We start from the raw sequence: 44053 nt of genomic DNA, 5'->3' as shown, positions 1-44053 counted from the left end.
ATCTACACCCGCCAGGAGCGCAACGGCGTCCTGCTCGGCACCTACGAGAAGGCCTGCAAGCCATGGTCGCCGGTCAACACGCCGTGGGATTTCGGCCATGAGCTCCTGCAGCCCGACATCGACCGCATCGCTCCGTCGCTGGAGATCGGCTTCAAGCATTTTCCCGGCATCGAGAAGGCCGGCATCAAGCAGATCATCAATGGCCCCTTCACCTTCGCGCTCGATGGCAATCCGCTGGTCGGCCCGGTGCAGGGCCTGACCAATTTCTGGTGCGCCTGCGCCGTCATGGCCGGGTTCAGCCAGGGCGGCGGCGTCGGCCTCGCGCTCTCCAACTGGATGGTGCATGGCGATCCTGGCTTCGACGTCTGGGGCATGGACGTCGCCCGCTTCGGCGAATGGGCGAGCCTGCGCTACACCAACGCCAAGGTGCGCGAGAATTATTCGCGCCGCTTCTCGATCCGCTTCCCCAACGAGGAGCTTCCCGCTGCCCGTCCGGCGCAGACGACGCCGCTCTACGACACCATGCTCGCCAACAACGCCGTGATGGGCGACTCCTGGGGCCTGGAGACGCCGCTCTGGTTCGCGCCGAAGGGCACGGAGCCCAAGGACATCGTCTCCTTCCACCGCTCCAACGATTTCGGCCCGATCGGCGAGGAAGTACGCGCCACGCGCGACAGGGTCGGCGTCACCGAGATCGCCAACTTCGCCAAATACGAGGTCTCGGGTCCGGGCGCCGAGGATTTCCTCAACCGGCTGATGACCAACCGCATGCCGAAGGTCGGCCGCATCGTGCTCACCCCGATGGTCAACGAATTCGGCAAGCTGATCGGCGACTTCACCATCGCCAAGACCGGCGAGGACCGCTTCATGATCTGGGGTTCGTCGGCCGCGCAGAAATACCATATGCGCTGGTTCGAGAAACACCTGCCGAAGGACGGCCCAAGGGCGTCAGAGGTGCGCATCCACCGCTTCGACCAGACGCTGGTCGGCCTGTCGATCGCCGGGCCGAAGTCGCGCGACCTGTTGCAGAAGCTGGTCGATGTCGATGTCTCGACCAAGGCCTTCCGCTTCATGGACTTCCGCGAGATGGCGGTCGGCGGCGCGCCCTGCATGGTCAACCGCATCACCTATACCGGCGACCTCGGCTACGAGATCTGGATGGCGCCCGCCTATCAACGCCTGGTCTACAAGGCGATCAAGGAAGCGGGCGCGGAATTCGGCCTGGTCGATTTCGGCATGCGCGCGTTGCTGTCCATGCGCCTGGAAAAGAACTTCCCGACCTGGTTCCGCGAATTGCGCCCGATCTACGGACCGTTCGAAGGCTCGATGGACCGCTTCATCAAGCTCGAGAAGAACGACTTCATCGGTCGCGAGGCGTCAGCGAAGGAGCATGCCGAGGGTCCGAAGCTGCGCAGGGTCTCCTTCATCGTCGACGCGGCGGATGCCGACGTGATGGGCGACGAGCCGATCTGGGCCAAGGTCGGCAAGGACTACGGCACAGTCGAGAAGCCGCATGGCTATGGCGCGCCGCGCTTCGACACATCCGGCAGGGAAGTGCGTGGCTCGAAAGCCGCGGAAGGTGCTTCCGCCGTGCGCGGCATCGTCGACGGAGACTGGCGCGTCGTCGGCTGGGTCACGTCGGGCGGCTATGCGCATTACGTCCAGAAGTCGATGGCGCAGGGCTATGTCCCCGCGGCCCTTGCCGAGGACGAGAGCGCCGGCCTGTTCGAGATCGAAATCCTCGGCCACCGCCGCCCGGCCCGCATCAATGTCGAGCCGCCTTTCGACCCGAGCGGCGAGAAGATGCGGACCTGAAGCCTACGAATTGTTGGATTGCGTCGGTTGCTATGGCATGGTCCGAGCCCGCTACCGGCGCATCAGCATGAGAAGACCACCCCCTTGCGGCAGCTAGAGAAATGGACCGATTGGCTGTGCGATGAACGGGTCGGTCCATTCAGCGCCGCGGTCGCCTCGGTCCTCCTCTACTGCCTGACCCAGATCGTCGTGATGGCCCTGTTGTCCCATGTTGCGGGCACGGGTGTCGGCGTCGACGATTCCGAGCAATTGATGGAAATGCGGTTCCTGGCTGCCGGCTACGGCAGTTCGCAGCCGCCTTTGTACACCTGGCTGGCGATGCTCGCGGCCTCGCTGGTCGGAACCAGCGTCCTTGCCCTCAAGATCGTCAAATACGCCCTGCTGGCCGCAGGGCTGGCTGCCTATTTCACCGCCATACGCCGCCTCGGCTACTCGAACCGCGCCGCTGCGGCTGGCATGTTCGGGCTGCTTCTGTTTCCCCAGATCTTCTGGGAGATGCAGCACGCCCTCACCCACTCGGTCGCCATATTCTGTTTCACCTCGGTGCTGCTTCTGGCGCTGGCCGAGGTTGAGAAGCGGCGATCGGCCATCGCCTATGCGTTGTTGGGCCTGGCGGCGGCGGCCGCGATGCTGTCGAAATACAACATCGTCATCTTCCTTGCCGCCTTGTTCCTGGCGGCTCTTTCGGTTCGCGAAACGCGCGCAGCGATCCTCGACCGCCGTTTCCTGATCAGCGTGGCGGTGGCGGTCCTGGCCTGCCTGCCGACGCTTTATTGGAGCCTCACGCATCTGGAGGATCTGCTCTCGCATCAAGGGGGCCTGGGCGTGGCCGAAGGCGGCAGCGTTGCGAAAACGGCATTTCTCGGCATCCGCAGACTGGTCAACGCGATCGTCAATTTCGCTGGACTGCCGGTCGCGATCTTCGCCGTCGCCTACGCCCTGGCGATAAGAAGACGGACGGAGCCGCCTCAGCCGGTAAGGTGGCCGGAAAAGCTGTTGTGGCGGGCGATCGTCCTTGGTCTTGTGGTCACGGTCACAGTCGTGTTGGCGGCTGGCATCACGCAGTTTCGCGACCGCTGGATGCTACCGATCTTCATTCTCTTGCCCGCGGTCCTTGCCATGCGCTTCGATGCCATGGGCCAGAGGGGCCGAAAGACCCAAGCCACCATCGTCTTCGTCGGCGCAGTGCTTACCATCCTCGTGCTGCCGCTGAGCTGGTACATGCACCTGCATGGCGGCGACAGCCGCGGCGGTATCGTGCGCACGGATTACCGGTCGCTCTACGATCAGATCAATGCCGACGGGCCGGTCAAGACCGTGGTCTCGAGCTGGTTCTGGGTCGGCAATCTGCGCCTGATCGATGCCGGTCTCATCGCGCTCGACGACGAGACGCCGGACTTCGCCAGATCGATCCGCGAACCGGCGGTGCTTGTCCTGACCGATGACAGGGAATCGTCCTCGGACGTCTTCGAAGAGCTGGCGAGGGCCCGCTACGCGATGGACACCGTCCATCGCACTATTGAAGTGCCGCAGGCACTCGGCTTCCCGCCGCGCAAGGTCACAATCACCAAACTGCACAAGAAGGCCGCGCAGTAAGTTTCAGGGGAACGAATGGACACGCAACGCTTCGGCCGCCACCGCAAGATCATGCCCTTCGAACCAGGCTCGGTCGAAGCGCTGCGCGAGGCCTCGCGCGAGAAGGCGGCGTCACTCAACCAGCATGTGCTGGGCTATGGCGAGACAGCTGAGGCGGAATGGGTCGCGGCAGGCATCGCAGCGCCCGATCTGCCCGCCCTGCGCAGATACCGGCTGGACCGCATTCGCGCCGAGCTGAAGCGCCGCGACTATGCCGGCGCCCTGCTCTACGACCCGGTCAACATCCGCTATGCGACGGACTCGACCAACATGCAGCTCTGGGTCGCGCACAACCCGACACGCCATTGTTTCGTCGCCACCGAAGGGCCGGTGGTGCTGTTCGACTATTTCTCCTGCGAGCATCTGTCCGACCATTCGGGTGTCGTCGACGAGGTGCGCCCGGCCGTATCGTGGATGTATCTCTACAGCGGCGAGCTGACCGATGAGAAGGTCCGGCGCTGGGGCGCGGGCATCGCCGACCTCGTTGCCGAGCATGGCGGCGGCAACCGCCGCGTCGCCGTCGACCACATCAATCCCGAAGGCGTGGAAGAACTCGCCCGCCGCGGCATCGCGACAGGCAACGGCGAGGCGGTGATGGAGAATGCGCGCCTCATCAAATCGCCGGACGAGATCCTCGCCATGCGCCGCTCGATCGTCGCCTGCGAGGCGGTGATGGGCGAGATGCAAGTGGCGCTGAAGCCGGGCATCTCCGAAAACGAGTTATGGGCGGAGCTGCATCGCGGCAACATCGCGCGCGGCGGCGAATGGATCGAAACGCGTCTTTTGTCCTCGGGACCGCGCACCAATCCCTGGTTTCAGGAATGCTCCTCGCGCATCGTCGAGGATGGCGACCTCGTCGCCTTCGATACGGACCTGATCGGTCCTTACGGTTTCTGCGCCGATCTTTCGCGCACATGGCTCTGCGGCGACAGGCAGCCGTCGAACGAGCAGCGCGATCTGTTCCGCATCGCCGCCGGCCAGATCGCCCACAACACGGATCTGATGCGGCCGGGCATCTCCTTCCGCGACCTTGTCGAGCGCTCGGCGGTGCCGCCGGACGACTGCTATCCGACACGCTACGGCGTGCTCTATCACGGGGTCGGCCTGGCGGACGAATATCCGACGCTGCCGCATGCCGGCGACTGGACCGCCGACACGCCGGACGGCGTGCTCGAATCCGGCATGGTGCTGTGCGTCGAAAGCTATATCGGCAGGCTTGGCGGACGCGAAGGCGTCAAGATCGAGGAGCAGATCCTGATCACCGAGAGCGGGAATGAGAAGCTGTCAGCCTACCCGCTGGACGAGCGGCTGCTCTGATCCGCTTTCGACGGCCGCGACGGCGTCGCGCATCGCGGCAACGATTTTTTCCGGCGTCGTTCTGGCGGTGATGTAGGGCAGCCCCTTGCGCCGCGCCGTCCAGCCGACCACCTTCACGCCTTTCGCCGCCGGCTCGAAACGCCGCGCCAGCGCCCAGCTTTCGCAGTCGATGGCCGCGATATCGGCCCTGCCTTCCGCGACCGCCACGATCGACGACCGGTGGCCGCCGCTTTCGCTGCGTGAGGCGAAGATGTCCAGGCTTTTGTCCATGGTTTGCAGGTCGCGCGTCAGCCCGATCAGCCCGGACATCGAGTCCGGATTGTTGAAGGTGAAGCGCTTGCCACGAATGAGATCGAGCGGGACGACAGCCTTGCCATCCGCCGGCGAGACGACTGACGGTCCGCCGTCCGCGGCCATCACCAACGCGCTGGAATAAAGCTCGCCCTGCCCGCCCTCGAACGCATCGTAGCTTGGTTGGGCAATCACCTGCACATGCGGGGCGAGGCCGAGTTCCATTGGCCCCCAGCATGTTTGCCCGAAGAGCAGCGCCGGGCTCAGCCAGAGCTGGAGAAAATCGAACTCGTCCGAGGGCAGCGTCGCCGGATCGGGCGCGATCGGCTTGCCGGCGTCATCGCGAATGCCGCCAGGCACCGGCGGCAGTTCGCGATTGCTGCGCACGACCGCCTCCGGCGCATCGATGCCCTTTTGCCGGAAGGCATCGCGGAGCCGCGCCCATTGCGCGTCGACTTCGCCACGCGCCTCGGGCCAGTCATACATCGGCAGGGCCGCAACGTACTTGCTCATGTCGAATGGCTTTCAAAGACAGGCGATCTTCGGCGCCTGCGTTCCGCCGCGAAAAAAGCGGTCGCGGAAAGTCGAAACTACTCTTTCGGCGGCTCCGCCGGAACCGGCGCCGTGCCGAGCCCATTGACGTTGCGCGCCCTGACCCGCGGCTTGAAGGCGCGACCGGGCTCCGGCGCGCGCCGCAGCACCGGGTGGACGATCGGCTCCTTGGCCTTGAAGGCGTGGGCTTTCAGCATCGCGAAATAGTTCGGATAGGCATAACCGTTGTTCATCCGCAGCCACTCTTCGCGGCGCTCGCGAAACAGCTTCGGCAACCTGTACCAGGCAATGGTAGGGCTCTTGTGATGAACGAAATGCAGGTTGTTGTTCAGGAACAGGAAGGAGAGCGGCGAACGCTCCACGATCACGGTGCGCCCTTCCGGATGCTCCGACCACTGGTGCTCGGCATAGGTGCGGATCGAGATCAGCGACTGGCCGAGCCACACCGGCACCAGGATATAGAGCCACAGCGGAATGCCGAAGCCAAACGTGACGATCGGCACCACAACCGCGAGACCGATGGCATGCAGCAGCCAAGCCTTGCGGATCGCCTTGTCGCCGGCGAGGATCTGCTTGGCGTCGTCGATGAAGAAACCGACCGAGGACAACCAGGGACCGAGAACGAAGCGGCCGATCATGGTGTTGTTGATCTTGAGCAGAAGCTTCATTGTCGGCGGCAGCTCGTCATGCATCCAAAGCGCCTGGTAATAGCTCTCAGGATCGTCGAGCGGATCGGTCAGGCGCTCGTCCGCATGATGGCGAAGGTGGATGGTCTTGAAGCGGCGGAACGGCCACACCATGCCGATCGGCAGGAAGACGCAGGCTTCATTGATCCTGGCGTTGCGGGTCGGATGACCGTGCAGCGCTTCGTGCATGATCGACGATTGCAGAGCCAGGATAAACGGCAGGACGGCAAGCGCCAAAAGCGGATGGGATGGCCACAGAAGCAAGCCGATGGCGAGCCACGCGCCGTAGCAGAAGAGTGTGAGGAAGACTGTCGGCCATTCGACCGCCGGTGCGGTGCTACGTCTCTTGTTCATGCCGGTATTCATGCTTCTTGCCATGCTATCGACCACTGCCCTCCAGTCGCCGGAACCAACTCGATTCCTGACAACATTGTGTCAGGAGCCTGCCGTTACATCAACGCGACAATGCGCACAAACTGTTGCGAATGCGCATTTCTGGCTGCATATGTTATACATTGTAAACAAATATGGGGATTCATTTCCGCCTGAGCCACGCTCCGGCGCAAATTTTTCCTCTCCGAAGCAGGAGCAGCGTGGTGGACAAGCGCGATCTGTCGACGACCTTTCGAGAGCGCCTGAAATTGCTCTTGACACGGTCCGACCTGAACCAGTCGGCCTTCGCGACAGCGGTCGGGATCGACCGTTCGGCGCTGTCGCAACTGCTGTCCGGCGCCTCGACCCGCCTGCCCCGCGCCGAGACCCTCCTCAACATCGCCGCCGAGTTCAAGGTGTCGCTCGACTGGCTGCTTGGCCTGAGCCAGGACGAAGGCGTCACCGGCGAAATAAGAGAAAGCCTGGAGATCGAGGAGGCGCCCGACGGCTTCGATCGCACGCTTTTGGCCAAATGGCATGCCGAGGCCGCCGGCACGAAGATCCGCTACGTGCCCGCCGGCATTCCCGACCTTCTGCGCACCGAGGCACTGGTGGAATACGAGGCCGGCATCACCAACAAGAGCCGTGAGGCGCAAGCCGGCGAGACGCAGTACCGCATCGACTACACAAGGCGGCCGGAGACCGATATGGAGGTCTGCATGCCGCGCCATACGCTGGAGATTTTCGCGCGCGGTCTCGGTGTCTGGGACCGTTTCCCGGAGGCCGAACGGCGCAAGCAACTGCTGCACATGGCAACGCTGCTCGACGACCTTTACCCGACTTTCCGGCTGTTTCTCTATGACGGCCGCATGCGCTATTCGATCCCCTATACGATCTTCGGACCCTATCGCGCCGCTATCTATGTCGGCGACATGTACCTGGTGTTGAACGCCACCCAGCCGGTCCGTACGCTCACCAGCCATTTCGACAACCTGATCCGGGCTGCCGACATCAACGCGCATGAGGCGGCGAGTTTTGCGCAGAAGCTGGCCGCGATGTCCTTCCCGTCAGGCTCTGTCTAATCGGACCATCGGCGCCATCTTGGCGATCGGCTTTAGGCCGGCCGCCGCTCATCGTTTCGGGAAACCCATGCAAGCACCGCGTCACATCGTTGTTCCTCCTCAGTCGGGCCGTTCCATGCGCGTCAGGCGCGGCGATCTGATCCGCATCGTCGATCCCAAGGGCCAGCAGGTTTCGGACCTCTGGGCCTTCTCGACCGAAGGCAGGCTCGACTGGCTGAGCACCTCGCAGACCCGCGACATCACCGAGCGGCTGTTTCCGAAACCCGGCGACCATTTCTACAGCGCCGCGGGCAAGATCGTGCTGACGCTGATCGAGGACGCCTCGCCCGGACCGCACGACATGCTCTACCCGGCCTGCGACAGCGCGCTCTACGAACGGGCCGGCCTGCCCAACCACCCGAACTGCCGCGACAATCTGATGAAGGCGCTCGGCGCGGAAGGCATCGAACTGCCCTTCGCGCCCGACCCGGTCGATCTCTTCCAGAACTCCATGCCGCAGCCTGACGGGACTTTGGTGGTCGAGGCATCGATCAATCCGCCGGGCGGCTACGTGACGCTGCGCGCCGAACAGGACCTCCTGCTTGTCGTCACCGCCTGCTCGGTCGATCATCACCCGACCAACGGCGATGCCTGCACCGAGATCGAGGTCGAGATCACTCCGGCTTCGTAAGGGCTTCGCGGCCGCAAGCTCGTTGACTGGACATAAAGACTTCTTTATATCGTTATTTGAATTCGAACACGAAAGCCAAAGTCATGACCGCGACCAACCCGATTGACGCCCTGCTTGCCGAAAAGGGCGTGCTCCTGGCCGACGGCGCCACCGGCACCAATCTGTTCGCGATGGGTCTCGAGGCCGGCGAGGCGCCCGAACTGCTCAATGAGACTTCGCCCGAGACCATCGCCAGCCTGCATCGGAATTTCGTCGACGCCGGCGCCGATATCATCCTGACCAATTCCTTCGGCGGCACTCGCCACAGGCTGAAGCTGCATCATGCGCAGGATCGCGTTCACGAGCTGAACAAGCGCGCCGCCGAGATTGCCCGCTCCGTCGCCGACAAGGCCGGCCGCAAGGTGATCGTCGCCGGCTCCGTCGGCCCGACCGGCGAATTGCTGGTGCCGCTCGGCGCCATGACCTATGACGACGCCGTCGAGGCCTTCGCCGAACAGATCGAGGGCTTGAAGGCCGGCGGCGCCGAAGTCGCCTGGATCGAGACGATGTCGGCGCCGGACGAGATCCGCGCCGCGGCGCAAGCCGCCATCCGTGTCGGCCTGCCCTATACCTATACCGGTTCCTTCGACACGGCCGGCCGCACCATGATGGGCCTGCTGCCGAAGGATATCCACGCCGTCGCCGATGGCCTGTCGCAGGCCCCTCTCGGCGTCGGCGCCAATTGCGGCGTCGGTGCTTCCGATATCCTGGCTTCATTGCTCGACATGACCGAGGCGAAGCCGGACGCGACCGTGATCGTCAAGGGCAATTGCGGCATTCCGGAATTCCGCGGCGCGGAGATATATTATTCCGGCACGCCGGAGCTGATGTCCGATTATGTGCGGCTGGCGGTCGATGCCGGCGCCAGGATTGTCGGCGGCTGCTGCGGCACCTCGTTCGCGCACCTTGCCGCCATGCGCAAGGCGCTGGACGCGCACACCAAGTCGACCCGCCCGACCGTCGAGACGATCGTCGAGCGCATCGGCCCGATGCGCAACAAGGTGGCGACGGCAAACACCGCCGAGACCAGCGAAGCCCGCCGCGAGCGCCGGCGCAGCCGCGCCTGATACGGTTTCTACTTGCTGTTTTCGGCGTAGTGCGACAGCACGGTATTGAGATCGGTGCCGGCACTGCCCTGATTGTCGGCGCCCATCGTCATCAGGGCGCCCGATGCGCCGGGGTCGCTGATCTGTTCCAGCATCACGCGAAAACGGTCGTTGTTGAGGGCCGAAAGCGCTGTGTTGCGCGCCGCGTCGACATCGTTCCTGATGCGCGCGGATTCCGCTGAAGGAGCGGACGGTCCGCGCACCGGGGCATTGACCGCCGTCGAGTTCGCGTTCCCGATTGTCGTGATATGCACTGCTGATTCCTCAAATCTCTATCAGCATTGACTAACAGAAGCTCGTTGCGGCGAGGTTCCGGAAAAGCAGCGCAGTTTAACGATCGCAAAGAAGGCCGGCGGGATTTTCTCCCGCCGGGCCTTCCTTCAATCCGCAATGGCCTACTTGTTGCCGTCCAGCGATGCGGCCAGGCGCACCAGCGACAGGAACTCCGCCCTGTAGCCGAACGGATCGGCGCCGCGCGCGGCATTGGCGATCTCCGCGATCCGGTCGTAGCCGAAATTCGCCGTCTGATCCTCGTCGCGCAGCTTCTGCCCGAAAGCCGCGACCGCGACCGAGAAACGCTGGTCGGCGCCGGCCGCGTCGAAGGACGAGACCTCGTTGGCGGCGGTCACCGGCGTGGTGATGAGCTTCGAGACATTCTCGTTAGGCAGCTTATAGCGTATCTTGACGAAGGCATATTCGTCGGCATTGGCGATGCCGCCATTGTCGACCTTGGCCTGGCCGTAGCGCAGCGGGTCGACCTGCTCGCCGCCGCTGCCTTTCGGGGTGATCTCGTAGACAGCCGTCACCGAATGGCCCGAGCCGATATCGCCGGCATCGACGCGGTCATTGTTGAAATCCTCGCGCTTCAAAGCCCGGGTCTCATAACCGACGAGACGGTATTCCGACACCTTGGCCGGGTTGAACTCGACCTGGATCTTGACGTCCTTGGCGATGGTGAACAGCGTCGACGAGGCATCCTCGACCAGCACCTTCTCGGCTTCGGCCAGCGTGTCGATATAGGCTGCCGTGCCGTTGCCGTTCTGGGCGATGGTCTGCATCATCTGGTCGTTCAAATTGCCGCGGCCGAAGCCGAACACCGACAGGAACACGCCGGTCTTGCGCTCCTTCTCGATCAGCCGTTTGAGGTCGTCGTCATCGGTCTGGCCGACATTGAAATCGCCGTCTGTGGCCAGCATCACCCGGTTGACGCCGTCCTTGACGAAGGATTGCTGGGCAAGCTTGTAGGCCTCGCGGATGCCTTCCTCGCCGGCCGTCGAGCCGCCGGGCGCCAGATTCTCGATGGCAGCAAGGATCTTCTGCTTTTCGGCCGCCTTGGTCGGCATCAGCACCGTGCCGGCATTGCCGGCATAGGTGACGATCGAAACGGTGTCGTCGGGCTTCAGCTTGCTCACCAGCAAGCGGAAGGCGGATTTGAGCAGCGGCAGCTTGTCCGGCTCGTCCATCGACCCCGACACGTCGATCAGGAAGACCAGATTGGCCTTCGGCTGCTCGGCCGGCTTCACGTCGAAACCCTTGATCGCGACATGCATGAGCTTGGTGTGCTCGTTCCACGGCGTCGGCATGACGGTGACGGTCGAGTTGAACGGCGTTGAAGCCGATTCGGGGCCCTTCCAGTCATAGGGGAAGTAGTTGATCATCTCCTCGACGCGGACCGTGTCCGGGTCGGGCAGAGCGCCTTCCTTCAGCGAGCGCCGCACGAAGGAATAGGAGGCCGTGTCGACATCGATCGAGAAGGTCGAGACCGGATCCTGCGCAGTCTCATGCACCGGATTGGTCTTGAAGGTCTCGATGCGATCGCGGTTTTCCTCCTGCGGCTGCAGCTGGTCGGCCGGCATGGGCGCGGGCTGCACCATCAGCTTGGAATCGGCGAGGGCGGGCGGAGACGCTGGAACGGCGGCCGCGCCGCCTGCCGGCCTCTTGTCGACCCGCTCAACCTCGTCGACGCTTGGCGGCGGTGTCATGGACATGATTACCCTGTTGGACGACCCGCCCTTGCCGCTGGCCGCGAGCTGGCCGCTCTCCGCCGGCGCGGGCTGCAGGGCGCGCTTGCTCTCCGGCGCAGCCTCCTGCTTGAGCAGGCCGTCGACCTCTGTCGCCGGCTTCGGCGCCACCACTTGTGAATTGGCCCGAGTCTCGGCGTCGGCGTCTGTCTTCTTCTCCTTGGCCGGCGCCGCTGCCAGCGGCTCGTTGATCGCGGGCTGTTCCGGCGCAGGCTTCTGCGCCGCCCGCTTGTCGGCCAAGGTCTCGGTGACCGTGCCGTTGCCGCCCACGACGGGCGGCTGGTCCTTCAGCATCTCGAAAGCGGCATAGCCGGCGATAGGCAGCGCGGCCAGCGCGGCGATGGCCGGCGTGGCGATGAGTTTCCGTCGCATGATGTCTCTCCAGAGCATTCTTGCTCGCTCCGTGAGACGAAGGCCTGCGGACGTTCCTTGGCGAACAGGCGAAATTTTTTCGTCGAGGTCGAAAGCCTGCATCGCGGCGGCGAACGCGCGCGCCTTGGCCTCGCCATCCGGCGCCGGTATCGCGATATCGCGCAGCCTTTCGAGTTCGTTGTCGTCGACCATGGTCACACTTCCCCGGCTGAGCGCATCAGCAGCTTCAGCCGTTTCTTCGCTTCATGGATGTGCCAGGACACCGTCGTCTCCGAGATCGCCATCACCTCGGCGGCCGCCGCGTGGTTGAGACCTTCGCCATAGACCAGCAGCACTGCGTCGCGTTGCTTGTCGGGCAGCATCCGCACCGCCGCCCACAGCGCCTCGGCCGGATCGTCGATCTCCGCCGACGCGTCGCCCGCGATCAGCGCATAGGCGCCGTAGGCATCGGTCTTGGCGGTGTCGCGGGCGCGCTTGCGCATCATGTCGCGCGAAGCGTTCAGCGTCATGGCATAGAGCCATGTCGTGAAGGCGCCGCTGCCCTGATAGTCGCGGATCGCGCGGCCGAGCCGTACGCAGACGTCCTGGGCGATGTCCTCGGCGTCGGCCTTGCGGCCGCACCAGCGATAGGCGGCGCGATAGACGAAGCCGTAATGCCTTTCGAGCAATCTGCCGAAAGCACCCCTGTCTCCGCCCCTCGCCCGCCCGATCAGTTCGGCATCGGAGGCTTCGCCGTCGTCCAGCATCATCGCCATCATTTGCCTGTTGGACGAAGGCTAATGGCCCAATCCTTGGGGCGATGGAAAGATTTTTTTGCACAAACATTCCTTCACCCCGTTTACGGGGAGAAGGTGTCACGAAGTGACGGATGAGGGGCAGCGCGGCCATAGATCAGAAGATCGCTTACCCCAATGTCTCTTTGAAAAACGTCGTCAGCCGCTTCCAATGGCGCTCGGCACCCGCCTCGTCATAGACGCTGTGGTCCTTGACGCACCAGCCATGGCCGACGCCGACATAATTCTCGATGACATGATCGACTTCGGCGACCCTGAGCGCTTCCGCCAGCCGCGCCGACTGCTCCGGCGGGAAGCTGCGGTCGACGCCGGCAACCCCCACATAGACGCGCGCCTCGATCGAGGCCGCCTTGCGGTGCGGGCTGTCGGGCGCGTCGCTGGCGAGATTGCCGCCATGGAAGCTTGCCGCGGCAACGATCCGGTCCGGATAGCTCGCCGCTGCGTTCAGCGCCCGCGCGCCGCCCATGCAGTAGCCGACGACGCCAATCGGTCCGGCGATCCCCTCGGCGGCCAGAGCATCGAGGAAGGCGGCATTGTCGCGGATGGTCATTTCCTGCGTGGTGCCGGTCACCAGCGCCATCAGCTTGGTCTTGGTTTCCTCCGCCGTGAAGGCGGTCTTGGCGTCGAACGGACCGTAGGGCGCGTTGCGGTAAAAAAGATCGGGCACCAGCACGGCATAGCCGTGACCGGCGAGCCGCTCGGCCATCTCGTCAAGCGCCGGGCGCGGCCCGAAGGCGTCCATATAAAGGATGACGCCGGCGCTGGCCTTGGTTGACGGTCGAAAAAGGCCAGCCTTTGCCTTGCCGTCCCTGGTTTCGAACTCGATCTGCTTTCCAGTCATGATGCTCTCCGTTGCCTGTCGCGCGTTAGATATCGGCACGCGCCGTTCCGGCAAGCCATTCCCGGACCAGGCCGTTCAAGATTTCGTGCGGCCAGCCTGCCTCCTAGAGCCGCGCGAAGGCCGCCATATGAAAGGCCTGCACCTCCGGCGGATAGCGATAGCTTGTGCCATAGGGGCAGGCGTTGCGGTCGAGGCAGCCGCCCATCCGGCAGGGCTCGCCGCGGGAGCCGCGAACATGGTCGAGACAGGCTTCATGGGCAAAGCCCTGCCCGGAATAGGCGTCCACCGGACAGGATTTCAGGCAGGGTTTTGCGACACATGTGTCGCAGAGATGAATCGCTGCATGAGGTTCGGGAAGAGAAATCTCGTCCTCGAACAGCAATGCGCCGCGATAGGCATGCCATAGCCCATATTGCGGGTGCATCAGAACGCCGAGCGGCGACGGTTTCAGCCCTTCGGCCCGCATCGCCCATTGCTGGAATGGCAGATAGGGCCGGTCGGAGGGCGACACCGCGCGGGCGCCGCAGCCTTGCGCGACCGCGCCGATCACCGCGCGCGACCAGGTGTCGAGCGGATTGGCGATGTCCCTCTCCTGCTGTCCCAGCCAGCGTTGAAAATGCGGCCATGGCGCCGCGCCCGCCTGCCCGACGAGCAGCGCAGATTTGGCGGATGCGCCTGATGGACCGGTTGGCGCAGCCTCCCCATCAGTGAAACGGAAGCCGCCACGGAGGATCAAGCCGTCGGCCGCGAGCGCGGTCGCGATCTGCCCGACCAGGTCGCGCGCAAAAATCATCCCTTCCGGTCCGGGTCGGAGAATGCGCTCCGCCAGACTTCCTTGTGAATGATGTTGGCGACTTTAGCCCCGCCTGACTCGGGCTCCTTTCACGTGAAGGCGTCGGCCATCGAGCCCTTCTTCTTGGCGATGAAATCCTTCAGCGCCTCGTCGATGGCCGGATCGAGATGCGGCGCCTCGTAGCTCTCCAGCCAGCGGCGGGCGAGCTCGTTGGCGCGCTGCGGGGCGGTCTTCTCGCCTTCGGCCAGCCATTGCTCGTAGGAATTGTTGTCGGCGATGTTGGAGCGGTAGAATGCCGTCTGGAAATTCGCCTGCGTGTGGTCGCAGCCGAGATAATGGCTGCCCGGACCGACCTGGCGGATGGCGTCCATCGCCTGGCCGTTTTCCGACAGGTCGACGCCTTCGGCAAACTTCTGCTGCATGCCGAGCTGGTCGATATCCATCATGAATTTTTCGTAGCAGGAGGCGAGACCACCCTCGAGCCAGCCGGCCGAATGCAGCACGAAATTGGTGCCGGCAAGGATCGTCGAGTTGAGCGTGTTGGCGCTCTCATAGGCTGCCTGCGCGTCCGGAACCTTCGAGGCGCAGAGCGAGCCGCCGGTGCGGAACGGCAAACCGAGCCGGCGTGCAAGCTGCGCCGCGCCATAGGAGACTAGCGACGGCTCCGGCGTGCCAAAGGTCGGCGCGCCCGACTGCATCGAGATCGACGAGGCGAAGGTGCCGAACAGCACCGGCGCGCCGGGCCTGATCAGCTGGGTGAACGAAGCGCCGGCGAGCACCTCGGCGAGCACCTGCGTCAGCGTGCCGGCAACCGTCACCGGGCTCATCGCGCCGGCCAGGATGAAGGGCGTGACGATGCAGGCCTGGTTGTGGCGCGAATAGACTTTCAGGGCGCCGAGCATGGTCTCGTCGAACACCATCGGCGAGTTGGCGTTGATCAGGCTTGTCAGCACCGTGTTGTTCTCGACGAAGTCGTCGCCGAACACGAGCTTGGCCATCGCCACCGTGTCCTCGGCCCGCTCCGGCGCCGTCACCGAGCCCATGAACGGTTTGTCCGAGTAACGGATGTGCGCGTAGATCATGTCGAGATGGCGCTTGTTGACCGGCACGTCGACTGGCTCGCACACCGTGCCCCCCGAATGGTGGATCGATGGCGCCATATAGGCGAGCTTCACGAAATTCTGGAAATCCTCGATGGTCGCGTAGCGGCGGTTGCCGTCGAGGTCGCGCACGAAGGGCGGGCCGTAGACCGGCGCGAACACCGTCGCATTGCCACCGATCTGCACCGAGCGCTCCGGGTTGCGCGCATGCTGGGTGTAGATCGAAGGCGCGGTCTTCAGCAGCGAGCGGCAGAGGCCCTTGGGGAAGTGCACGCGCTCGCCCTTGACGTCGGCGCCCGCTTCTTTCCACAGCGCCAGCGCTTCGGCGTCGTCGCGAAAGATGATGCCGATTTCTTCCAGCACCGTGTCGGTGTTCTTCTCGATCAACGCCAGGCCTTCCTCCTTGAGGACCTCGTACACGTTGATCTTGCGCTTGATGTAGGTGAGCTGCGTGCCCGGACCGCCGCCCGAACGGGCAGCCCGGCGTGCCGCCGCGCCGCCGCTGGCGCCGCGTCCGCGCCGTCCGCCCGACGCTTCCTGCTCGACTGCCGCGTTATCGCTCATGATCGTTCTTCCTATAAATCTGGCCTGAACTGGCCTGCGGCCCATCGCTGCCGCTTCTTGCCCGGATCGTAGCCATGCACCCTATTGGAAACGGCCAGCCAGCGCCAACGCCTGTCGCAAAATCGACAAGAAAAGCGCCAATTTTTCAGTCGCTTTCCTTTTGCGGGAAGTCGCAAATCAGCTATGGATGCCCTGCCCTCGCGGGTTAGGTATTGGCGCATCGATTTTTAGGCTGCCGCAGTCATTCCGAGCAGCAAGGAGCCCGAGAGAAATGTCCGACGACGAGATCATCCTTTCCGAGCTTTCCGACGACGAGCTCGTGCAGCAGATGCACGACGATCTTTATGATGGGCTGAAGGAAGAGATCGAGGAAGGCACGCGAATCCTGCTCGAGCGCGGCTGGGCGCCCTACAAGGTGCTGACCGAGGCACTGGTCGAAGGCATGCGTATCGTCGGCGAGGATTTCCGCGACGGCATCCTGTTCGTGCCGGAAGTGCTGCTCTCGGCCAACGCCATGAAGGCCGGCATGTTCATCCTGCGTCCGCTGCTCGCCGCCACCGGCGCGCCGAAACAGGGCAAGATGGTGATCGGCACCGTCAAGGGCGACATCCACGACATCGGCAAGAACCTCGTCGGCATGATGATGGAGGGTGCCGGCTTCGATGTCATCGATCTCGGCATCAACAACGCCGTCGAGAAATACCTGGACGCGATCGAGCAGCACCAGCCCGACATCATCGGCATGTCGGCCCTGCTCACCACCACCATGCCCTATATGAAGGTCGTCATCGATACGATGAAGGAAAAGGGTATCCGCGACGATTATGTCGTGCTGGTCGGCGGCGCGCCGCTCAATGAGGAATTCGGCAAGGCCGTCGGCGCCGACGCCTATTGCCGCGATGCCGCGGTGGCCGTCGAGACCGCCAAGGACTACATGAAGCGCAAGCACAACGTTCGCGCTTCCGCCTGACCCAAGGCATCAGGATGGATCGACAAGAAAAGCCGCGCCTTGCAGCGCGGCTTTTTTGTTCCCAGATGATGGGAGAGGCTGCCGATCAGTTGACAGTGTCTTTGACCGCCCTTGCCGTCGATTTGACGTCCTTGCCGACGCCCCGGATGGTGTTCGCGCAGGCCGTGAGGGCAAGCGCGCAGGCCAGGATGGCCATCGGCGCGATGCGTAGCAGTTTCATGGACGGTGTCTCCCTCGACAGATATTAAGCCCCGCAGCGAAAGCCGGCCCGACTTGGTCAAGACGCAAAAAACGAAATCGAATCAAACGGACAGGCTGCTCGTCATCGCCTGCGGGATGATTGCGCGCGAAGTTTTGGCCGTCAAGCAACAGCTAAAGCTCGACCATCTCGAGTTGACCTGCCTGCCGGCCGAGTTCCATTTCTATCCGGACCGCATCGCTCCGGCGATGGACAAGGCGATCGAGAAGGCCAAGACGGAAGGCTACAGCCGTATTTTCGTCGGCTATGCCGATTGCGGCACCGGCGGCCTGCTCGATCGCGTCATCGAGAAGCACGGCGTCGAGCGCATGGCCGGGCCGCATTGCTTTGCCTTCTACCAGGGCATGGACGCCTACGCGAAGATCGCCGACGACGACATGATGTCGTTTTATATGACCGACTTCCTCTGCCGCCAGTTCGAGGCTTTCTTCATCAAGCCGCTCGGCCTCGACAGGCATCCCGAACTGATCAAGGACTATTTCGGTAATTACGAGAAGCTGATCTATCTCGCCCAGACCGACGATCCGGAGCTCGACAAGGTCGCCGAGAAAGCCGCCGTCATGCTCGGCCTCGCCTATGAGCGCCGGCCGACGGGATATGGCGATTTGACAAGCGAACTGGCGCGGGCGGCACAGGGCGCCTGAAGGTCGGTCTTCACGCCTCCGCTTCCAGCGCCCTCAACACATCGGCAAAACTCGTTCTGCATACGAAGCCGAGCCGCTCTCGCGCCCGAGACGGATCGTAGACGCGGTCGATCGAGGAGAACATCGTCCAGCCCTTCCTCGCATAGAGCCTCGAACAGTCCGGGAAATAGCGCGCGACGACCGTCGGCGCATCGGCGATCAACTCGACGCAATCCTGCGGCCGGAACGGCGTCGGCGCCGAGATGATAAAGACGTCGAAGCCAAGGCTCGGCGCTTTCTCCAGGGCCGCCACATGGGCCTCGGCCGCGTCCTCCACCGTCAGCCGCCGGAACAGCAATTCGTTGGCCTTGGTGTTGGCATCGGACTGTTCGATGGCATGTGCCATGTCGTCCGCCTCGGGAAAGAAGCGCGCGGTGCGCAGCACCACCACCGGCAGCCCATGCTCGATGTGATAGAGGCGACAGAGATGCTCGGCGGAAAGCTTCGTCACGCCATAGATGTTGCGCGGCTCCGGCGACACCTCTTCGGTCAGCCAGGCCGCCTTGCGCGCGCCACCCCGGAAACCGGCGCGGATCGCCTGCGAGATCATCAGCGAGGTCGTCGAGGTGAAGACGAAGCGCTGCACGCCGCAGGCCACGGCCGCGTCGAGCAGGTTGAGCGTGCCTTGCACATTCGTGGCGACGAAGGCGCTAGTCTCATGATGCTCGATGTTCGGCTTGTGCAGCGCCCCACTGTGAATAATGGCCTCGATGCTGTTCTCGCGGACGGTCTTCAGGACAAGATCGCGATCCGCGATCGAGCCGACGACTTGGGTGCGCGCCGAGGGAACCGGATCAAGTCCGACGACGTGATGGCCGAGCGCTTCGAGCCTCGGCTTAAGCGCGCTGCCCAGCCAGCCGGACGATCCCGTGAGCAAGATTCGCATCGATCAAACCGCCATTTTTCGAGCACACGCTGTTAAGCACGGATGACAGGCGATCGCGAACCGGTAAGTTGTGCGCCAGCAATAGAAAGAGCTTTGTTCCAGCCATTGATTTGAGGAAACACGTTCATGATGCCTCGCCTGTTCCTTGCCGCCCTCGGTCTCGTCGCCCTCACTTTGCCGGCCCTTGCCGATGGCGAAGTGCAGAAGCTGATCACGGCTGCCGACAAGGCGCGATTGGACAAATATGGCGAGACGCGCAAGGCGGCCCTCGAAGAGGCAAAGGCCGGCGATCCGGCCGAGGTCAAGCAACTGGATGAACTGTTAGCCAAGCCTCTCGTCGCCTTCTCAGACAAGGATCTCACCGGCAACTGGAAGTGCCGCACCATCAAGGCGGGCGGCATCAGCCCGCTCGTCATCTATGGCTGGTTCAAGTGCAAGGTGACCGACGACGGCTCCGGCTGGCGGCTTGCGAAGATCAGCGGCTCGCAGCGCACCGCCGGCCGTTTCTTCGACGATGGCGACAAGCGCGCCATCTATCTCGGCTCGTTCTCGGTCAATGACGACAAGGCCAAGCCCTATGGCAGCGGCCCCGAAAGCGACCAGGTCGGCTATGCCTTCCGCAACAGCGCCACCGAATGGCGGATCGAATTCCCCGCGCCCTATTACGAATCGAAGCTCGACATCATGGAATTGAAGCGCTGAGCCGGCCCTTCGACGCCGGCTGAAACGCCTCCGGCACACCAGGGATTAACCCGGTCCGCATAGCATGCGCCCGATCTTCAGAGCGGGTGCTTGCCATGGCAGCGTCGGAATCGATTACGCGACCGATCGTGGTCGTCACCGAAGGTGGCCCGCATATCTGGGCCATCGTCAATGCGCTTGCCGATCGCGTCGGCCCCGTCAGCGTCATCCTCGAATCCCCTGAATCCAAAAAGCGCCTGCTCATGGGCCGCGCCCGGCGCCAGGGCTGGATCTCGGCCATCGGCCAGCTCGGCACCATGGTGCTGACCAGGCTTGGCAAGCGCTTCCTGGCTCGCCATGCCGAGCGACTGATCGCCGAGGAGAAGCTCGCAACCGAGCCGAGGCAAGGCCAGGCGATCATCCATGTCCCTTCAGCCAACGGGCCGGAATGCCTGAAGGGGATCGTGAGCATCGATCCTGGCGTTGTGCTGCTTGCCGGCTGCAGGCTGCTGTCGAAGGATACGCTGGCCAAGATGCCTTGCCCGGTGCTCAACTATCACGCTGGCATCGCGCCAAAATATCGCGGCATGAATGGCGGCTACTGGGCGCTGGCCTCCGGCGATCGAGGGAATTTCGGCACCACAGTGCATCTGGTCGATGCCGGCGTCGACACCGGCGGCGTGCTGAAGCAGGCGCGCGGCAAGCCCAGGACCGGCGACACGATCGCCAGCTACGCGCTGCGGCAGGCAGCATTTTCCCGCGATATCTGCGTCGAGGCGGTCGGCAATGCGCTGGCCGGCAGACTGGAAACGATCGATCCTGGCCTGCCGTCGAAGCAGTGGTACCACCCGACGATCTGGTTCTACCTCTGGACCGGCCTGACCAAGCGCGTCTGGTAACATTGTCAGCTCGGCGATTTGTATGCTATTGTCATACAGAAAGCGAGATTACGATGTCGAACATGGCTCCTCTTAGCGTCCGCGTCACTCTGGACGAACGCGAAATACTCGAAGCCGCCGCAAGTCAGGCTAACACCAATCTTAGCGACTTCATCCGCCGTAAGGCTGTTGAAGCTGCCGAAATGGAGGTGTTGGATGGACGTATCGTGACGATCCCCGCAGCCGACTGGGAGCGGTTCGAGGCTTGGGCGAAATCGGCGCCGAAAAAGCTGCCTGGTCTGCAAAGGCTCGCAGCGTCACGGCCCGTATGGCAGGACTGACCTCGCCTCGACCGCTAGCGGTTGATGACAACAGAGATGCTTTCGACTGCGGCCGTGAGTCGCTCAACAATTGGCTTCGTCGCCATGCCTGGCGCAACCAGCTGGATGGGGCATCGCGCACCAGCGTCATCTGCGATTTGGCGAGCGGCGCGATTGCTGCCTATGTTGCGCTGAGCGCCGGCCAGATCGAGCGGACCTATCTGCCGAAGTCGGCACAGCGTAATCGCCCCGATCCCATTCCGATTGTGTTGCTCGGCCAGCTGGCCGTGGACATCCGCTTTCAAGGTCGCGGATGCGGACGCTCACTGCTCCTCTTCGCATTTAGGACCGCGGTTCGGTTTTCCACTGAGATCGGCTGTTTTGGCGTCCTTACCCACCCACTTGATGAGTCCGTGAGAAACTTCTGCCGCGGCTTCGATTTCGTAGACCTGCCATTCGATCCGAAACGAAGCATGATCGTGCGTATCGCCGACTTAGGGGAAAGCGGCTTCGGCTACGAATAAGGCAAGTTTCGAGAGCAAGCGGTGCAGCACACCGGGGGATGCTCGACCAAAGAACTTCTCCCTTCCGTTTGGGCCATCGCCAGCGTCGCTTTTGAAGGCGCGCGCGTCGTCCCATAACAAGCGGCCCAACGGCGCATGCGGCAATGCTCGACAACCTCGAGGAGTGAGAATTCATGGCCGATCTGATCGTCGTCTATTGGCGCGACATCCCCGCCCAGGTCATCGTCAAGAAGGGCCGGCAGAACGCCAAGCGCGAGCTGCCGCTGCGTTTCACCGAGGCGATCGACATGTGCGCCATGCGCACCGGCGCCGGCGGCACCGACGACTATCTGGCGGAATGGCGCAAGGCCGACCCGATCCCGGTCGGCGACGACATCGAGGCCGAGGTCGAGAAGGCCTATCAGGAACTCGACGCGAAATATGACCGCGAGCGGCTAGTCGCTCTGGTCAAGGCTGGCGGGAAAGAAAATGTCTGACAAGCAGCCGGCGGTTACCCAGGCCACCTTGGTCAAGAAGGCAGCGCCGAAATCCGACTACAAGCCTGCCGACGTGTCGCCGCAGCGGCGCGTCCAGCGCACTTTCGCCGTGCGCCTGTGGTCCATCCGGCATTCGCGATTGCTCGAATGGTTCTACAGCCGGTTCGCCGACATTTTCCTGCTCTTGCATCCTTTGTGGAAGGGCATCGGCTACGGCCGCGTCGAAGCCCCGGTGAAATTCGTCGAGAAGCGGGTCAAGGGCTTCATGTTCGACTGCCGCATGTGCGGCCAGTGCGTGCTCTCCTCCACCGGCATGTCGTGCCCGATGAATTGCCCCAAGCAGCTGCGCAACGGGCCTTGCGGCGGCGTGCGCGCCAACGGCAATTGCGAGGTCGAGCCGGACATGCCTTGCGTCTGGGTCAAGGCCTGGGAAGGCTCGCGCAACATGGTGCATGGCGACAATATCCTCACCGTGCAGAAGCCGGTCGATCAGTCGCTGCGCGAAACCTCGGCGTGGCTGCGGGTGACCGCGCAGGCCGCCGCCGCGCGTGAAACGACCCCGAACCCCGGAGCTTCGGCATGACCGCCCGCCAGGTCGATGAGAACCCGGCCGGCATCCACCTGCCGCTTGAGCCCCTGCCCGGCCACACATCGCGCGGCCGGCTGGAGCGCGTGCTGCGCCGCGGTGAGTTTGCTGTAACGACCGAGCTCAATCCACCCGACAGCGCCGATCCGGAAGACGTCTACAACCGCGCCAAGATTTTTGATGGCTGGGTCGATGCCATCAATGCCGTCGATGCCTCGGGCGCCAACTGTCACATGTCGTCCGTCGGCATCTGCGCGCTGCTCACCCGCATGGGCTATGCGCCGATCATGCAGATCGCCTGCCGCGACAAGAACCGCATCGCCATCCAGGGCGACGTGCTGGGCGGCGCGGCCATGGGCGTCGCCAACATGCTGTGCCTCACCGGCGACGGCGTGCAGGCCGGCGACCAGCCCGGCGCCAAGCCGGTGTTCGACCTCGATTCCATGTCGCTGCTCGAAACCATCCGCATCATGCGCGACAATGGCAAGTTCCTGTCCGGCCGCAAGCTGACGACGCCGCCGCAGGTTTTCCTCGGTGCAGCCGTCAACCCCTTCGCGCCGCCCTACGACTTCCGCCCGATCCATCTCGGCAAGAAGATCGCCGCCGGCGCGCAGTTCGCGCAGACGCAGTACTGCTTCGACGTGCCGATGTTCAGAACCTTCATGCAGAAGGCGCGCGACCTCGGCCACACTGAAAAGCTCTTCCTGCTTTGCGGCGTCGGACCGCTCGCTTCCGCCAAGACGGCGAAGTGGATCCGCTCCAACGTGCCGGGCATCCACATCCCCGACGCGGTGATCAAGCGGCTGGAAGGCGCGCAGGACCAGAAGAAGGAAGGCAAGCAGCTCTGCATCGACATCATCAACGAGGTGAAAGAAATCCCCGGCGTCGCCGGCATCCATGTGATGGCCTACCGCCAGGAGGAATATGTTGCCGAGATCGTCGATGAATCCGGCGTGCTGAAAGGCCGCCAGCCCTGGAAGCGGGAGCGCCGACGCGACGACCAACTGGTCGCCGACCGACTCGACCACCTGCTGCACGACGAGATTACCGAAACCCAAGTGGATATGGTGAAGACCGCGCATTGACAGCGTGGCAGTCACCATCCGCTTGAACGAGATCAGATAACGATATAAAGAACTCTTTATATCCCGACGGAGAGATTTCATGACCCGCACCATCGTCGCCTCGGCGACCCGAGAGATCGTCATCGGCTTCGATCAGCCCTTCTGCGTGATCGGTGAACGCATCAACCCGACCGGCCGCAAGAAGCTCGCCGCCGAAATGGTGGCCGGAAACTTCGAGACCGTCATCAAGGACGCGCTGGAGCAGGCCGCCTGCGGCGCCACCATGCTCGACGTCAATGCCGGCGTCACCGCCGTCGACCCCAATGCGACCGAGCCGGCGCTTCTGGTGCAGACGCTGGAGATCGTGCAAGGCCTGGTCGACCTGCCGCTGTCGATCGATAGCTCGGTGACCGCCGCGATCGAGGCCGCGCTGAAGGTCGCCAAGGGCCGTCCGCTGGTCAACTCCGTCACCGGCGAGGAAGAAAAGCTCGAGGCCATCCTGCCGCTGATCAAGAAATACAACGTCCCCGTCGTCGCCATCTCCAACGACGAGACCGGCATCTCGATGGACCCGGACGTCCGCTTCGCCGTCGCCAAGAAGATCGTCCAGCGCTGCGCCGATTTCGGCATTCCCGCCCATGACGTCGTCGTCGACCCGCTGGTGATGCCGATCGGCGCGCTGGGCGATGCCGGACGCCAGGTGTTCGCGCTGCTGCGCCGGCTGCGCGAAGAGCTCAAGGTCAATACCACTTGCGGCCTCTCCAACATCTCCTTCGGCCTGCCGCACCGCCACGGCATCAACGCCGCCTTCATCCCGATGGTGATCGGCGCCGGCATGACCAGCGCCATCATGAACCCGGTCCGTCCGCAGGAAATGGAAGCCGTGCGCGGCGCCAATGTGCTCAACGGCACCGACGAGAACTGCACCAACTGGATCCGCACTTACAAGGATTATAAGCCGGTCGAAGGCGGTCAAGCCGTTGCGGCTCCAACGGCCGTCAATGCGCCGGGCGAAGGCAGCGGCAATGGCGGCCGTCGCCGCGGCGGCCGTGAAGCCCGCATGGCCAGGGGATAAGCGCGCAATCGTGAGCCGCACCGCAAACAAGGCTGATCCGATCGCATCGTGGATGCGGCCGGACAGCTCTGCTTTGCGTTCAGGCCATGCCCAATATGGCGTCGAACAGCGCCATTCCCGCCCACGATCCGAAGAGGCCTGTTACGCCGCCGACGATGAAATCATCGTCATAGGCAGGCCAGAACGCGTGCAGCAGCAGTGTGCCGACGATCGCGCCGAGGATGCCAGTGGCGAGGTATTGCGGATTGCGCAGCCACGAGCCCTTGATCACGCGCACCATGGTGAACGCGGTGAAGACGGCGGAAAGCAGAAGATCCGACATGGTTGGCCCCTGGACCAGCAGACTCTCCACCCAACAGTAAAACGATCCGTTAAACGGCATCGACAATTGCCATCGAGACGCGTGCCAGCATGAACCCTCCGCCCAACATCACCGATCCGCTCGTGCTGTTCATGCCGTCGGGCAAGCGCGGCCGGTTCCCCGTTGGAACGCCCGTGCTCGATGCGGCGCGCCAGCTCGGCGTCTATGTCGAAAGCGTGTGCGGCGGCCGCGCCACTTGCGGGCGCTGCCAGATCGAGGTGCAGGAAGGCAATTTCGCCAAGCACAAGATCGTCTCGTCCAACGACCACATCTCGTCCAAGGGCGCCAAGGAAGAGCGCTACGAGCGCGTGCGCGGCCTGCCTGAGCGGCGCCGCCTCTCCTGCTCGGCGCAGATCCTCGGCGACCTCGTCATCGACGTGCCGCAGGACACGGTCATCAACGCCCAGACCATCCGAAAGGACGCCGACACCAGGGTGATCGCCCGCGATACGGCGATCCGCATGTGCTATGTCGAGATCGAGGAGCCTGACATGCACAAGCCGCTCGGCGACCTCGACCGGCTCAAGATCGCCCTGATGAAGGACTGGGGCTTCAAGAACCTCGAATTCGATTTCTATCTGCTGCCGCAGGTGCAGGGCATCCTGCGCAAGGGCAACTGGACCGCGACGGCCGCCATCCACAAGGACGCCGACAGCGACATCGCGCGTGTCATCGCGTTGTGGCCCGGCCTCAAGAACGAAGCCTATGGCCTTGCCTGCGACATCGGCTCGACCACCATAGCCATGCATCTGGTGTCGCTGCTGTCGGGCCGCGTCGCCGCATCTTCCGGCACGTCCAATCCGCAGATCCGCTTCGGCGAGGATCTGATGAGCCGCGTCTCTTACGTGATGATGAATCCGGACGGTCGCGAAGGCATGACGGTCGCCGTGCGCGAAGCGGTTTCCGGCCTCGTCGACAAGGTCTGCGCCGAAGGCAATGTCCAGCGCGCCGACATCCTGGATTCCGTCTTCGTCGGCAATCCGATCATGCATCACTTGTTCCTCGGCATCGATCCGACCGAGTTGGGCGGCGCGCCTTTCGCGCTTGCCGTCTCCGGCGCGGTGCGCATCAAGGCCTCCGACATCGGCCTGAAGCTCAACCAGGGCGCGCGCCTCTATATGCTGCCTTGCATTGCCGGCCATGTCGGCGCCGACGCCGCCGCCGTCACCCTGTCGGAAGGCCCGCACCGCCAGGACGAGATGATGCTGATCGTCGACGTCGGCACCAATGCCGAGATCGTGCTCGGCAACTCGACGCGTGTGGTCGCGGCCTCCTCGCCCACCGGCCCGGCCTTCGAGGGCGCCGAAATCTCCGGCGGCCAGCGCGCCGCGCCCGGCGCCATCGAGCGCGTTCGCATCGACCCGGACACGCTTGAACCGAAATATCGCGTCATCGGCTCGGAGCTGTGGTCGGACGAGCCGGGCTTCCTCGACAGCGTGCAGGCGACCGGCGTCACCGGCATCTGCGGCTCCGGCATCATCGAGATCGTGGCGGAAATGTACCTTGCCGGCATCATCTCCGAAGATGGCGTCGTCGACGGATCGCTGGCCGCGCGCTCGCCGCGCATCGTTCCCAACGGCCGCACCTTCTCTTATGTGCTGAAGGAAGGCGAACCCAGGATCACCATCACCCAGAACGACGTGCGCGCCATCCAGCTTGCCAAGGCAGCACTCTATGCCGGCACCAAGCTGTTGATGGAAAAGCAGCACACCGAGCACGTCGACCGCATCCATTTCGCCGGCGCATTCGGTTCGTTCATCGATCCGAAATACGCCATGGTGCTCGGCCTCATCCCCGACTGCGACCTCGACAAGGTCTCGGCCGTCGGCAACGCCGCCGGCGCCGGCGCGCGCATGGCGCTGCTCAATCGCGGCTACCGTCGCGAGATCGAGGAGACGGTGAGCCGGATCGAGAAGATCGAGACGGCGCTGGAGCCGAAATTCCAGGAGCACTTCGTCTACGCCATGGCGCTGCCGAACAAGGTCGACCCCTTCCCGAAGCTGGCGGCCGCGGTGAAGCTGCCGCCGCGCAAGGCGATGAGCGAGGACGGCACCGCCGGCGACGCTACCCCACGCCGGCGTTCACGCGAGGAGCGCGCGGCGCGACGCGGCCGCGACTAACGTTTTCAGCTTATTCCGCGGCCCCTGCGGCCGCGGCAGTGCTTGCCTTCACGGCGCCCTTGGGACGTCGCGGGTGCAGCAGCCCGATCAATGGCTTTTCGACGATCAGATAAAGCACTGCCGAGAGCGCCAGCGTGATGGCCAGGATCGTTGCCGGCTGCAAGACGGCCGGGAGGCCCGCCCTCAAGACGACACCCGTCGCCAGGACGCCGGCCACGACATGCCATAGATAGATCGAATAGGACGCATCGCCGAGAAAGCTGGGCAAGGCCGCGGGCTTGAACAGCCGCGCCCGCTCGGCAAACACCGCGCCAGCCACGATCAGCGTGGCCGGAAGCCCCCAGCGCAAGGCGCGAGCCATGTCGGCATCGAACAGCGGACTGGCCGCAAGGAGCAGAAATCCTAAGACAGCCATCGCCAGCGCCACTCCGAGCGGCAGCCTGGCGCCCTGGAGCCACAAGCGCCCCACGATGATGCCGGCCGCGAACTCGAGCACGACAGGATCGGTGAAGGCATGCGCATATCCCGCGGGCAAGACGAAATGCAGCGCGACGATGGCCACAAGGGCGCCCACGAGAACGCCGAACCGCCAGCGCTCCCCGAGGAACAGGACCAGGGTGAAAACGAGATAGAACATCATCTCATAGCAAAGCGTCCAACCCTGTATGACGATGGGATGCAGCGCCCCCTCCTGCAGGACAGGCAGGAAGAACAGCGAGCCGACGAAATTCGCCATACTGAAGAAATGGCCATAGAAGAATTGCGGCTTGATCAGGATGCCTGCCGCGGTCAGCAGCGTGACGATCCAGTAGAGAGGCACGATGCGGGTGATCCGGCGACCCATGAAACGCCAAGGATCGGCCGGCCTGCCGGCCGTCGTCACCCACATGATGAAACCGCTGATGACGAAGAAAACGTCGACGCCGGCTGCTCCGACATGGAACGGACCGCCGAACTGTTCGCTGACATGGAAGCAGACCACCGCGCAGGCGGCGAGGCCCCGCAGATATTGAATACTGTGGATGCTCGTCACGATGCTCTGGTCCAGATCGCGCTATGCTGCAGTGCATACAGTCGATATCGCATCGCACAATAACAAAGCAGCCGAGCGCTGCTGTCAACCCGCGGATAGCTTCTATCCGGATGGAAGCCGGAATGCCCGCCGGTCCAATTCGTTTGTATGCAAATGTTTCCGGATTCGCGCTATCCGGAAACCGAAACGCTGTTTTCGCGAAATCGATCCGATACATGCGTGAGCGATTTAACCGACATCGAACGGCGGCTGCGGACAATCTCGGCCGCCGCTGCTCTTCAAGGGAGATGAAAATGTCGATGTACGACAACCTCAGCCGTTTCGGGGTGACCATCAGGCTGGCTCACGCCAGGAACAAGGCGATCCGTGCGCTGAACAGCCTGCCTGCGCATGTCCAGAAGGATATCGGCTGGCCGGCTTCGCCGCCGAGCGACCCGCAGGCAGCCCTTCATGCGCTGCTTCTGGGCACACCGCGCTGATGACCTTCGCCGACAAATGCAGGCTGCTCGGCAAGCGCCGTGGCCGCGACGCGGCCTCGGCGAACGTCGACAACAAATTGCGCGCGGCGCTGCTGTCGAAGCGGCGCTAGAGCAATTCCAGGAAACGTGCGCAGCGGTTAGGCTCGGCAATTCGCCGTAGCCTTCCGCCCGAAATCGCGCAAACAAAGAACTGGCACCATCGGATCACGCCGATGTGCCAGCGTGAATCCTTGACATTTTTAACTGAGGTACAATCTTCGCAGAGCGGGGGGAATTCTCTTAGTCGGCTCTGCCGAAGTGCGTGTATCTGCATGCCCAGTTTGAAAAGCCATCTCGTTTCGTTCGTTCTCAGGCACAGCCGCAAGAAGGCGTTTTCCAGTCCCGAGAACCTGCAGCGCTGGATCGCCTACGCCCGCAAGACAGAGGATTATCATCCGCCGGCCTTGCTCAGGGCACGGCTGGACATCGCCGAGACCGAGATCGACGGCTTTCCCGTCTATGAGATCGCGCCGAAGGCGGGCGAAAGCCGGCGCATCCTCTACATGCATGGCGGCGCCTATGTCTTTCAGATCACCTCCTACCATTGGGGGCTGATCGCCGAAATGGCCGAGCGTCTCGGCTTCGGCATCACCGTGCCGGTCTACCCCATCGCGCCGGAGCACGATTTCCATGACATGTTCGGCATGGTCGGCGACGTCTACCGGCGCATGCTCGAAGAGACTGAGGCGCAAGACATCGTCTTCATGGGCGATTCCGCCGGCGGCAACATGGCCGTCGTGCTGACCATGATAGCCGCCGAGGAGGGCCTGCCGGCACCGTCGCGCCATGTGCTGATCTCGCCCGGCCTCGACGTTTCGCTTGCAAATCCGGAAGTCTTCGAAGCCGAGCGGCAGGATCCGTGGCTGGGTATTGCGGGTGGACTGGAAGCGGTGCGGCTCTACAGCGCCGGTTTCGATCGCACCGACTGGCACATCAGCCCGCTTTACGGCGACCTGTCGGTGCTGCCTAAGACGCTGCTGCTGACCGGTTCACGCGACATGCTGACACCAGACAATCTCATCTTCGCCGAACGCGCCCGCGCTGCCGGCGTCGAGGTCGACCTGGTCTACGAGGAAGGCATGTTCCACGTCTGGCCGCTGATCGAGATGCCCGAGGCGCGCCGCGCGCGCGACAGCATCGTTGCATTCCTCGATAATGTTCCAGCAGCGCGCCAGGCTCGTGCGCGACGCAGGACGAAAGCCGCTTTCCCGGGGCGCCCGGCGCCGGCGGCCGAATAGCTCAGAACTTGCCGGTTTCCCGGAACAGTTCGAACGTCGCGCGGATATGGTCGGCGACGGCCTTCACCGGCGCGCTTGCGTCGGGCGCCACCACCATGGCGAGATTGTAGGTGCCGATCTCGGGCATGCCGTCCTTGGCGCCCAGCGAGACCATCTCGTCGCCGAGGAAGGACTTCGGCAGCGGCGCCACTGCAAGGTCGGCCATGATGGCGGCGCGCTGGCCGGCCGTGTGGGCGCTCATATAGGCGATGCGGTAGTTGCGGCCCTCGCGGCCAAGCGCTTCCAACGCCCCTGCCCGCCATGCGCAGCCTTCTTCCCACAGCGACACCGGCAGCGGCTCGCGCAGATGCGCGCAGCCGCCCTTGGCGCCTGCCCACACGATCGGTTCGGTCAAAAGCACCTCGGCGCCGATCGCGCTGGTCTTGTAGGAATTGGTGAGCAGCGTGATGTCGAGCGCGCGGTCGTCCATGCGGCGGCGCAGATTGATGCTCTGGTCGATGGTGACGTCGACGGCGATCGAGGGATGCGACTGGGCAAAACGCTTCAGCACGTGCGGCAGCACGCGCTCGCCATAGTCGTCCGGGGAACCGAGCCGCACCACGCCGACGATGTCGGGGATGATGAATTTCGACACCACCTCGCGGTTGATCGACAACAGCCGGCGCGCATAGCCGAGCAGCATCTCGCCATCGGTGGTCAGCGTCACCGAACGCGCGTCGCGCGCGAAGACGGAACGGCCGAGGATGTCCTCCAGCTTCTTGATCTGCATGGAGACGGCCGATGGCGTGCGGAACACCGCATTGGCGGCGGTGGTGAAGCTGCCGGTCTCGGCGATCGCCACGAAAGTGCGCAGCACATCGAGGTCAAGCAGCGGCAAGGGATGATTGAGCGGGGCGTTCATGGCAGGCTGCCTTCAATTTTTCTGATGCAATCCATCATTCCATTTCGTTTGATTGAACATCACTCCAGGCGCATAGTCAACTCGATCGATGCAGGATGCTGCCAAAAGCAGCCATGAAACGACCCTGACACAGTCCTGCAATCGACGTGAAATGAAGCTGAAACAGACCTGGCTTAACGCAGTGACGGGCGCCTCCCTGCCCGCATAGAGGAGAAAGAAATGTCTATCCTGTCATCCATCGGTCGGCTTGCGACCGAATTCAGCGCGGCCCGTGCCCGCTACCAGACCGAACGCGCCATCCATGCGCTGCCGATCGAACTGCAGAAGGATATCGGCTGGCCGGAAGCCGCCGATGCCAAGACCGGCTTGCGCTTCGGCGTCGGAAGTTGGGCCGGAGCGAAGTAATCAAGTGTGTATGGAGTTCTGAAGGCCTGCCGCGTCAGCTCGGCAGGCCTTTTGCTTGTTTTTAGCGCCTTTGTTTGCACTCAAACGACTTTTCCAGCCATGCGATCACAGCATGACGCATATGAACCACCCGCATAGCGGGTTAACAAGCCGATCAAACCCTTATAAATAATAGGAAATCTTGGGCAGCTTGCCCAAAAATGTCGCAAATGATGTCGCTTTTCATATCAAGCGGTTCGTTTTTGCGATTTAGTTTCTGCTGAAGTGAGCCTATATCCACGCCAGCAAACGAGCTGCCCCACTCCATCAAGCGAAGGCGACCCGTCTGAGCAACCCAATGGAGATGACAATGAAGCTTTTTGCCCGCCTGTTTGCCCGCCGCGAAATGAACCTGACCACCGCTTTGGAGCGTCAGCGCCTCGCCAAGACCATGCCCGGCCAGACCGGCGCCGTGGCTGCTGCCCGTCTCGGCTTCATTGCCTGAGACAATCCGGCATACCGAATTCGACGCCGCCCGGCTCCGCCGAGGCGGCGTTTTCATTTGGTCATTTGCCGCTGTCGTCGGTGTCCTCACGCCCTTCGGTTGCATGAATTGCCCATTTGCGACCCGTGTCGCAAATTTAATCTTCACTTAGCCGCCTACCCGATTGACAGGAATGGTTTTTCCTGTTGTCGCTATGCTGTTCGCGACATCCTGTTCGCGTCATGGCTGCGTGAGGTTTCCCCGTGAATGCCGTAAAGCATCCGATCAAGAGATCGTTTGTATTCTTCCTCATTCCCGATTTCACCATGATCGCCTTCGCGACGGCGCTCGATCCGCTGCGCTCGGCCAACCGGATGCTCGGCTACGAAGCCTATCGGTGGCGGCTGGCCAGCATAGACGGCAAGCCGGTGCGCGCCTCGAACGGCGTCGAATGCGCGGTCAACACCTCGCTCGAGGAAGAGCGCAAGAAGATGGCCGGGCCGGATCGGCCGAACATGGCGATCGTCTGCAGCGGCATCAATGTCGAGCGCTACCAGAACAAGTCGGCCTTCGCCTGGCTGCGCGAGGAGTATAATCGCGGCGTCGCCGTCGGCGGCCTCTGCACCGGCGCGCATATCCTGGCCGCCGCCGGCCTGTTGTCCAACAAGCGCTGCGCCATCCATTGGGAGAACCTGCCGGGCTTTTCCGAGGCATTCCCGAAGGCCAACGTCTTTGCCGACCTCTTCGAGGTCGACCAGAACGTCTACACCTGCGCCGGCGGCACCGCCGCGCTCGACATGATGTTGAAGCTGATCGGCGACGATTTCGACGAGAGCCTCGTCAACCGCGTCTGCGAGCAGGTGCTGACCGACCGCGTGCGCAGCCCGACCGACCGCCAGCGCCTGCCGCTGCGCGCCCGCCTCGGCGTCCAGAACTCCAAGGTGCTGACCATCATCGAGCTGATGGAGGCCAACCTTTCCGAGCCGCTGTCGCTGATCGAGATCGCTGACCATGTCGATCTTTCCCGGCGGCAGATCGAGCGCCTGTTCCGCACCGAGATGGGCCGCTCCCCTGCCCGCTACTATCTGGAGATCCGGCTCGACCGCGCCCGGCACCTGCTGATCCAGTCGTCGATGCCGGTAGTCGAAGTGGCGGTCGCCTGCGGCTTTGTCTCCGCCTCGCATTTCTCCAAATGCTACCGCGAGCTCTACGCCCGTTCGCCCCAGCAGGAGCGTGTCGACCGCAAGCAACTCTTGGCTGCTTGATCCGAAGGTTCCGGATCAAGTCCCGACCGACTGCCCTTGCGCCGTCCGCATCGCCTCGACGCGGATGTCTTCGGTGAGTTGCGCCTTGAGCTCCGAGAATTCCGGACTGGTCTTCAGCGTGTAATGGCGCGGATGCGGCAGGTCGACCGGCACGTCCGACTTGATGCGGCCGGGCCGGGCACTCATCACGATCACCCGCGACGCCATGAAGATCGCCTCCTCGATGTCATGGGTGACGAACAGCACCGTCTTCTTGCGCCGCTCCCAGATGCCGAGCAGCAATTCCTGCATCAGACCGCGCGTCTGGTTGTCCAGCGCGCCGAACGGCTCGTCAAGCAGCAGGATTTCGGGATCGTTGGCCAGCGCCCGCGCGATCGCCGTGCGCTGCTGCATGCCGCCCGACAGCTGTTTCGGCCAATGGTTCTCGAAACCCTTCAGCCCGACGAGATCGACATAGGAAGCGACGATCTCGTTGCGTTCGCGCTCGGGCCTGCCTTGCTCGCGCAGGCCGAAGCCGATGTTCTCGGCGACCGTCAGCCAGGGAAACAGCGTATAGGACTGGAACACCATGCCGCGGTCCGGTCCCGGCCTTGTGACCGCCTTGCCGTCGAGCAGCACACGGCCGGTGCTCGGCGCCTCCAGCCCGGCGACGATCCTGAGCAGGGTAGATTTCCCACAACCGGACGGCCCCAGGATGGTGATGAAATCATTGGCCGCGACCGCGAGGTCGACCGGCTGCAGCGCCCGCACCGGCTCTCCGCCCCCGACCCCGGCAAAGGTCCGCGAAACGCCCTCGATGAGAAGCTTGCTCACGCCAGACTCCATGGATAGAGCCAGCGGTTGAGCGCCTTGAAGGCGAAGTCGGACAAAAGCCCGATCAGCCCGATGACAATGATGCCGAAGATGATCTGCCCCGTCGCCAGCCGCGACTGGCTGTTGATGATCATGTAGCCGATGCCCGAAGACGAGCCGATCAGCTCGGCGACGATCACATAGGTCCAGGCCCAGCCGAGCACCAGCCGCAGCGTCTCGGCGATTTCCGGTGCATTGGCCGGCATGATGACGCGCCTGACGATGCCATTGTCCGTCGCGCCCAGCGTATAAGCGGCCTCGACCAGATCCCGCCTCGTGCCGCCGACCTTGACCGCGATGATCAGAATGATCTGGAACACCGAGCCGACGAAGATAACCAGAAGCTTCTCCAGTTCGCCGATGCCGGCCCACAGAATGAGCAGCGGGATGAAGGCGGACGCCGGCAGGTAGCGGGCGAAGGAGACGAACGGTTCGAGGAAGGCTTCGACCGGTTTCCAGGCGCCCATGGCGATGCCAATCGGCACCGCGACGATAGAGGCCAGCACAAAGCCGCCGAAGACGCGCCAGATGGTGATCAGGATGTCGAGCCAGAAACGATCCTCGGTGAGCAGCCGCCAGCCATCCTTCAGCATCGACAGCGGATCGGCGAGGAAGATCCGGTTCACATGGCCGCCGAGCGTGATCCATGCCCAGAAGGCCACGAACAGCACGAAGAAGGCGATGCCGAGCACGGTACGCGTGCCCGGCGCAACGGGGTGCAAGGGACGCAGCATCAGGCCCTGTCCTTGAAGAGGAAGAACGGCGGCTTGTCGCCGCCGTCGATCGAAAAATGCGCGATCAGTTGGCGACCGCGCTGGTGTCGGCAAGCGTCGTCACATCTGGCGCTTCCTTGATCAACCCCATCTGCAGCAGGAGCTCTGCCGCGGTCTTGGAAAAATCCTGGAAATCCTTGGTGAAGAACTGCTTGTTCTCCGCCTTGTCGGCCCATTTCAGGTACTTGCCCGAATCCTCGAACTCCTTGGCCGACTGCTTCACGTCGGCGCCCATGATCTCATAGGATTTCTGCGGGTCCTTCTTGATCATGTCGAGCGCGTCGAAATAGCTGTCGGCGAGCGCCTTGGCTGCGTCGGGATTGGTCTTGAGGAAGTCCGGTGTGCAGCCGACCGTATCCATCACCATCGGGTAGTCGAGCGTGGTGGCCAGGATATGGCCCTGGTCGGCCTTGTCGCGCACGGCGGAGATGAAGGGCTCGTAAGTGACCGCGGCATCGTTCTGGCCGGCGAGAAAGGCCTGCGCCGCCGCATCCGGCTCCAGATTGACCACCGTCACGTCCTTGGTCGACATGCCGTTCTTGTTGAGCACCCAGGCGAGCAGGAAGTAAGGCGACGTGCCGGGCGCGGAGGAAGCGACGTTCTTGCCCTTGAGATCGGCGACGGTCTTGATGTCGTTGCGCACGACGATGCCGTCGGCGCCATAGGATTTGTCGAGCTGGAAGATCTGCTTGGTGGTGACGCCGCTGGCGTTCCACACCATCCAGGTCTCGACCGTGGTCGCCGCGCATTGCAGGTCGCCGCTGGCGATGGCCAGCGGGCGACTCGCCTGCGGCACTTTCTTGAGCGTGACGTCGAGCCCGTGCTTTTCGAAGAGCCCCGCCTGCTTGGCCAAAGTCAGCGGCGCGAAGCCGGTCCAGCCGCTGATGCCGATGGTGAGCGACGTAGCGGCCATGGCCGGCGCGCTGAGCACCGCGACCGCCGTCAGCGCCGCCGCGAAGATGGAGGTTCTGTTCATTGTGGTTCCCCTTTTTTGTGGTGAGCGCAAATTGTCTCACAGACGCCAAAAGGCTTGTCAATGAAGCAGAAGCCGCACTCGACCTTGGTCCAAGCTGGAGCATGGTCCCGAAAAGTGGATTCGGTTTTCGGAAGAGATCATGCTCCAACGATCAGGATGACGATTCGTCATTCTGATCTAATGCCGGGCGGCGCGCCTGGAGCGGCTTCTCGATCCGTCACGGCATGCCCCAGCCACGATTGCGCCACATCTTCTCGCCCGCCATGCAGTCGGCGGCCGGCGCGTCGTCGGCGAGCACGACCGGCGGATGCGCGGCCTCTTCCGCCGCCCATCGCGGCGAGGCGGGACCGGCAAGCTCGAGCACCAGCTTGCGGCGGATCGCTTCGGGGAACTGCGTCCAGTCATTGACCGGGATCATGAAGGCGCCCGGTCCGCCGATGACGCAGTCGCTGTAATAGCGGTCGAGATTTTCCACATCGAAGGCGCCGCTGAACCCGCCGCGCGTCATCAGCGGCAAGCCGTTGATGGTGATGCCTTGCTTGACCACCGCGTCGCGCGTGAGGTCGACCGGCGCGCCCTGGTTGTTGGGTCCATCGCCCGAGACGTCGATGACGCGCTTCGTGCCTTCAAAACCACTCTCGGCGAACAGGTCGCTGCCGAAGCTCAGCGCGCCGGAGATCGAGGTCCGCCGGGCGCTGTCCGGCGGCCGCGCATTGAGTTGCGCCACCACCTTCTCGGCATCGGCGCGGTTGGCGATCACCGTCCACGGCACGATCACGCGCTGCCAGGTGGTACCCGCCCATTCCACATAGGTGACGGCGATCTTGCCATAGGCGCCGTCGGCGATGGCCTTCAGCACATTGTCATGGGTCAGCGCCGCCGCGTAGCCGTGGCGCTGGATCTCCAGCTCGGCCGGCGACATCGAAAGCGAAACATCGACCGCCAGCACCAATTCGACATCGACCGGTTCTGCGGGAGAAGCTGGCGGCGTCAGCCAGAGCGCCAGCGCCAGCGCGGCACTGCCTGAAAAGATATGCCTTGCGCGGGCATAAGCAGACATGGAGCAAGGTTAGGCGAAAATCGCCGCGCGCAAAAGCCGGGAATCCCGGGCATCGGATTCTGCCGGCGGCGGAACCTTCCTAAAAATATCGCGCGAGGTTCGAACGGATACGCTCCAGCACCGTATCGCCGGAAAGGTCGGGCGCGAATTTCGCGCCGGTGATCGCCTCGTAGGCCTGGATATAGACCGCCGAGGCCTGGTTGACGATCTCGTCCGGAATGTTGGGGATCGTATCCTTGTAGGGATCGCAGCGCGCCGACACCCATGACCGGATGAAATCCTTGTCGAAACTCTGCGGCCGCCCGCCTTCTTCGAACGCCTCGTCGTAGCTCGCCGCAATCCAGTAGCGGCTGCTGTCGGGCGTGTGGATTTCGTCCGCAAGCACGATCGCGCCGTCCGGCGCCGTGCCGAACTCATATTTGGTGTCGGCCAGGATCAGGCCGCGTTCGGCTGCGCGCTGCTGGCCGCGAGCGAACAGCTGAAGCGCATAGCGCGATACGGTGTCCCACTGCGCCTGCGTGAGCAGCCGCTCTGCGATGATCTCGGCTTCCGATAACGGCTCGTCATGGCCGCCATGGGCGGCCTTGCTGGTCGGCGTGATGATCGCTTCCGGCAATTTTTCGTTGTCGCGCAGCCAGTCCGGAAAACTGTGGCCGTAGAAACTCCGCTCGCCCTTTCTGTACTTGGTCAGGATCGAGGTGCTGGTGGTTCCCGCCAGATAGCCGCGCACCACGATCTCGACCGGCAGCATGTCGAGCCGGGTGCCGACGACGACGTTGGGATCGGGATACTCCAGCACATGGTTGGGACAGATGTCGGCGGTTTCCTCGAACCAGTAGCGCGCCGTCTGGGTGAGCACTTCTCCCTTGAACGGGATCGAGGCCAGGATCGTGTCGAATGCGCTCAGACGATCGGTGGCGATGATGATGCGGCGCCCGTCCGGCAGATCGTAGTTTTCGCGCACCTTGCCATTGTAGCGGTTGGGCAGCTCGGGAATGAAGGCGTCGGACAGGATGCGCATGGGCGTGTTGCTTTCGCGGGCTTCTGATGCGGCCACATAAGCCGCTGGCCCCCTGCACATCAAGCCGGATGCTGCGGAGCGGGCTTCTTATTGCCGGCAGCGCGAAACGCTCTCCAGTTCGGCCTGAAAGACGGCGGAATCCAGATCAGGATACCGGCTGTGGCCGCGGGCACAATGACGGCAAAACGCAGGATCGAAAGCACGATGCCGCAGAAACCGACGATCCGCGTGGCGGTCTCCGCGCCGAAGCGTGGCGCAAGCAGATGCCTGGCGATCGCTCCGCCATCGAGTGGATAGGCCGGAAGGAGGTTGAGAATAGCCAGAACCACGTTCACCAGGGCGCCAAGCCAAAGCGTCCACTCAAGAAGCGTGTCCGGTCTCGGCGGCGGCCAACTGAAAAGACCGTCTGGCTCGGCCGGCAACAAGGGCCGGGCAAAAAGGTAATAGGCAGTTGCCAAACCCGCAGCCATGACGATGTTCACCAGCGGCCCGGCGAAGGAGATCCACGCCCAGCCGTAAGGCGAAGCCGCGCCGGGCTTGAACCAGGCAATTCCACCGAAGAGGTATAGATCTATCCGTTGGGTGCCGATGCCTTGTCGCCGCGCTGCCCAGACATGGGCGAGTTCATGCAGAAACACCGACAGGAACAAAAGCCCGGCAAACATGACCGTATGAGTCAGCGCGCTGCTGGGATGCCTCGACCATTCATGCAGGAACGGCAAGGCGGCGGGAATGGCAAAGGTCCAGCTGACACGAACGGGAATGTTCCCCTTCATCGTGAAGACGAATGCGTCGTTCTTCCTGTCCCAGCCGAACCGTTGCAAGCTTGCCTACTCCGTCCGGCGCAACGCTATGCGAGAATCCCGGCATACAAAAGAGAAAAGCCCGGTCGAAGCCGGGCTTTCGCATTCGTGCTTCAACGTCCACGATCTCAACTGCGCGGCTTGAGGTTCTCCGGGTCGTAGAGCGGTTTGTAGCCGACGCCGGCGACCTCGACCGGATAGGTCTCACCGAAATACTCGACCTGCAGCTTGCGGCCCTCCTGGGCGAAAGCCCAGGGCAGGTAAGCGAGTGCGATGTTCTTGCCGATCGTCGGGCCGTAGGCGACCGACGTGGTGAAGGAGCGGCGGCCGAGTTCGTCGACCAGTGTCTCGCCGGTCGTTGGATCCTGCACCGGCATGATGCCGACCGGATAGCGCGCAACGCCCTTGGCGTCCTTGTTCTCGGTCATCACCAGCGTGCACAGCATCGCCGGCTGGTGCTCGCGGGCGCGATACTCCAGGTGCTTGGCCTTGCCGCAGAAGTCGTTCTCCTTGACCTTCGGGCGGGCAAGGTCGGCCTCGAGCAGATTGTACTCGGTGAGCAGATCGGCGTTCTGCAGCCGCAGGCTCTTTTCCATACGGCGCGTGTTGGCGTAGGTCTCGACGCCGAAAGGCATGACGCCGGTCGAGCGCAGCGCGTCCCAGACGGCGAGACCATCTTCGTAGCGCATATGCAGTTCCCAGCCCTGCTCGCCGACATAGGAGATGCGGAAGGCGGTGACGTCCTTGCCGCCGATCCTGATCGGCTTGATCGCCGCGAACGGGAAATTCTCGAGCGAGAGGCCGTCCGGATTCTCGACCACCTTCTGCAGGGTCGCCCGTGCGTTCGGCCCCCAGATGCCGATGGTGACGTATTTTTCCGTCACATCGGTGACGGTGGCGTCGAAGCCTTTGTCCTGCGCGGTGCGCTGCATGTAGCGGAAGTCGCGCGGACCGGCATCGGCGCCGTCGATCACCCGGCAGCGGTCCGCCATGCGGATGACCGTGAAGTCCGCGCGCACCATGCCTTCCTCGTCGAGGAAGTGCGTGTAGATGCCCTTGCCGATATTGTTGTCGCCGCCGATCTTGGCCGCGCACAGCCATTCCAGCAGCGCGACATGGTCGGGACCTTCGACGTCGTACATCGAGAAATGCGAGAGGTTGACGATGCCGCAATCCTCGCTCATCGCCAGATGCTCGGCGTTGGAGACACGCCAGAAATGGCGATTGTCCCATTCGTTTTCGCGCACCGGCACGCGGTTGCCATACTTCTCCAGCAGATGCTCGTTGGCGGCGTAGCCATGCGCGCGCTCCCAGCCGCCCAGTTCCATGAAATAGCCGCCGAGCTCCTTCTCGCGCTCCCAGAACGGCGAGCGGCGGATGTTGCGGCCCTTGGAGAAGGGTTCGCGCGGATGCACCGCCGGATTGTAGACCTTCATCGCCGTCTCGGTGCAGCGATCCCAGATGAACTGTTCCTGCGTCTGGTGCGGATAGAAGCGCGAATAGTCGATCGCATGATGGTCGACCTCGGTCCTGCCGTCGGTCATCCAGTCGGCGATCAGCTTGCCCATGCCCGGGCCGTCCTTGACCCAGATGGCGACTGCGTACCACAGGCCCCTCACCTTCTGGCTTTCGCCCATCGACGGGCCGCCATCGGTGGTCACCTGCAGCAACCCGTTGAAGGAATGGCCCTCATTGTAACCGAGCTCGCCAAGAATCGGCGTCAGTTCCATGGCGCGCTCCAGCGGCGCCATGATCTGCTCCATGTCGAGGTCGCGCTGCGACGGCGACAGCCGCGCCTGGTCCTTTTCGAGAAGGTCGCGCGGATGGCACAGACGCGGATTGGTTTCCTCGTAATAGCCCCACTCGATCTGGCCGCCCTCGGCGGTCTTCGGATCGCCGGTGTCGCGCATATAGGCCGAGTTGCCCTGGTCGCGCAGCAGCGGCCAGCCGATCTCCTTGCCGGTTCCGGCGAACTCGTTGTAGGGGCCGAAGAAGGTGAGCGGATGGTCGATCGGCATCACCGGCAGGTCCTCGCCGACCAGCGCGGCGGTGAGCCGGCCCCAGATGCCGGTGCAGACCACAACATAATCGGCCTCGATCGTGCCGCGCTCGGTCACCACGCCCTTGATGCGGCCGTTCTCGACGATCAGCGACTTCGCCGAAGTGTTCGCGAAAGCCTGAAGCTTGCCGGAAGCGACGCCCTGATCGACAAGCTTGCCGGCGACCGTCTGAGAGCGCGGGATGACGAGACCGGCATCCGGGTCCCACAGGCCGCCTTGCACCAGATGCTCCTCGATCAGCGGGAATTTTTCCTTGATCTCGGCCGGCTCGATCAGCCGCGCGCGGGTGCCGAAGGATTTGGCCGAGGCGATCTTGCGCTTGATCTCGTCCATGCGGGCATCGTCGCCGACGCGCGCTACTTCGAGGCCGCCGACGCGCGCGTAATGGCCCATCTTCTCGTAGAAATCGATGGAGTAGAGCGTCGTCCAGCACGAGAGGAAATCGTGGCTGGTCGTGTAGCAGAAGTCCGAGGCGTGCGCCGTCGAGCCGATATCGGTCGGGATGCCCGACTTGTCGATGCCGACGATGTCGTCCCAGCCGCGCTCGATCAGGTGATGTGCGACCGATGCGCCGACGATACCGCCCAAGCCGACGATGACGACCTTCGCCTTTTTCGGAAACTCTGCCATTGCCCGCGACTCCAAAGGTATAGACGGGCGCGTTTGCGCACCCTTCGAATGGCGCACAATATGCAGAGGACGCGGATTGAGCTACCGCCTGTTTGCGACACGTCGCAGGTGCGGCGCGACCCTGCGCGCCGGCGGGCCGTCAACGGCTATCTTCGTTCAGGCGAAGGCCCAGATGTCCTCGGCCTGGAAGCCGACCTGGTAGCCGGCGGTCTTCAGCTTGACCACGACCTGGCCGATCTCGGCGGCCGGCAGCGCGCCGACCTCGACCTTGACCATGCCGGGACGGTAGCGTTTGAGGTCGAGCTGCTCGAACACCATCCAGTCGGCGCCTTCGCAGTCGACCAGGAAGGCGTCGATGTGATCGATGCCGTTGCGGTCGAGCAGCGTCTGCAACGTCTCCGACGGCACCTCGATGTCCTTCAGATGCGGCGCGAACTTGTTGAAGTTGGCATCCGCCTCGCCCCAGGCGTTCTTGCCCGACATCAGATTGGTGTCGGTGACCGACGAACAGCCGATGAACTCGATCGGCAGCGTGCCGGCCTCGAGCGCGGCGGCATCGAAAGTGTGCACGGTGATCGTGCCCTTGGTCCTCGTCACCGCAACCGACTCGATGACGAAGCGTTCGGCATCCGGGTAATTGGCGCGCAGCCGCTTCTGGTTATACGGGATCGGTTCCACCAGCATGGCGCGGGCGCCGCGAATGCGGTGCAGCCACGGCGTCACGTCGTCGAACAGCGCGCCGTCGCAGGCGCCGACATTGACCATCTGGAACGGCCGGCCGCCGAAGCGGGCCTGCAACGCCGCCTTGGCGAGAAATTTCGTGCCGTGGAGCGAGGGGCTGCGGTCGAGAAGTCCGGCGGGCAGGCCGAGCGACAGGAAGATGCGCGCCAGGTTGGAAAGCGAGCTCATGACTTGTCTCCGGAAATGACCTGCGGCGCGGCGCGTCGGCCGCTTTGGCTTGCCGATGCCCACAGCGCCATGAGCGGCGCGACAAGCAGGAGGAAGGGCGGCAGAAGGTTGGGGAAATAGATGCGGGTGTCGTGGATCGGGAAGACGGCGAACTTCGCCAGCACGCCAAGCACCAGCGCCGCCAGCAGGATGCCGGCGCGGCGGTCGAGCCGGAAGCCGGCACGCTCGAGCCCGAACCAGCCAGCCAGCGCCAGCACCGAAACGCCGACCCAGTTGTTGACGCTGACGGCGCGCACCACCGATGCCGCGAAGGCCTTCAGATAAGCGGCCACCGAGAGTGGCGGCTCGAACCCGTCCATATTGTAGTGCTGCTCGATGCTGGAAAACCAAAGATGCGGCCACCAGCCCGGATGCTGCGCCCAGTGCGAGATGGCGAAATAGGCGGCGAAGGAGGCGGCAAAGCCGGCCAACGCGCCCCACGCCCTCTCGCGGAAAGCGACGAGCAGCACCGCGAAAATGGCGAGGAAGACGATGTTGTCGGGCCTGGCCATGAATGCCAGGAAAAGCAGGACCGCCGTCGCCGCCTCGCGCTTGCGCACATAGGCGAAGAGCCCGCCGAGGAACAGTGCCGAGCAAAACAGGTCCGGCGTCGAAGCGCGTGCCGCGTCGCCGAAATCGGCCATGATCAGGATCGCGCCGACCACGGGCGCCAGCGCCAGCGCGCCTTGCGCGCGCAGCCAGGCGAGCGTGACGGCGCCGAACAGCAGCACAGAGAACACCTGAACCAGCCGCATCGCCTCGACCGGCGACACGACATGGCTGAGACTGGACAGGATCTCGGCATAGAGGAATTTAATGCGGTACATGCCGAGCAGCGAATGGAAGTCTGCGGCGTTCTCCGTCATATGGCTGCGGAAGCCGCCGCCATCGTCGGTCAGCGTCTTGTAGTCGCCGACCGATACGCCGGCCTTGACCGTCTCATAGGCATAGTCGTGCAGCGCCTGCGGATCGGGATAGGCGCCCTCCTCGGCGATCGCCAGATAAGGCAGCATGTCCCAGTTGGCGTCGGGCATGAACCAGGCGGTCGCGGCGGTCAGCAGTATATAGAGCGAGAAGGCGATCGCGCCGATCGATGCCGCCCATTTCGCGTAAGCCCCCTCGCCCCACGCCAGGCCGGCGCCGGTTAGCCATTCCAGCGGATTGGTCGGTGCGGACGGCTTGGTCAGCATGCTCAGCGGCCTCTATTTGCCGACCTGGCTTTTCACGAAATCCTTCACGATCGCCACGATGCCGCGCGACAACAGGCTGTCGAAAGCATCGACGAAGCGGTCGACATGCTCGGGCTGGCAGATCAGCGGCGGCTCGAGCCGGATGACGTTGCGGTTGTATTCGGTGAAGGCGACGAGCACGTCGTAGTCGCGCAACAAAAGCGAGCCGACGAAGCCCGACAGCGAGCCCTTCAGCTTGTCGTCGAGCACACTGACGACCGGGCGCAGCACCATCGGCAGGGTCTGCGAGAAATCGTGGAACTCGAGCCCGATCATGAAACCCTTGCCGCGCACATCCTTGATGATCTTGGGGTATTTCTCCTTGAGCGCCCGCAACCGCTGCAGAAGATACTCGCCCGTCGAGGCGGCGTTGTCGATCAGGCCCTCGTCATAGAGCACGTTGATGCCTTCGATCGCGGTGACGCAGGCCTCGCCCATGCCGCCGAACGTCGCCATGGCATGGATCATCGCCGTCTTCGGCGTGCCATAGGCCTTCATGTAGACGTCGCGCTTGGCGATCATGGCGCCGACCGCGGCCTTGCCGGCGCCCAGCGATTTCGCCAGCGCCGTCACGTCCGGCACCACGCCATAATGCTCGAAGGCATAGAAGCGGCCCGAGCGGCCATAGCCGCACTGCACCTCGTCGGCGACCCACAGCACGCCATGCTGGTCGCAAAGCGCACGCAGCTTCCGCCAATATTGCGCCGGCGCCTGGATGATGCCGCCACCGCCCTGGATGGTTTCGAGCACGATGATGCCGATCTCGGGATCGCTCTTGAACAGGCGCTCGACGGCGTCGATGTCGGCGAAGGGAACGCGCACGACATTGTCCGCCACCTTGAAGTCGGCGCGGTAGAGCTGGCCGTCGGTGATCGCCAGCACGCCCTTGGTCTTGCCGTGGAAGGAATTCTCGGCATAGACCACCTTCGGCCGCTTCGGGCCGGC

Annotated in this window: 46 protein-coding genes (1 of these 46 only partly in view); 23 read left to right on the top strand and 23 right to left on the bottom strand. The window is 63.6% G+C overall.

Translation table 11 applies throughout. From position 1 onward, the window contains the following. The 3 genes from FJ424_RS17705 to FJ424_RS17695 form a co-directional block, all read left to right on the top strand. Positions 1-1815: FAD-dependent oxidoreductase (locus FJ424_RS17705; RefSeq protein WP_140786368.1), on the top strand; the 1815-nt coding region annotated here is incomplete at its 5' end. Between the two features lie 84 nt (positions 1816-1899). Next, on the top strand, positions 1900-3411 hold the full coding sequence (locus FJ424_RS17700; RefSeq protein ID WP_140653502.1) for a glycosyltransferase family 39 protein: 1512 nt from the start codon (positions 1900-1902) through the stop codon (positions 3409-3411). Positions 3412-3426: 15 nt separating this feature from the next. After that, on the top strand, positions 3427-4767 hold the full coding sequence (locus FJ424_RS17695; protein WP_140653504.1) for a Xaa-Pro peptidase family protein: 1341 nt from the start codon (positions 3427-3429) through the stop codon (positions 4765-4767). Here FJ424_RS17695 and FJ424_RS17690 read toward each other — a convergent pair. Next, positions 4735-5571 carry a PhnD/SsuA/transferrin family substrate-binding protein gene (locus FJ424_RS17690; protein WP_140653506.1) on the bottom strand — a complete coding sequence of 279 codons (837 nt, stop codon included), beginning with the start codon at positions 5569-5571 and terminating at the stop codon, positions 4735-4737. The genes FJ424_RS17695 and FJ424_RS17690 overlap by 33 nt on opposite strands. A 77-nt stretch (positions 5572-5648) precedes the next feature. Then, positions 5649-6650, bottom strand: a complete 1002-nt coding sequence (locus FJ424_RS17685; protein WP_181182027.1) for a fatty acid desaturase — start codon at positions 6648-6650, stop codon at positions 5649-5651. 242 nt (positions 6651-6892) lie between these two features. On the opposite strand from FJ424_RS17685, the gene FJ424_RS17680 reads away from it, so the two are divergent. From FJ424_RS17680 to bmt, 3 genes are all read left to right on the top strand, one after another. Continuing rightward, entirely contained in the window at positions 6893-7750 is an 858-nt protein-coding gene (locus FJ424_RS17680) for a helix-turn-helix transcriptional regulator (RefSeq protein ID WP_140653510.1), read from the top strand. A 67-nt stretch (positions 7751-7817) separates the two neighbouring features. Continuing rightward, on the top strand, positions 7818-8420 hold the full coding sequence (locus tag FJ424_RS17675; RefSeq protein WP_140646580.1) for an urea carboxylase-associated family protein: 603 nt from the start codon (positions 7818-7820) through the stop codon (positions 8418-8420). A gap of 83 nt (positions 8421-8503) precedes the next feature. Then, the gene (gene bmt / locus FJ424_RS17670) at positions 8504-9526 is read left to right on the top strand and encodes a betaine--homocysteine S-methyltransferase (RefSeq protein ID WP_140653512.1); all 1023 of its coding nucleotides are present in this window, start codon (positions 8504-8506) and stop codon (positions 9524-9526) included. Positions 9527-9534: 8 nt separating this feature from the next. Here bmt and FJ424_RS17665 read toward each other — a convergent pair whose 3' ends face one another. The 6 genes from FJ424_RS17665 to FJ424_RS17640 form a co-directional block, all read right to left on the bottom strand. Further along, positions 9535-9819, bottom strand: a complete 285-nt coding sequence (locus FJ424_RS17665; protein WP_246677277.1) for a hypothetical protein — start codon at positions 9817-9819, stop codon at positions 9535-9537. A 141-nt stretch (positions 9820-9960) separates the two neighbouring features. Next, entirely contained in the window at positions 9961-12150 is a 2190-nt protein-coding gene (locus FJ424_RS17660) for a VWA domain-containing protein (protein ID WP_140653514.1), read from the bottom strand. Between the two features lie 2 nt (positions 12151-12152). Then, entirely contained in the window at positions 12153-12713 is a 561-nt protein-coding gene (locus tag FJ424_RS17655) for an RNA polymerase sigma factor (RefSeq protein WP_140653648.1), read from the bottom strand. 148 nt (positions 12714-12861) lie between these two features. Next, entirely contained in the window at positions 12862-13593 is a 732-nt protein-coding gene (locus FJ424_RS17650; protein WP_140653516.1) for a dienelactone hydrolase family protein, read from the bottom strand. Positions 13594-13696: 103 nt separating this feature from the next. After that, entirely contained in the window at positions 13697-14386 is a 690-nt protein-coding gene (locus FJ424_RS17645) for a 4Fe-4S dicluster domain-containing protein (protein WP_140653517.1), read from the bottom strand. Positions 14387-14475: 89 nt separating this feature from the next. After that, positions 14476-16050, bottom strand: coding sequence for a trimethylamine methyltransferase family protein (locus FJ424_RS17640; protein WP_140653519.1), 1575 nt, complete (start codon positions 16048-16050; stop codon positions 14476-14478). 271 nt (positions 16051-16321) lie between these two features. Between FJ424_RS17640 and FJ424_RS17635 the strand changes: the two genes are divergently transcribed. After that, on the top strand, positions 16322-17020 hold the full coding sequence (locus tag FJ424_RS17635) for a B12-binding domain-containing protein (RefSeq protein ID WP_140495658.1): 699 nt from the start codon (positions 16322-16324) through the stop codon (positions 17018-17020). Between the two features lie 85 nt (positions 17021-17105). Here the strand turns inward: FJ424_RS17635 and FJ424_RS17630 are convergent, their stop codons facing one another. Next, positions 17106-17240 (bottom strand): entericidin A/B family lipoprotein, encoded by a 135-nt coding sequence (locus FJ424_RS17630; protein ID WP_036258641.1) that lies wholly within the window; start codon positions 17238-17240, stop codon positions 17106-17108. A gap of 53 nt (positions 17241-17293) precedes the next feature. Here FJ424_RS17630 and FJ424_RS17625 point away from each other — a divergent pair, with 53 nt between their 5' ends. Continuing rightward, positions 17294-17923 carry a DUF1638 domain-containing protein gene (locus FJ424_RS17625; RefSeq protein WP_140653521.1) on the top strand — a complete coding sequence of 210 codons (630 nt, stop codon included), beginning with the start codon at positions 17294-17296 and terminating at the stop codon, positions 17921-17923. A gap of 10 nt (positions 17924-17933) precedes the next feature. Here the strand turns inward: FJ424_RS17625 and FJ424_RS17620 are convergent, their stop codons facing one another. After that, positions 17934-18848 (bottom strand): NAD(P)-dependent oxidoreductase, encoded by a 915-nt coding sequence (locus tag FJ424_RS17620; protein WP_140653523.1) that lies wholly within the window; start codon positions 18846-18848, stop codon positions 17934-17936. Between the two features lie 126 nt (positions 18849-18974). Between FJ424_RS17620 and FJ424_RS17615 the strand changes: the two genes are divergently transcribed. The 8 genes from FJ424_RS17615 to FJ424_RS17580 all read left to right on the top strand — a co-directional run bounded on the left by FJ424_RS17615 (position 18975) and on the right by FJ424_RS17580 (position 24452). After that, positions 18975-19550, top strand: coding sequence for a DUF4893 domain-containing protein (locus FJ424_RS17615; protein WP_140653525.1), 576 nt, complete (start codon positions 18975-18977; stop codon positions 19548-19550). A gap of 95 nt (positions 19551-19645) precedes the next feature. After that, positions 19646-20428, top strand: a complete 783-nt coding sequence (locus FJ424_RS17610) for a formyl transferase (protein ID WP_140653527.1) — start codon at positions 19646-19648, stop codon at positions 20426-20428. A 53-nt stretch (positions 20429-20481) separates the two neighbouring features. After that, entirely contained in the window at positions 20482-20748 is a 267-nt protein-coding gene (locus FJ424_RS17605) for a DUF6290 family protein (protein WP_140653529.1), read from the top strand. Then, entirely contained in the window at positions 20673-21251 is a 579-nt protein-coding gene (locus FJ424_RS17600) for a GNAT family N-acetyltransferase (RefSeq protein ID WP_348640125.1), read from the top strand. Before FJ424_RS17605 ends, FJ424_RS17600 begins: the two co-directional genes overlap by 76 nt. Before the next feature lie 173 nt (positions 21252-21424). Further along, positions 21425-21727 carry a virulence factor gene (locus FJ424_RS17595; protein WP_127863411.1) on the top strand — a complete coding sequence of 101 codons (303 nt, stop codon included), beginning with the start codon at positions 21425-21427 and terminating at the stop codon, positions 21725-21727. Beyond that, positions 21720-22310, top strand: coding sequence for a methylenetetrahydrofolate reductase C-terminal domain-containing protein (locus FJ424_RS17590; RefSeq protein WP_140646593.1), 591 nt, complete (start codon positions 21720-21722; stop codon positions 22308-22310). Before FJ424_RS17595 ends, FJ424_RS17590 begins: the two co-directional genes overlap by 8 nt. Continuing rightward, positions 22307-23398, top strand: coding sequence for a methylenetetrahydrofolate reductase (locus FJ424_RS17585; RefSeq protein ID WP_140646594.1), 1092 nt, complete (start codon positions 22307-22309; stop codon positions 23396-23398). The genes FJ424_RS17590 and FJ424_RS17585 overlap by 4 nt, the downstream gene beginning before the upstream one ends. A 79-nt stretch (positions 23399-23477) precedes the next feature. Then, positions 23478-24452 (top strand): methyltetrahydrofolate cobalamin methyltransferase, encoded by a 975-nt coding sequence (locus tag FJ424_RS17580; RefSeq protein WP_140646596.1) that lies wholly within the window; start codon positions 23478-23480, stop codon positions 24450-24452. A gap of 79 nt (positions 24453-24531) precedes the next feature. Here FJ424_RS17580 and FJ424_RS17575 read toward each other — a convergent pair whose 3' ends face one another. Further along, the gene (locus FJ424_RS17575; protein WP_246677276.1) at positions 24532-24774 is read right to left on the bottom strand and encodes a hypothetical protein; all 243 of its coding nucleotides are present in this window, start codon (positions 24772-24774) and stop codon (positions 24532-24534) included. Between the two features lie 89 nt (positions 24775-24863). Between FJ424_RS17575 and FJ424_RS17570 the strand changes: the two genes are divergently transcribed. Then, entirely contained in the window at positions 24864-26933 is a 2070-nt protein-coding gene (locus FJ424_RS17570; protein ID WP_140653531.1) for an ASKHA domain-containing protein, read from the top strand. Positions 26934-26943: 10 nt separating this feature from the next. Here FJ424_RS17570 and FJ424_RS17565 read toward each other — a convergent pair whose 3' ends face one another. After that, positions 26944-27966, bottom strand: coding sequence for an acyltransferase (locus FJ424_RS17565; protein WP_246677275.1), 1023 nt, complete (start codon positions 27964-27966; stop codon positions 26944-26946). A gap of 293 nt (positions 27967-28259) precedes the next feature. Between FJ424_RS17565 and FJ424_RS33635 the strand changes: the two genes are divergently transcribed. Beyond that, complete coding sequence (locus FJ424_RS33635) at positions 28260-28445, top strand: hypothetical protein (RefSeq protein ID WP_181166902.1); 186 nt, start codon at positions 28260-28262, stop codon at positions 28443-28445. 311 nt (positions 28446-28756) lie between these two features. Continuing rightward, the gene (locus FJ424_RS17555; protein WP_140653533.1) at positions 28757-29722 is read left to right on the top strand and encodes an alpha/beta hydrolase; all 966 of its coding nucleotides are present in this window, start codon (positions 28757-28759) and stop codon (positions 29720-29722) included. 1 nt (position 29723) lies between these two features. Here FJ424_RS17555 and FJ424_RS17550 read toward each other — a convergent pair whose 3' ends face one another. Then, the gene (locus tag FJ424_RS17550; protein WP_040981895.1) at positions 29724-30623 is read right to left on the bottom strand and encodes a LysR substrate-binding domain-containing protein; all 900 of its coding nucleotides are present in this window, start codon (positions 30621-30623) and stop codon (positions 29724-29726) included. A gap of 219 nt (positions 30624-30842) precedes the next feature. On the opposite strand from FJ424_RS17550, the gene FJ424_RS17545 reads away from it, so the two are divergent. The 3 genes from FJ424_RS17545 (at position 30843) to FJ424_RS17535 (ending at position 32756) form a co-directional block, all read left to right on the top strand. Beyond that, entirely contained in the window at positions 30843-31028 is a 186-nt protein-coding gene (locus FJ424_RS17545; RefSeq protein ID WP_140646602.1) for a hypothetical protein, read from the top strand. Positions 31029-31377: 349 nt separating this feature from the next. Continuing rightward, positions 31378-31512, top strand: a complete 135-nt coding sequence (locus tag FJ424_RS34360) for a hypothetical protein (RefSeq protein WP_112099240.1) — start codon at positions 31378-31380, stop codon at positions 31510-31512. Positions 31513-31817: 305 nt separating this feature from the next. Further along, the gene (locus tag FJ424_RS17535; protein WP_348639758.1) at positions 31818-32756 is read left to right on the top strand and encodes a GlxA family transcriptional regulator; all 939 of its coding nucleotides are present in this window, start codon (positions 31818-31820) and stop codon (positions 32754-32756) included. Between the two features lie 15 nt (positions 32757-32771). Here the strand turns inward: FJ424_RS17535 and FJ424_RS17530 are convergent, their stop codons facing one another. The 6 genes from FJ424_RS17530 to FJ424_RS17505 form a co-directional block, all read right to left on the bottom strand. Further along, positions 32772-33569: an ABC transporter ATP-binding protein gene (locus tag FJ424_RS17530; protein WP_140653535.1), complete on the bottom strand. Its 798-nt coding sequence runs from the start codon at positions 33567-33569 to the stop codon at positions 32772-32774. Continuing rightward, positions 33566-34339 carry an ABC transporter permease gene (locus tag FJ424_RS17525; RefSeq protein WP_140653656.1) on the bottom strand — a complete coding sequence of 258 codons (774 nt, stop codon included), beginning with the start codon at positions 34337-34339 and terminating at the stop codon, positions 33566-33568. Before FJ424_RS17525 ends, FJ424_RS17530 begins: the two co-directional genes overlap by 4 nt. Before the next feature lie 67 nt (positions 34340-34406). Beyond that, the gene (locus FJ424_RS17520) at positions 34407-35357 is read right to left on the bottom strand and encodes an ABC transporter substrate-binding protein (protein ID WP_140653537.1); all 951 of its coding nucleotides are present in this window, start codon (positions 35355-35357) and stop codon (positions 34407-34409) included. Between the two features lie 217 nt (positions 35358-35574). Beyond that, on the bottom strand, positions 35575-36417 hold the full coding sequence (locus FJ424_RS17515; protein ID WP_140653539.1) for a DUF1194 domain-containing protein: 843 nt from the start codon (positions 36415-36417) through the stop codon (positions 35575-35577). A 79-nt stretch (positions 36418-36496) separates the two neighbouring features. Then, complete coding sequence (locus FJ424_RS17510) at positions 36497-37438, bottom strand: phosphoribosylaminoimidazolesuccinocarboxamide synthase (protein ID WP_140653541.1); 942 nt, start codon at positions 37436-37438, stop codon at positions 36497-36499. Between the two features lie 59 nt (positions 37439-37497). Beyond that, positions 37498-38088 carry a site-2 protease family protein gene (locus FJ424_RS17505; RefSeq protein ID WP_181182028.1) on the bottom strand — a complete coding sequence of 197 codons (591 nt, stop codon included), beginning with the start codon at positions 38086-38088 and terminating at the stop codon, positions 37498-37500. An 82-nt stretch (positions 38089-38170) separates the two neighbouring features. Between FJ424_RS17505 and FJ424_RS33630 the strand changes: the two genes are divergently transcribed. After that, entirely contained in the window at positions 38171-38386 is a 216-nt protein-coding gene (locus tag FJ424_RS33630) for a hypothetical protein (protein WP_181182029.1), read from the top strand. Here FJ424_RS33630 and FJ424_RS17500 read toward each other — a convergent pair. From FJ424_RS17500 to FJ424_RS17485, 4 genes are all read right to left on the bottom strand, one after another. Continuing rightward, positions 38370-40931: an FAD-dependent oxidoreductase gene (locus FJ424_RS17500; protein WP_140653544.1), complete on the bottom strand. Its 2562-nt coding sequence runs from the start codon at positions 40929-40931 to the stop codon at positions 38370-38372. The two genes, FJ424_RS33630 and FJ424_RS17500, sit on opposite strands and share 17 nt — an antisense overlap. Before the next feature lie 156 nt (positions 40932-41087). Further along, the gene (locus FJ424_RS17495) at positions 41088-41840 is read right to left on the bottom strand and encodes an FkbM family methyltransferase (protein ID WP_140653546.1); all 753 of its coding nucleotides are present in this window, start codon (positions 41838-41840) and stop codon (positions 41088-41090) included. After that, entirely contained in the window at positions 41837-43069 is a 1233-nt protein-coding gene (locus tag FJ424_RS17490; protein WP_140653548.1) for a hypothetical protein, read from the bottom strand. Before FJ424_RS17490 ends, FJ424_RS17495 begins: the two co-directional genes overlap by 4 nt. Before the next feature lie 12 nt (positions 43070-43081). Beyond that, on the bottom strand, positions 43082-44053 hold the 3' portion of the coding sequence (locus tag FJ424_RS17485; protein ID WP_181182031.1) for an aspartate aminotransferase family protein. It continues 495 nt past the right edge of the window; only the last 972 of its 1467 coding nucleotides appear in the window; its start codon lies beyond the right edge, outside the window — the gene reads right to left on this strand; its stop codon occupies positions 43082-43084.

Origin of the sequence: Mesorhizobium sp. B3-1-8, from assembly GCF_006439495.1 — a bacterium.
Lineage (GTDB): Bacteria > Pseudomonadota > Alphaproteobacteria > Rhizobiales > Rhizobiaceae > Mesorhizobium.
The sequence above is the reverse complement of the archived record's forward strand: the minus strand, read 5'-3'. Positions and strand labels throughout refer to the sequence as shown.

Bases quoted from the DNA above. Each gene is read 5' to 3' on its own strand.
- FJ424_RS17605 (WP_140653529.1), top strand. From the start codon at position 20,482: ATGTCGAACATGGCTCCTCTTAGCGTCCGCGTCACTCTGGACGAACGC.
- FJ424_RS17645 (WP_140653517.1), bottom strand. From the start codon at position 14,386: ATGATTTTTGCGCGCGACCTGGTCGGGCAGATCGCGACCGCGCTCGCG.
- FJ424_RS17675 (WP_140646580.1), top strand. From the start codon at position 7,818: ATGCAAGCACCGCGTCACATCGTTGTTCCTCCTCAGTCGGGCCGTTCC.
- FJ424_RS17640 (WP_140653519.1), bottom strand. From the start codon at position 16,050: ATGAGCGATAACGCGGCAGTCGAGCAGGAAGCGTCGGGCGGACGGCGC.
- FJ424_RS17580 (WP_140646596.1), top strand. From the start codon at position 23,478: ATGACCCGCACCATCGTCGCCTCGGCGACCCGAGAGATCGTCATCGGC.
- FJ424_RS17630 (WP_036258641.1), bottom strand. From the start codon at position 17,240: ATGAAACTGCTACGCATCGCGCCGATGGCCATCCTGGCCTGCGCGCTT.
- FJ424_RS33630 (WP_181182029.1), top strand. From the start codon at position 38,171: ATGGCAAAGGTCCAGCTGACACGAACGGGAATGTTCCCCTTCATCGTG.
- FJ424_RS17490 (WP_140653548.1), bottom strand. From the start codon at position 43,069: ATGCTGACCAAGCCGTCCGCACCGACCAATCCGCTGGAATGGCTAACC.
- FJ424_RS17585 (WP_140646594.1), top strand. From the start codon at position 22,307: ATGACCGCCCGCCAGGTCGATGAGAACCCGGCCGGCATCCACCTGCCG.
- FJ424_RS17515 (WP_140653539.1), bottom strand. From the start codon at position 36,417: ATGTCTGCTTATGCCCGCGCAAGGCATATCTTTTCAGGCAGTGCCGCG.
- FJ424_RS17615 (WP_140653525.1), top strand. From the start codon at position 18,975: ATGATGCCTCGCCTGTTCCTTGCCGCCCTCGGTCTCGTCGCCCTCACT.
- FJ424_RS17555 (WP_140653533.1), top strand. From the start codon at position 28,757: ATGCCCAGTTTGAAAAGCCATCTCGTTTCGTTCGTTCTCAGGCACAGC.
- FJ424_RS17550 (WP_040981895.1), bottom strand. From the start codon at position 30,623: ATGAACGCCCCGCTCAATCATCCCTTGCCGCTGCTTGACCTCGATGTG.
- FJ424_RS17535 (WP_348639758.1), top strand. From the start codon at position 31,818: ATGATCGCCTTCGCGACGGCGCTCGATCCGCTGCGCTCGGCCAACCGG.
- FJ424_RS17660 (WP_140653514.1), bottom strand. From the start codon at position 12,150: ATGGTCGACGACAACGAACTCGAAAGGCTGCGCGATATCGCGATACCG.
- FJ424_RS17690 (WP_140653506.1), bottom strand. From the start codon at position 5,571: ATGAGCAAGTACGTTGCGGCCCTGCCGATGTATGACTGGCCCGAGGCG.
- FJ424_RS17495 (WP_140653546.1), bottom strand. From the start codon at position 41,840: ATGAGCTCGCTTTCCAACCTGGCGCGCATCTTCCTGTCGCTCGGCCTG.
- FJ424_RS17500 (WP_140653544.1), bottom strand. From the start codon at position 40,931: ATGGCAGAGTTTCCGAAAAAGGCGAAGGTCGTCATCGTCGGCTTGGGC.
- FJ424_RS17545 (WP_140646602.1), top strand. From the start codon at position 30,843: ATGTCTATCCTGTCATCCATCGGTCGGCTTGCGACCGAATTCAGCGCG.
- FJ424_RS17510 (WP_140653541.1), bottom strand. From the start codon at position 37,438: ATGCGCATCCTGTCCGACGCCTTCATTCCCGAGCTGCCCAACCGCTAC.
- FJ424_RS17520 (WP_140653537.1), bottom strand. From the start codon at position 35,357: ATGAACAGAACCTCCATCTTCGCGGCGGCGCTGACGGCGGTCGCGGTG.
- FJ424_RS17655 (WP_140653648.1), bottom strand. From the start codon at position 12,713: ATGGCGATGATGCTGGACGACGGCGAAGCCTCCGATGCCGAACTGATC.
- FJ424_RS17570 (WP_140653531.1), top strand. From the start codon at position 24,864: ATGAACCCTCCGCCCAACATCACCGATCCGCTCGTGCTGTTCATGCCG.
- FJ424_RS17575 (WP_246677276.1), bottom strand. From the start codon at position 24,774: ATGTCGGATCTTCTGCTTTCCGCCGTCTTCACCGCGTTCACCATGGTG.
- FJ424_RS17685 (WP_181182027.1), bottom strand. From the start codon at position 6,650: ATGAACAAGAGACGTAGCACCGCACCGGCGGTCGAATGGCCGACAGTC.
- FJ424_RS17620 (WP_140653523.1), bottom strand. From the start codon at position 18,848: ATGCGAATCTTGCTCACGGGATCGTCCGGCTGGCTGGGCAGCGCGCTT.
- FJ424_RS33635 (WP_181166902.1), top strand. From the start codon at position 28,260: ATGTCGATGTACGACAACCTCAGCCGTTTCGGGGTGACCATCAGGCTG.
- FJ424_RS34360 (WP_112099240.1), top strand. From the start codon at position 31,378: ATGAAGCTTTTTGCCCGCCTGTTTGCCCGCCGCGAAATGAACCTGACC.
- FJ424_RS17610 (WP_140653527.1), top strand. From the start codon at position 19,646: ATGGCAGCGTCGGAATCGATTACGCGACCGATCGTGGTCGTCACCGAA.
- FJ424_RS17590 (WP_140646593.1), top strand. From the start codon at position 21,720: ATGTCTGACAAGCAGCCGGCGGTTACCCAGGCCACCTTGGTCAAGAAG.
- FJ424_RS17595 (WP_127863411.1), top strand. From the start codon at position 21,425: ATGGCCGATCTGATCGTCGTCTATTGGCGCGACATCCCCGCCCAGGTC.
- bmt (WP_140653512.1), top strand. From the start codon at position 8,504: ATGACCGCGACCAACCCGATTGACGCCCTGCTTGCCGAAAAGGGCGTG.
- FJ424_RS17695 (WP_140653504.1), top strand. From the start codon at position 3,427: ATGGACACGCAACGCTTCGGCCGCCACCGCAAGATCATGCCCTTCGAA.
- FJ424_RS17650 (WP_140653516.1), bottom strand. From the start codon at position 13,593: ATGACTGGAAAGCAGATCGAGTTCGAAACCAGGGACGGCAAGGCAAAG.
- FJ424_RS17635 (WP_140495658.1), top strand. From the start codon at position 16,322: ATGTCCGACGACGAGATCATCCTTTCCGAGCTTTCCGACGACGAGCTC.